Below are 56,096 nucleotides of genomic sequence, written 5' to 3'. Positions count from 1 at the left end.
AGGCCGCCGCCGGCCCGGATTCCCCGGCCCGGAGCCCTGACCTGGGCCGCCCTCTCCTCTCGCGGGAGCGCCCCCGAATCCCCCCCAGGTAAACCTGCAAGCACGCTTGCTTGTTTCTCCGCGCGCTGCCATGCTCCGGACCACGCCGCAGCGCCCCGCCGTGCCCGGGAGGAACGAGCCGTGTCCGATCCCCTGCCCGTACTGGACGACCTGTCCGCCGAGAGCGAGGAACTCGACTCGCTGGTGGCCGAGTTGAGTGACGCCGAGTGGAAGACGGCGACGCCCGCCGAGGGGTGGACGATCGCCCATCAGATCGCGCACCTCGCCTGGACCGACCGGGCGGCGCTGGCCGCCGTCACCGACCCGGAGGCGTTCGCCGCGCACGTGGCCACGGCGACCGCCCGCCCCTTCACCTTCGTGGACGAGGGCGCCGAGGCCGGGGTCGCCCAACCGCCCGCCGCGCTCCTCGCCGGGTGGCGGGCCGACCGGGCCGCGCTCGACGCCGCCCTGCGCCAGGCGCCGCCCGGGACGCGGGTGCCCTGGTACGGGCCGCCGATGAGCGTGCCGTCGATGGCGACGGCCCGGCTGATGGAGACCTGGGCCCACGGCCAGGACGTCGCCGACGCCCTCGGCGTGCGCCGCCCGCCCACCGCCCGGCTCCGGCACATCGCCCGACTCGGCTTCCGCACCCGGGACTTCGCCTACGGGATGAAAGGGCTGACCCCGCCCGAGGCGCCCTTCCGCGTCGAGCTGACCCCGCCGGACGGCGACGGCCTGTGGACGTACGGGCCCGAGGACGCGCCCCAGCGGGTCACCGGACCGGCGCTCGACTTCTGCCTGCTGGTGGCACGCCGCGCCCACCGCGACGACCTCGCCGTCCGCGCCGAGGGACCGGACGCCGACCGCTGGCTCGACCTCGCCCAGGCCTTCGCCGGTCCGCCCGGCACGCCCCGCCCGCCGCACGGGAAGACGGCGTGACCGCCCCGTCGCCGCTCCGGATCGGCAACGCCTCCGGCTTCTACGGCGACCGGTTCGACGCGCTCCGCGAGATGCTCACCGACGGCCCCCTCGACGTCCTGACCGGCGACTACCTCGCCGAACTCACCCTCCTCATCCTCGGCCGCGACCGCCTGGCCGACCCGGAACGCGGCTACGCCCGCACCCACCTGCGCCAACTGGAGCAGTGCCTCGGCCTCGCCCATGAGCGGGGCGTGCGGATCGTCACCAACGCCGGTGGCCTCAACCCGGCCGGACTCGCCGGCCGAATACGGAAGTTGGCCGAGGAACTGGGGCTGCCCACCCGCGTCGCCCATGTCGAGGGGGACGACCTGCTCGACCGGCCCGGCGGCTGGGGTGACGGGGTGCTCACCGCCAACGCCTACCTCGGCGGGTTCGGCATCGCCGCCTGTCTCGACGCGGGCGCCGACGTCGTCGCCACCGGCCGCGTCACCGACGCCGCCCTCGTCTCCGGGCCCGCCGCCGCCCACTTCGGCTGGACCCCCGACGACCACGACCAGCTCGCCGGGGCCGTCGTCGCCGGGCACCTCCTGGAGTGCGGCACCCAGGCCACCGGCGGGAACTACGCCTTCTTCACCGACCACGACCCGGCGCTCCTGCGCCGCCCCGGCTTCCCGCTCGCCGAGATCCACGCCGACGGCAGCAGCGTCCTCACCAAACACCCCGGCACCGGCGGCGTCGTCACCGTCGGCACCGCCACCGCCCAACTCCTCTACGAGACGACCGGCCCCCGGTACGCGGGCCCCGACGCCACCGCCCGCCTCGACACCGTCCGCCTCACCCAGCAGGCCCCCGACCGGGTCCGCGTCCACGGCGTACGCGGCGAGGCCCCGCCGCCCACCCTCAAGGCGGGGCTGACCCGGCTCGGCGGCTGGCACAACGAGGTCGTCTTCGTCCTCACCGGGCTCGACATCGAAGCCAAGGCGGCTCTGGTGCAGGCCCAGCTGGCCGACGCGCTCGGCGCCGCCGGGCCCCAGGAGGCCCGCTGGGAGCTGGCCCGCACCGACCACGCGGACGCCGCCACCGAGGAGACGGCCAGCGCCCTGCTGCGCCTCGTCGTCCGCGACCCCGAGCCCGAGAAGGTGGGCCGCGCCGTCAGCGGCGCCGCCGTCGAACTGGCCCTCGCCGGATACCCCGGCTTCCACCTCACCGCACCCCCCGGCAAGGGCGCCCCCTACGGCGTCTTCGAGGCCGTCCCCGTCGACCGCGCCCAGGTTGTCCACACCGCCGTCCTGCCCGACGGGACCCGCCTCGCCGTCCCCGGCCCCGCCACCACCCGCGCCCTCACCCCGGCCGACGAACCCGCCCCGCCCGCGCCCCTGCCGCCAGGCCCGACGCGCCGCCTGCCGCTCGGCACCGTCGCCGGAGCCCGCAGCGGCGACAAGGGCGGCAGCGCCAACATCGGCGTCTGGGTCCGCGACGGGAGCGCGTACCGCTGGCTGGTACACACCCTCACCGTCGAGCGGCTGCGCGAACTGCTGCCGGAGGCCGTCGAGTTGCCCGTCACGCGGTACGCGCTGCCAGCGCTGTACGCCGTCAACTTCCACGTCGAGGGGCTGCTCGGCGAGGGCGTCGCCGCCCAGGCCCGGTTCGACCCGCAGGCCAAGGGGCTCGGCGAATGGCTGCGCTCCCGCCACGTCGACATCCCCGAAGCGCTCCTCACCCAGGAGGTACCACAGTGACCGTCCTCGCCACCGCGCTGGACACCGCCTCCGCCGAGTACGCGGCCCACCGCGAGGCCCTGCTCGGCAAGCTCGACGCCCTCGGCATCGAACACGCCAAGGCCCTCGCGGGCGGCGGCGAGAAGTACGTCGAGCGGCACCTGAAGCGCGGCAAACTCCTCGCCCGCGAGCGGATCGAACTGCTGCTGGACGAGGACACGCCGTTCCTGGAGCTGTCGCCGCTCGCCGCCTGGGGCAGCGACTACGCCGTCGGCGCCTCCCTGATCACCGGCATCGGCACGGTCAGCGGCGTCGAATGTCTCATCACCGCCAACGACCCGACCGTGCGCGGCGGCGCCTCCAACCCGTGGACGCTGAAGAAGGCGACGCGCGCCAACGAGATCGCCTTCGCCAACCGGCTGCCCTGCATCAGCCTGGTCGAGTCCGGCGGCGCCGACCTGCCCTCGCAGAAGGAGATCTTCATCCCGGGCGGGGCGCTCTTCCGCGACCTGACCCGGCTCTCCGCAGCCGGCATCCCCACCGTCGCCGTCGTCTTCGGCAACTCGACGGCCGGCGGCGCGTACATACCCGGCATGTCCGACCACGTGATCATGGTCAAGGAGCGCTCCAAGGTGTTCCTCGGCGGGCCGCCGCTGGTCAAGATGGCCACCGGCGAGGAGAGCGACGACGAGTCGCTCGGCGGCGCCGAGATGCACGCCCGCGTCTCCGGCCTCGCCGACCACCTCGCCGACGGTGAACCCGAGGCGCTGCTCCGTGCCCGCCGCGTCGTCGCCCGCCTCAACTGGCGCAAGGCACATCCCGATCCGGCCCCGGCCGAGGAGCCGAAGTACGACCCGGAGGAACTCCTCGGCATCGTCCCCGAGGAGCTGAAGACCCCCTTCGACCCGCACGAGGTCATCGCCCGGATCGTCGACGGCTCCGACTTCGACGCGTTCAAGCCGCTGTACGGGCCGAGCCTCGTCACCGGGTGGGCGACGCTCCACGGCTACCCGGTCGGCATCCTCGCCAACGCCCAGGGCGTGCTGTTCAGCGAGGAGTCGCAGAAGGCCGCCCAGTTCATCCAGCTCGCCAACCAGCGCGACATCCCGCTGCTCTTCCTCCACAACACCACCGGCTACATGGTCGGCAAGGAGTACGAGCAGGGCGGCATCATCAAACACGGCGCCATGATGATCAACGCCGTCTCCAACTCCCGCGTCCCGCACCTCTCGGTCCTCATGGGCGCCTCCTACGGCGCCGGGCACTACGGCATGTGCGGCCGCGCCTACGAGCCCCGCTTCCTCTTCGCCTGGCCCAGCGCCAAATCGGCCGTCATGGGCCCGCAGCAGCTCGCCGGGGTCCTCTCGATCGTCGCCCGCCAGTCCGCCACCGCCAAGGGCCGCCCCTACGACGACGAGGCGGACGCGGCGCTGCGCGCCATGGTCGAGCAGCAGATCGAGGCCGAGTCCCTGCCGATGTTCCTCTCCGGGCGGCTCTACGACGACGGCGTCATCGACCCCCGCGACACCCGCACCGTGCTCGGCCTGTGCCTGTCCGCCGTCCACACCGCCCCCGTCGAGGGCGCCCGTGGCGGCTTCGGCGTCTTCCGGATGTGAGGCCCCCGCCATGACCACCACCCCACCCATCACGGACGAGCCGCAGGGCACGCCCCTGACAAGCGTCCTCGTCGCCAACCGGGGCGAGATAGCCCGCCGCGTCATCCGCACCTGCCGCCACCTCGGCCTCGCCACCACCGCCGTCTACGCCGACCCCGACGCCTCGGCCGCCCACGTCCGCGACGCCGACGCCGCCGTCCGCCTCCCCGGCGACGCCCCCGCCGGCACCTACCTCCGCGGCGACCTCGTCATCGCCGCCGCCCGCGCCGCCGGAGCCGACGCGATCCACCCCGGCTACGGCTTCCTCTCCGAGAACGCCGCCTTCGCCCGCGCCGTCCAGGACGCCCAGCTCACCTGGATCGGGCCCGACCCCGAGGCGATCGAGGCGATGGCCTCCAAGACCCGCGCCAAGAAACTCATGGCCGCCGCCGGAGTACCGCTCCTCGGCCCACTCGACCCCGACACCCTCACCGACAACGACCTGCCCGTCCTCGTCAAGGCGGCCTCGGGCGGCGGCGGCCGCGGCATGCGCGTCGTCACCCGCCGCGACGACCTGCCCGCAGCGCTGGAGGCCGCCGCCGCCGAAGCGCTCTCCGCCTTCGGCGACGGCGAGGTCTTCGTCGAGCCCTACCTGCCGTCCGGCCGCCACGTCGAGGTGCAGATCCTCGGCGACCGGCACGGCACCGTCTGGACGCTGGGCACCCGCGACTGCTCCCTCCAGCGCCGCCACCAGAAGGTCGTCGAGGAGGCCCCCGCCCCCGGCCTGCCCGACGCCCTGCGCGAGAGGCTCCACGAGGCGGCCGCCGCCGCCGCCCGCGCCATCGGCTACACCGGCGCCGGAACCGTCGAATTCCTCGTCGCCGACGGCCAGGCGTACTTCCTGGAGATGAACACCCGCCTCCAGGTCGAACACCCCGTCACCGAAGCCGTCCACGGCGTCGACCTGGTCGCCCTCCAACTCGCCGTCGCCGAGGGCCAGGCGCTGCCCGCCGCCCCGCCGCCCGCCCGCGGCCACGCCGTCGAGGCGCGCCTCTACGCCGAGGACCCCGCCGCCGACTGGGCCCCGCAGACCGGCACCGTCCACCGCCTCGACCTGCCCGGCGCCGACCGCGACCACCTGCCCGGCCGCGAGCCGGCCCCGCTGCGCCTCGACACCGGCTACGAGGCCGGGGACACCGTCGGCGTCCACTACGACGCGATGCTCGCCAAGGTCATCGCCTGGGGCCCCACCCGCGCCGCCGCGATCCGCCGCCTGGCCGCCGCCCTCACCCGGGCCCGCCTGCACGGCCCCGCCACCAACCGCGACCTGCTCGTCCGCTCCCTCGCCCACCCCGACTTCACCACCCTCGCCGGTCTCGACACCGCCTTCTACACCCGCCACCTCGACACCCTCACCCGCCCCGCCGACGACGCCCGCCCCGCCGCCGTCGCCGCCGCCCTCGCCGACGCCGCCCACGCCGCCGCCCGCTCCCGCCTCGGCGCCGGCGGCTGGCGCAACCTCCGCTCCGAGGACCCCGTACGCCGCTACCGGGCCGACGACGGGACGGCGTACGAGATCCGCTACCGGCCCGGCCGCCACGGCTGGGTCCTGCCCGGGGAAGGCGACCCGCGGCCCGTCTCCGTGACGCCGGACGCCGTGGTCCTCGCCGACGGGAGCGCGGCTGGCGCGGTCGAGCGGCAATACGAGGTCACGCGGTCCGGCGGGCGCGTCCACGTCGACGGGCCGCACGGCACCCGCAGCCTCACCCCCGTCTCACGCCACCCCGACACCGCCGCCCGGCAGGCCCCCGGCTCGCTGCTCGCGCCCATGCCCGGCACCGTCGTCCGCGTCGCCGACGGCCTCGCCGAAGGCAGCGCCGTCACCGCCGGCCAGCCCCTCGTCTGGCTGGAGGCGATGAAGATGGAACACCGCGTCCTCGCCCCCGCCTCCGGCACCCTCACCGCGCTCCACGCCCGCCCCGGCCACCAGGTCGAGGTCGGCGCCCTGCTCGCCGTCGTCCAGGAGGAACCCGCGTGACCACCACCGCCACCACCCTGATCGAGTCCGAGGAAGTGCGCGACCTGCGCGCCGCCGTCGCCGCCCTCGGCGCCAAGCACGGCCCCGACGCCGACCCCGCCGCCGTCTGGGCGGAGGCCGGGAAACTCGGCTACCTCGGCGTCAACCTCCCCGAGGAGTACGGCGGCGGAGGCGGCGGCATCACCGAGCTCGCCCTCGTCCTGGAGGAGATGGGCGCCGCCGGATGCCCCCAGCTCATGATGATCGTGTCGCCCGCCATCTGCGGCACCGTCATCGCCCGCTTCGGCACCGAGGAGCAGAAGCGCACCTGGCTGCCGGGGCTCGCCGACGCCTCCCTCACCATGGCCTTCGGCATCACCGAGCCCGACGCCGGCTCCAACTCGCACCGCATCACCACCACCGCCCGCCGCGACGGCGACGAGTGGGTGCTCAACGGCCGCAAGGTCTTCGTCTCCGGCGTCGACATCGCCGACGCCACCCTCATCGTCGGCCGCACCGAGGACGCCCGCACCGGCCGGCTCAAGCCCTGCCTCTTCCTCGTCGACCGCGACGCGCCCGGCTTCGGCCGCCGCCACATCGAGATGGAGATCGACGCCGCCGAGAAGCAGTTCGAACTCACCCTGGACGACGTACGCCTCCCCGCCGACCGGCTCGTCGGCGACGAGGACGCGGGCCTCCTCCAGCTCTTCGCCGGACTCAACCCCGAACGCGTCATGACCGCCGCCTTCGCCCTCGGCATGGGCCGCTACGCGCTCGCCAAGGCCGTCACCTACGCCAAGGAACGCACCGTCTGGAAAGCCCCCATCGGCTCCCACCAGGCCATCGCCCACCCCCTCGCCCAGGCCCACATCGAGCTGGAGCTGGCCAAGCTGATGATGCAGCGCGCCGCCGCCCTCTACGACGCGGGCGACGACTTCGGCGCGGGCGAGGCCGCCAACATGGCCAAGTACGCGGCGGGTGAGGCGTGCGTCCGCGCCGTCGACCAGGCCGTCCACACCCTCGGCGGCAACGGCCTCACCCGCGAGTACGGCCTCGCCCGCCTCATCACCGGTGCCCGCGTCGCCCGCATCGCCCCCGTCAGCCGCGAGATGATCCTCAACTTCGTCTCCCACAGCAGCCTGGGGCTCCCCAAGTCCTACTGACCCGGCCCGGGTGCGCCTCCCCGCCCTCCGCCGGCGCGGCGCACCCCGGCTGCCCCTCCCCGCCCGACCCGACCGAGAGGCCCCACCATGGCCTACGTACTCCAGAGCGACCACCGGGGCATCCGCACCCTCACCCTGGACCGGCCCGAGCAGCGCAACGCCCTCTCGGGCGCCCTCGTCGCCGAACTGGACGCGGCGCTGGAGCAGGCGGACGCCGCACCGGACGTACGGGCCGTACAGCTCACCCACACCGGGACGACCTTCTGCGCCGGGGCCGACCTGCGGAACCCGCCCGACCCGCACGCGCTCGTCGCGCTGATGCGCCGGATCGCCGCCCTGGACAAGCCCGTCGTCGCCCGCGTCACCGGACACGTGCGGGCGGGCGGCCTCGGACTCCTCGCCTCCTGCGACATCAGCGCGGGCGGCCCCGGCGCCACCTTCGCCCTCACCGAGGCGCGGATCGGCGTCGCCCCGGCCGTCATCTCGCTGCCGCTGCTGCCCCGCGTCGACCGGGCCGCCGCCGCCCGCTACTTCCTCACCGGAGAGAAGTTCGGCCCCGAGGAGGCCGCCCGCATCGGGCTGCTCACCCTCACCGGCGACGACGTCGACACCGCCCTCGCCCCCGTCCTCGACGGTCTGCGGCGCGGCTCCCCGCAGGGGCTCGCCGAGTCCAAGCGCCTGGTCACCGCTACAGTGCTGGCAGCCTTCGACCGGGACGCCGACGACCTGGTGAAGCGTTCGGCACGCCTCTTCGCCTCCGCCGACGCCCGCGAAGGGATGACCGCCTTCCTCGAACGACGGGATGCCGCATGGGTGTGGTGACCTCGCCCAAACAGGACCGCAGCCGCGCCACCCGGCAGCGGCTCCTCGCCGCCGCCGTGGCCTGCCTCGCCGAACACGGCTGGGCCGGCTCCACCGTCTCCGCCGTCGCCGAACGCGCCGGCGTCTCCCGGGGCGCCGCCCAGCACCACTTCCCCACCCGCGAGGACCTGTTCACCGCCGCCGTCGAGTACGTCGCCGAGGAACGCTCCACCGCCCTCGGCGCCCTCGCCCCCGACGGCCGTGCCCAGGCCGTCGAAGCCCTCGTCGACCTCTACACCGGCGACCTCTTCCGCGCCGCCCTGCACCTGTGGGTCGCCGCCTCCGACGAACCCCAGCTCGGCGCCCGCGTCACCGAACTGGAGGCCCGCGTCGGCCGCGAGACCCACCGCATCGCCGTCGCCCTGCTCGACGCCGACGAGTCCCGCCCCGGTGTCCGCGAACTGGTCCAGGGCCTCCTCGACATGGCCCGCGGCCTCGGCCTCGCCAACCTCCTCACCGACGACACCGCACGCCGCCGCAAGGTCGTCACCCAGTGGTCCCGCATCCTCGACACGGCCCTGGGCTGACCCCCGCCCCCGCAGCCGGCGCCTACGACCACAGGAGCACCCCCGCCCGCCCCATCGCCCCTAAGACGGAGGTGGGTCGGGGTCGCGCGGCCGATGCCTCCCGACGTACGCCACCTGAATGATCGCTCCTGTCCGAACACGCGACCGGGAGGAACGACCAGGTGCGCAGACGACATCTCACGGGAGAACCAACGGCGGGACACCCTGCCGGGCTCCCCGCTGCCCGAGCGCGCACCGGACCGCTTCTGATCCCGGGCCGCTGACCCCGGACACACCGACGGGCCCGGCCGCCACCATGGCGACCGGGCCCGTCCGTACGTACCCCCGGGCGGTCAGTCGGCCAGGTCGGGGACCTGGTCGTACCCCTCGATGGCGCGCGGGGAGCGCGACGCCGGGCCCGTGTAACGGGCGGAGGGGCGGACCAGGCGGCCGGTGCGCCTCTGCTCCAGGATGTGCGCCGACCAGCCGGCGGTGCGGGCGCAGGTGAACATCGAGGTGAACATCGGCGCCGGAACCTCCGCGAAGTCCAGCAGGATCGCCGCCCAGAACTCCACGTTGGTGGCGAGCACCCGGTCCGGGCGGCGCGCGTGCAGCTCCTCCAGCGCCGCCTGCTCCAGCGCCGCCGCGACCTCGTACCGCGGCGCCGCCAGCTCCTTGGCGGTCCGGCGCAGCACGCGGGCGCGCGGGTCCTCGGCGCGGTAGACGCGGTGGCCGAAGCCCATCAGCCGCTCACCCTTGTCGAGCGCCTGGCGCACCCACGCGCGGGCGTCGCCGGTCCGCTCGATCTCCTCGATCATGCCCAGCACCCGCGAGGGCGCCCCGCCGTGCAGGGGGCCCGACATCGCGCCGACCGCGCCGGAGAGGGCGGCCGCCACGTCGGCGCCGGTGGAGGCGATGACGCGGGCGGTGAAGGTGGAGGCGTTCATGCCGTGCTCGGCGGCCGAGGTCCAGTAGGCGTCCACCGCCTTGACGTGGCGCGGGTCCGGCTCGCCGCGCCAGCGGATCATGAACCGCTCCACGACGGACTCGGCCTTGTCGATCTCGCTCTGCGGCACCATCGGCAGCGCCTGGCCGCGCGCCGACTGCGCCACGTACGACAGCGCCATCACGGCGGCCCGGGCGAGGTCGTCGCGGGCCTGCTCCTCGTCGATGTCGAGCAGGGGCCGCAGGCCCCACGCGGGGGCGAGCATGGCGAGCGCCGACTGCACGTCGACGCGGACGTCGCCGGAGTGGACCGGGATCGGGAACGGCTCGGCGGGCGGCAGCCCCGGGTTGAAGGCGCCGTCGACCAGCAGGCCCCACACGTTCCCGAAGGAGACGTGGCCGACCAGGTCCTCGATGTCGACGCCCCGGTAGCGGAGCGCGCCGCCCTCCTTGTCCGGTTCGGCGATCTCCGTTTCGAACGCGACGACCCCTTCGAGACCGGGTACGAAGTCGGACATCAGGCGGCTCCTTCGGTTGCGTACGGCAGGCGGGGCGGCCGGGTCTCCGGCGGGGGCGGGCGCTCCGGCCGAGCCGGTGTGCGCCCGCCGTCGTCCCTGGGAGCGTCCGCCGCCCGCCACAACACGGCGGTCGGCGTCACTCAGCACACGTCATGCCCCCGGGGCCAGGTCGGCGAACCCTCCGGGAAACACGGACGATACCCCTGAGTGCCACCTTTGGGGAGACCTGTGGCACTCAGTGCCACGATCGCGGCGCGCGGGCCCGCCCGCCACTCGGGGCGAACCGTGCGAAACGGAACGCCGGTCCGCCCGGCCATGTACCCGCCCCCGCAGGCTCCACCCCGCCGCCGGTGTGCGGCAGGATGGCGGCGTGACCGACGCAGAGGGCGGCCCCGTGCGGGCCGCGTCCGAATCGCTGAACCCCGCCGCGATGCGCAAGCAGTACCGCCGGGAGGGCCTCGACGCGAGCGTGCTCGCCGCCGAACCGATGGAGCAGTTCGCCCACTGGTTCGCCGAAGCCGCCCGCGACGGCCTCTACGAACCCAACGCCATGATCGTCTCCACCGCCGACGCCGACGGCGCCCCCAGCAGCCGCACCGTCCTGCTCAAGCAGTACGACCGGCGCGGCTTCGTCTTCTACACCAACTACGGCTCCCGCAAGGCCGCCGACCTCGACGCCAACCCGCACGTCGCCCTGGTCTTCCCCTGGCACCCGCTGGCCCGCCAGGTCCTCGTCACCGGCACCGCCGCCAAGGTCTCCCGCGACGAGACCGCCGCCTACTTCCGCACCCGCCCGCACGGCTCCCAACTCGGCGCCTGGGCCTCCGCCCAGTCCACCCCGGTCCCCGACCGCACCGCCCTCGACACCGCCTACGCCGACCTCGCCGCCCGCCACCCCGAGGGGGAGGAGATCCCCGTACCCCCGCACTGGGGCGGCTACCGCGTCACCCCGCGCACCGTCGAGTTCTGGCAGGGCCGCGAGAACCGCCTCCACGACCGGCTGCGGTACGTGCGGCTGGGCGCCGACAGGGACGACGGACCCGACGGGGCCGCCGGGAGCGGCTGGCGCGTCGAACGCCTCGCGCCCTGAACGCGCAGGGGACGCCGCGGTGTGCGGGACGTGGGCGCCCGCGTACGGGCACGTGCCCGCGTACGCGCAGGCGTCCGGGCACGCAGACGGCCCGCGAGCCTGGTTCCCCCTCGCGGGGGAGCCGGCCGGACGTACCGGCGGCTCGCGGGCCGGGTGACTGCTCGGGATTGGCCGGCTGTGCGGAGCGGACCCCGCACCGGACCGGCGCCACGCTTGACCCGGCCGAAGCCGGGGAGACGCGACAACGGGCCGCTAGCCCGCAGTCACCTCACGCGTCCGGTATGTGTACATCTGCCGAACCACCTCCCTTCTCGTGTACCTCCAGCCTAGGAAGCGCGCTGATCGTGTTCAACCGGATATTCGCAACCGCCCCACCCCGGCGATTTCCGCGAACCCCGTGTGGGCCGCGCCACAGTCGAGTTGAATGCCCGTACGTGCAGCGGCACGTGCAAGATCCCGTGTGGCACCCACGCCCGCGCGACCACCAGCTCGACCACCTGCGGAACGGCTTGCGGGAAGACATGCAGGACATCGTGTGCAATCGGCCCATGGGGGGCGCCCGATGAGTGCTTACGGGCACAGCGGAACCACCGACGCGCTCGGCCCCGAGGACCCGGGCCCCGACGGCGGCGACCTCCTCGCCGCCCTCCTCGACGGCATGGACGCGGCGCTCTGCGCCTTCGACGCCGACCACGTCCTCACCCACTGGAACCGCGAAGCCGAACGCGTCCTCGGCTGGAGCGCCGCCGAAGCCGTCGGCCGCCGCGGCCTCGCCGGCTGGGCCGTCCGCCCCGGCGACGCCGCCGACGTCGAACACCGCCTCTTCGGCGTCACCGCCGAACGCGGCCGCGAGGTCCACGACGTCGCCCTCCTCACCCGCGACGGCCGCCGCGTCCTGGTCCGCGCCCAGACCGCCGCCGTCCGCGGCCCCGACGGCGAACCGGCCGGGGTCTACTGCGCCTTCAGCGAGGTCCACACCCAGATCGACCTCGAACGCTCCATCGCCCTCAGCGAAGCCCTCTTCGAGGACGCCGCCTGGGGCGTCGTCCTCGTCGACGCCGACCTCAGACTCGCCGTCCTCAACGCCCACGCCGCCTACGCGCTCGGCACCAGCCGCTCCACCGCGCTCGGCCGCCCCCTCGGCGACCTCGTCCTCCAAGGCGTCGAAGAACTCGAATCCGCCCTCACCCACGTCCTCGCCGACGGCACCCCCACCGCCCCCGTCGAACTCTGGGTCACCGTCCGCACCGACGAGGGCGAACAACGCCGCTGCTGGCGGTGCGGCTTCGTCCGCCTCGCCTCACCCCTCGCCCAGGAACCCGTCCCCCTCGGCGTCGGCTGGCTCTTCCAGGACCTCACCGAGGCCAAGCAGACCGAACAGGAGAACGCCCGGCTCCGCTTCCGCTCCCACCAGCTCCACCGGGCCGCCCGCGTCGCCACCGAGTGCGAGGACCCCGCCGAAGGCGCCGTCGCCCACCTCGACTTCGCCCTCGCCGGCTTCGCCGACCACGCCCTCCTCGACACGGTGGCCCCAGGCGCCCCCACCCGCCTGCTGCGCACCGCAGCCAGCCCCTCCGGCGAACCGGGCCAGCCGCCGAACGGCGCCCCCGCCGGCATGCCCGCCCGCTACCCGGAAGGCCACCCCGCCCTCCAGTGCGCCGAACGCGGCGGCACCCTGCGCGCCGCCGCCGGAACCGGGCCGGGCTCCCTCGCCCCCGACAGCCCCGGCGGCGACGAGGCCGCCCGCGCCTGGGCCGCCGCCCACCTCTGGCCCGAGACCACCCGCCACGCCCTCTGCACCGTCCTGCGCAGCCGCGGCCGCACCCTCGGCGTCCTCACCTTCCTCCGCGTCGGCTCCCGCACCCCCTTCGAACGCGCCGACCTCGCCCACGCCGAATGCGTCGCCGCCCACATCGCGCCCCTCCTGGACCTGGCGACGCGCCGCTGACCACCGGCCGCCGCCGACGCCCCCAGGGCGGTGCCTCTGTACGTACGAAGACACCGCCCCCGGGGCGAGCGCCGCAGGGGCGCGGGTGGGCGCCGGGAACGGCGCCGGCAGGTCAGTGCTGGTAGAAGATGCGGTCGCGATAGGTCGCGAAGACCTCGGCGTTCCAGGCGTGGCCGCCGTCCACATTGCCCGAGCGGAGCATCGGCGGCTGCACCCCGCGCTCCAGCAGCGCGCCCGCCGCACTCGCCATCACGGCCTGGAGGATGGCGCTGGCCACCACCGTGGAGGCGGGTGCGAACGGCGCCCCGATCCCCTCCACGGACAACTCCGCGTCCCCCACCGCGATCTTGCTGTCGAGCACCAGGTCGCAGTGGTCCTTCAGAAACGTCCCGGACGGATTACGCGCCGTCGTCCCCTCCGCGTACGCCACCGAGGTCACCCCGATCACCCGCACCCCGCGCGCCCGGGCCGCCTGCGCCATCTCCACGGGCAGCGCGTTGCGGCCCGACAGGGAGATGATCACCAGCGCGTCACCGGCGCGCAGCGGCGAACTGTCGAGCACCGCGGTGGCGTACCCCTCGACGCGTTCGAGCGCCGAACCGAGCGTCGCGGGCCGCACGTCGACGCCGACCACGCCAGGACCGGCCAGCAGGTTCATCAGGGCGAGGCCGCCGGCCCGGTAGACCAGGTCCTGCGCCGGGAGCGAGGAGTGGCCCGCGCCGAACGCGAAGAGCCGCCCGCCCGAGGCCACCGTCTCCGCCAGCAACCCGCCCGCCGCGGTGATCGCCCCGGCCTCCTCGTCGCGGACCCGGGCCAGCAGGGCCATCGCGGCCTCCAGGAAGCCCGTCGCGAGCCCGTCGGCGGGAGCGGGCGCGCCGGTCGCGGAGGAGGCGGGCGCGGTCGTCGTGCCGGGCGTGGAGGTCATCGGCGGTGGCCTTTCGATGGGCGGCACGTCGGGGCGGGCGCGGAACCGCGTGGGGACGGTGCGGTGGGGGCGGTGCGGCGGCACTGGTCCAGACCGCACCGCGCATCACCGTGCGGTCTGGACCAGTGCACTGTCAAGGTGCCCCCGGGGCCGCGTGGGGCGTACGCCGAGGGTGCGCGCCCCGGCCTGTGAGGGCCCGCCCGCCCGCCCGGCGGGCGGCCCGGCACGGTTACCGGGCCGATGCGTCAGAATTGAGGTCAGGGCCAGCGCACGACAGCATCTGAGGGGCACGAATGTCCGGACTGATCGACACCACGGAGATGTACCTCCGCACCATCCTCGAACTTGAGGAGGAAGGCGTGGTCCCCATGCGCGCCCGGATCGCGGAGCGCCTGGACCAGAGCGGGCCCACGGTCAGCCAGACGGTCGCCCGGATGGAGCGCGACGGCCTGGTGGCCGTCGCCAGCGACCGCCACCTGGAACTGACCGAGGAAGGCAGGCGCCTGGCCACCCGTGTGATGCGCAAGCACCGGCTGGCCGAGTGCCTGCTGGTCGACGTGATCGGCCTGGAGTGGGAACAGGTCCACGCCGAGGCCTGTCGCTGGGAGCACGTCATGAGCGAGGCGGTCGAACGCCGCGTCCTCGACCTGCTCCGCCACCCCACCGAGTCCCCGTACGGCAACCCCATCCCGGGACTGGAGGAACTGGGGGAGGAGGCCAGCGCCGACCCGTTCCTCGACGAGAGCATGGTCTCCCTGGCCGACCTCGACCCCGGCACCGAGGGCAAGACCGCCGTCGTCCGGCGGATCGGCGAGCCGATCCAGACCGACGCCCAGCTCATGTACACCCTGCGCCGGGCGGGTGTGCAGCCCGGCTCGGTGGTCAGCGTCACCGAATCGGCGGGCGGCGTCCTCGTCGGCTCCAGCGGTGAGGCGGCCGAGCTGAACAGCGAGACCGCCTCGCACGTCTTCGTCGCCAAGCGCTGACCGGGCGTCCCCGGCCGAGGCGGGTGCCCGGGGCCCGGCCCCGGCCGCCCACCCCGGGTGCTCGCCGCGTCGGCGCCACTCGTCTCTTCCGTCCGTAACCGTGGCCGGGGGCGCCCCTCAGAGGGCGCCCCCGGCCCTTGCGTGTTCCGGGGGAGTGGGCGGGGGCGGGAGGGGCGTCCGTGGCGCGGTGGTGCGGCTGGGGGAGCGGGGCCGGTGGTGCCCGTGTGCGGCCGGACGGGATGGTGGGCCGAGCGGTCATCAGGAGTTGAAGATTCTGTGTGCGGAATGGCAGCGCACGGCGGGCGGCTCGTGCAAGGCTGTCGGCAGGCATATGACGTGAGAACTCTTGACCGTCCTGGGCCCGGCTCCGCCTGCCCGCGCGGCGAGACGGCCCGGTGAGTGGCCGGGGAGGGGGCGGACGATGCGCCGGACCTTCACACGGCGCGATCCGGATCCCGGCCGCCCCGCCGGCCTACCGGGACGCTTCTCCACGCGGACCGCGGCGACGGCGCCTGACGCGACGTGGGTCGACGCGTGGTGGTCGGGGGGCTCGGGGCGCGGTGGCGTCGGGCTCGGCGCCAGGCGGTTCGGGGGCGGGGGGCTTGGTCTCGCGGGGCTTGGCGGTACGCGGCTTGGCGTCGCGAAGCTTGGTGGCGCGGGGCTTGGCGACAAGTGGTCGGGGGTGATGGGGCTCGGTGACACGTGGCTTGGTCTCGCGAGGCTTGGCGTCAGGTGGCTTGGCGTCACCAAGCCCGGCGCGGCGAGCCTCGGCGTCACGGGGCGCGACGCCAGGCGGTCCGACGCCGTGAGGGGCGGGGCCACGTCGTCCCGTTCTACGCGTTCGGGCGGCCCGGACACGGCCGCTCCCGTCCTCCCGACACGTCTTGGTCTGTTTCCGTCGGCCCCGGCATGCCTTTCGGGCCCTGTCTTCCGGCCGGTTCCGCGCTCCTGGCCGGCTCCCGTCTCCAGGTCGGCCCGTGGCTTCCGGTCGACCCCCGTCTCCATGCCGGCCCGCGCCGCCCGCTGCGGCACGCGCCGGGAGGGGCGCGGGCGGCGTCGCCCGCGACGAGGGGCCACCGGCAGTACGAGGCCCCGGCGCCCACCGGCGCCGGGGCCTGTCCTCCCCTGTCGTGATCCGGAGCCCCGAGCTCCCAGGATCACTCCCGTCGGACCGGTTTCCCCGAGCGGTCCGCCTCCCGCTGAAGATCTCCCCTCGGCGGCGGGCGGCAATCCTTGAAGGTGGTCACTCGAAAGTGGGGTGTAGCCCACCACGGGCGGCATCTTCGAAACTTTGTTCGGTAACGTGAGGTGGAGGGCACGACCGTGATCGAGGACCAGGACACGGTTCGGGCGAGCCAGAGAGTGTGGGGGTGCCAGAGCATGGTGCGGCGCATCGAAGTGACCGGGTCCGGGGGCGTGCCCCTGGCCGCCTGGGAGTTCGCCGACCCGCCCAAGGCCGGGGACCGGACCGGCGAGGACGCGGGCGAGGCCGGACGTACGCCGGGCGTCCTGTTACTGCACGGGCTGATGGGCCGTGCCTCGCACTGGGCCGGCACCGCCCGCTGGCTCGCCGAACGCCACCGGGCCGTCGCCCTCGACCAGCGCGGCCACGGGCAGAGCGCGAAGCCCGCCGACGGCCCGTACACCCGCGAGACCTTCGTCGCTGACGCCACCGCCGCCATCGAACAGCTCGGCCTCGGCCCCGCCGTCCTCGTCGGCCACGCCATGGGCGCCCTCACCGCCTGGCAGCTCGCCGCCGCCCGGCCCGACCTCGTCCGCGGCCTCGTCATCTGCGACATGCGCGCCTCCGCCCTCGGCGCCGCCTCGCAGCGCGAATGGGAGCAGTGGTTCGACGCCTGGCCCACCCCCTTCGCCACCCTCGGCGACGTCCGCAAGTGGTTCGGCGAGGACGACCCCTGGGTGGAGCGCCCCAGCGCCGCCCGCGGCGAGTTCTACGCCGAGGTCATGACCGAGCACGAGGACGGCTGGCGCCCCGTCTTCTCCCGCCGCCAGATGCTCCGCACCCGCGAGACCTGGGTCCACGACGCCCACTGGGACGAACTCGCCCAGGTCACCTGCCCCACCCTCGTCGTCCGCGGCCTCGACGGCGCCCTCGGCCGCGCCGAGGCCCAGGAGATGGTGCGCGTCCTGCCCCGAGGCCAGTACGCGGAGGTCACGGACGCGGGGCACCTGGTCCACTACGACCAGCCCGGGGCTTGGCAGTCAGCGGTGCAGCCGTTCTTGGACGGGTTGCCGGAGGGGTGACTGGGGGGTGGGGGGTTGGTGGGGTGAGGCGGGGTGGGAGGCGGGGATGGGGATCGCTTCTGGGTTTCCCCTGGGGGGGCTTCCCTCCCCCCCCGCCCCTCCCACCCCCACCTCACCCCACCTCACCCCCACCCCCCTACCCCTTACTAACCGCCCCCAGAATCTCCGGCAGCCGCCCCGCCGTCCGCGGCGCCGCCAGCCGCAGCCCGGCGTACCCGAGCAGCGCGCCGTAGACCGCTCCGGCCGGGAGCATCACCCAGAGCCAGTCATGGGCGCCGCCCAGGTGCAGCCCGATCTGCAGGCCCAGCAGCGGCAGGCAGAGTGCCGCGCCGGCGACCATGCCGCCGAGGATGCTGATCCAGGCGAGGCCCGCCTGGCCGGGGGCGACGTTCTTGTTGCCCTCCTGCGGGATGGAGTACGCGTACTGCGCGGAGGCCCAGGCCCCGGTGGCCGTCATGGCGCCGAGCAGCGCGTAGGAGAGACCCAGCGCCTCCGGGAGCTCCCGCCAGGCGCCGAGCAGGGCGGCGGTGAGGACGGTGACCAGGGTCGCGTACGGCAGGGTGATCGTCAGCAGGGCCAGGGCGCGGGCGCGCAGCTCCACGAAGGCGTCGCGGGCGGAGGAGAGGGTGAGCGCGACCATCCAGAAGGCAGAGGTGTCCTGGCCGAACTGGTTGTACATCTGGACGCCGAGCATCCCCGCCGCGAAGCACGCCAGGTAGACCGAGCCGCTGCCCTGAACGGCGTTGAACACCGGGACGATCAGGCCGATCGCCAGGGAGGTGATCCACGCCGCCTTGGTCTTCGGGTCGCGCCACACGTACCGCAGGCTCCGCTCGATCGCGGCCGCCGTCCGCTCCCGGTCCCGGCCCGAGGGCGCCAGCGCGTAGGCGAAGACCGTCAGGCGGGAGGCGCGGTCGCCGCGGCCCTTGCGGGCGGGGCCGTCGGCGGCGCCGAGGGTCGAGCCGTCGGGAGCCGTCATCAGCTTCGTCAGCGAACGCCGCCACCACAGCAGGAGCAGCCCCAGGGCGGCCACGGCGAGGACGAGCTGCGCCAGGGCCGGGCCCCACGCCCCGCGTCCGGCCTCGTCCACCGAGGAGAGCGCCGACACCGGCGGTATCCAGCGCAGGACGGCTACCGCCGGGTCCAGCTGGGAGAGGCCGCCCACGGAACCGATGCGCTGGACCGCGAAGTTCACCACCTGGGCGCCGACCGCGATGATCAGCCCGCTGAGCACGGCCAGGTCGCGCCCCTTGCGGCTGGTCAGCAGCCGCGTGTTGGCGGCGGCCACGGCCCGCGCCAGCGCCACGCACACCAGCAGCGTCAGCACCCCCGCGGGCACCGCGACCACCGCCGCGGCCCAGCCGTGCGCCAGCGCCACCAGGGAGCCGACCAGCAGGCAGAGGGTGAAGAGCGGGCCCATCCCCACCAGTGAGGCCACCAGGAGCGAGCGCACCAGGGGCTCCGGGCGCAGCGGCAGCATGACCAGGCGGGTCGGGTCCAGCGTCTCGTCGCCGCTCGGGAAGAACAGGGGCATGACCGCCCAGCCGAGCGCCAGCGCCGCCGTCAGGATCAGCGTGACCGTCGGCGCGTAGGCGTACCCGCGCAGCGCCACCAGGCCGAGGACGATCAGCGCGGCGAAGAGCAGGGAGACGACGGCGGAGGCGATGTAGGCGGCGCGCCGGCCCGAGGACTGGCGCAGGCCGTTGCGCAGCAGGGAGAGCTTGAGGCGGACCAGGGTGGCCGTGAGGGGCCGGCCGCCCGGCGGGGGCGGTGGCGGTCCGGAGGCGGTGGGGGACAGGGGCACGGGCGCCGTCGCGGCGTGGTCGCTCATCGCGCACCGCCCAGCCAGTCGAGGGTGCCGCCGGTGCTGCGGTCCTGGGCGCCGACCAGTTCCAGGAAGGCGGCCTGCAGGGACTCCGCGTCGCCGCGCACCTCGGCCAGCGCGCCGTCGGCCCGGATCGAACCGGCGGCCATCACCGCGACCCAGTCGCAGAGCGACTCGACCAGCTCCATGACGTGGCTGGAGAAGATGACGGTGGCGCCCGACGCGGTGTATCCCTCCAGCACCTCCCGGATGGTCTGGGCGGAGACCGGGTCGACGCCCTCGAAGGGCTCGTCCAGGAAGAGGACTTCCGGGTTGTGCAGGAGCGCCGAGGCGAGACCGATCTTCTTCCGCATGCCGGTCGAGTAGTCCACGACCAGTTTGTGCTGCGAGCCGGCGAGGCCCAGAACGTCCAGGAGCTGGGTGGCGCGCTGGTCGGTGACCTCGCCCGGCAGACCGCGCAACCGGCCGATGTAGGCGAGGAGTTCCCGCCCCGAGAGCCGTTCGAAGAGGCGCAGCCCTTCCGGCAGGACGCCGATGCGGGCCTTCACCTCGGCCGGGTCGCGCCACACGTCGCGGCCCACCACCTCCACGGTGCCCTCGTCGGGCCGGAGCAGGCCGGTGACCATGGAGAGGGTGGTGGTCTTGCCCGCGCCGTTCGGTCCGAGCAGGCCGACGAACTTGCCCGCGGGCAGTTCCAGATCGATTCCGGCCACGGCGGTCTGCTGCCCGAACCGCTTCCACAGGCCGCGCACCCGCACGGCCGGGACGGTCGCACCCGGCGTCATCTCCGCGCCCGAGGCGGCGGTCGCGGCCGCCGCGTCACGTGCTCGGGCCTGCTCGGCTTCCCTGGTCATGTCCAGCCCCTTCGTCCCCGTCGGCGGTGTCCCGCCCCGATGACATTCACCCTACGGGCGAAGGGAAAAGTGGGGAGGAGCCTGTGGACAACCCCTTCAGAGGGGTCCGACGGGAGGCCGCCAGCCTGTGGGCAAGTGGGTGTCGTCGCAGGTGGGCGGCGTATGGGGGAGGTGCGGAAGACGCACGGCCCGACGCGCGACCCACATGCGCCGCCCCTCCCGCTCACCTCCACCGACCCTTCGGCGGGCACGTGCCGGACCGCCCGGCCGGGCCGCCTCAGCCCCTCGCCGGCCGCATCTCACCCCGCGGCCTTCACCACCACCAGCTCCTCCCCCGTCAGCTCCGCCACCCGGTGCGCCGGGATCCCGGCCCCCAGCGCCCGCCGCAGCAGCCCTTCCCGGTCCTCGGTGCACGAGCGGTACGCCAGCAGCTCGCGCTCGACGTCGGCGACGGCCTCGGGGGCGTTCCGGGTGCGTACCGTGCTCAGTTCCCCGGCGCCGAGGGGGACGGGCAGCTTCTCCGCGTCCTCGGGAAGGGCGGCCGTCTCCTCGGGCGGGACGACGCGCAGCAGCGGTGAGGTGGCCGTGACCTCGTGGGCGGCGAGCCATGCCCGGACCGCGGGGGTGTCGAGGCAGGCGAGCGGGCCGACCGCCGCCACGGGAGCGCCGAGCGTCGCCGCCGGTCCCTCCAGCAGTACCAGGTACGCGTCATCGGTCATCGTGGCTCCTCAGGGAGAGTCGAGCAGTGCCGTGCCGCACACGTACCCCGGCCCGGGCGTCCCACGACAGGCGGACGCCGCGAGGACCGGAGGAGTGAGAGCCCTGCGGCCTGGAGGAGCCCTAGGGGCTGGGGAGCGCACGCGGCGTTTACGGACCCCGGCGCGGCGCGCCCGGGGTCACACCCCGGCGCCCGCATCCCTCCCGCACGCGTACGCCAGCGGGCTGATGACGTCCTCGGCGTCGGGGAGCCAGCGGTTGGCCGGGGTCGGGCGGCAGGCCCACTGGACGGCGCCCGCGCCGCCGAACCGGGTCGGGGGCGCGGCCACGTAGCCGCCCTCGCCGAGGACGGTCAGGTCGAGGCGGGCGGGGAGCCAGCCGATGGCGCGGACCAGGTCGGGGACCTTGGCGGCGGCGCCCGGCAGGACGAAGAACTGCATGCGGCGGTCGGGGCTGCGGGTGACCGGGCCGAGCGCCAGTTCCATCCGCTCCATCCGCGCCAGCGCGAGGAACCCGGCGGTCTCGGGGACGTCGATCGCGTCGAACGTGCGGCCGGTGGGGAGGAGGACCGAGGCGCGCGGCTGCTTCGCCCAGAGTTTGCGGGCGACCGTGGCGCTCCCGGTGGCCTGCGCCGCCCACTCCGCGTACGTCGGGTGTGCCGGGTGTGCGCCCGGCGCGGGGCAGGCGCGCTCGCCGCAGGAGCAGCGTTCGGAGCCCGCGACCGCCTCCAGCCAGGCGCCGGGAACCACGTCCCAATGGCGTTCCTCGGCGTACCGCACCGCCGTGTCCAGCAGTGCCTCGCCGCGCTGCTGAGGGATCTGCCCGGCCGCTGTGACTCCCATGGTCTCTTCCACGCCCAGCTCAACTCCCGCACCCACCTCCGGTTACGGGCCGGGTGTGCGCCGGGATGGCGCATCGGTTCCGCACCCGGGGCGCACGGGGGCATCTCCGGGGGCGCGTACGGGCGACGGGGGCGGGCCAGGGGTAGCCAGGACGGGGAGAGGGTGGGGCGGGTCGGCGTGTCCGTACGCCGGTACCGGCCCGACGAGCCCCGGCGCCAACGGGGTTCGGGACCGCTACCTCACTCGCGAGGGTGAAGAACGGTACACAGCGCGTTCGTTCGAAGGAACGGACAGAGGGGCATTTCCGGATAAGCGCGCATCTTCCGCGCACTGTCCGGGCATTGATCACGCCAGGACGGTGACAGACAGCCACCACCGCCTGAGGGAGCGGGTCCCTCAGGGCCCATCCGATGGTCCACGGTGCACAGCAGGGGGTACGCCATGGCCGCCAGGCCACTCGTCGCGCGCCAGCCCAACGAAAGGCTGCAAGCGCTCATCCAGGAAGCGGGCTGTTCCAACGCCGGTCTCGCCCGCCGGGTCAACATGTGCGGAGCCGAACACGGACTGGACCTGCGCTACGACAAGACGTCCGTGGCGCGCTGGCTGCGCGGCCAGCAGCCACGCGGCCGCGCCCCGGGCATCATCGCCGAGGCACTCGGCCGCAAACTCGGCCGTACGGTCACGATCGACGAGATCGGCATGGCCAACGGCAAGAACCTCGCCTCGGGCGTCGGCCTCCAGTTCTCGCCGACGGTGCTCGGCGCCATCGAGCAGGTCTGCGAGCTGTGGCGCAGCGACGTCGGCCGGCGCGACTTCCTCTCCGGCTCGACGGTCGCCTCATCGGCCCTCGTGGAGCCCAGCCGCGACTGGCTGATCTCCGTCCCCGACGGGCAGGTCAGCCGCCAGGCGGGGCCGCGTGTCGGCCAGTCCGACGTGGCCGCCGTCCGGGCCATGACACAGGCCCTGGTCGACCTCGACCACCAGTACGGCAGCGGCCACGTCCGGCCCGTCGTCGTCCACTACCTCAACAGCGTCGTCTCCGGCCTGCTCGCCGGGTCCTACCGCGAGGCGGTCGGCCGCGAGCTGTTCTCGGCCGTCTCCCGCCTCACCGAGCTGGCCGGATACATGGCCGTCGACACCGGACAGCCAGGACTGGCCCAGCGCTATTACATCCAGGCACTCCGCCTCGCCCAGGCCGCGGGCGACCGCGGTTACGGCGGGTACGTCCTCGCCGCCTCCATGAGCCACCTCGCGGCCCAGCTGGGAAACCCGCGGGAGATCGCCCAGCTCGCCCGCGCCGCCCAGGAAGGGGCCAAGGGCCGGGCCACCCCGCGCGCCGAAGCCCTCTTCCACGCCGCCGAGGCGCGCGGCCACGCCCTCCTCGGCGACGCCTCCGCGGCCGACGCCTCGATGGGCCGGGCCGCCGACTCCATGGAGCAGGCCGGCACCGAGAGCGCCGACGACCCGGTGTGGATCAGCCATTTCGACCCGGCCTACCTCGCGGACGAACTGGCCCACTGCCACCGCGACCTGGGCCGCCCGGCACAGGCCGCCCGGTACGCGGAACAGGCCCTGGCCGGGCACCCCGTCACCCGCGTCAGGCGGCGCGCCATCGGCCTCACCCTGCTCGCCGCCGCCCAGGTCCAGGAGCGGGACATCGAGCGGGCCTGCCACACCGGCACCCGCGCCGCCGAACTCCTCGGCACGCTCCGCTCCAGTCGCGGCACCGAGTACCTGGACGACCTCCAGCAGCGGCTGACGCCCTTCCAGGACGAGCCGGTGGTGCGGGAGTTCGGCGCCCGGCTCGAACTACGGGTGGCCTGACGTGGAGCGGACTCCCCAGATTCGGCTCGTGAACGGCCGATGGCCGCCGGATGGCCGTCAACAGCGCCTTCGGTCCGCGTTCTGTTACACCCCGTCGGCCCGGCCTCCCGACGGGGCCGGATCGCCCTGAGCTGCGTGGCACCGTACGGAGGGAACCCGGTAGCGTAAACCGGCGATGACGAAGTTCCCCCCTACGTAGGAGTCCTCGGTGAGTCAGAGCGGACAGGGCGCAGAGCCGCACCCACGCCCGACGGGTACGGCACGCGAAGGTGTCGTGCACCCCGGCGACGGCAGCTCTCCCCTGCTGCCCGGAACCACCGGTGACCCCGTCGACCCGGCGGGCACCTCCCCGTGGGGCCGGAGCCAGGGCCAGAACCACGCCCAGGGCTGGGGCGGCCAGGCTCCCGACGCCGGACAGCAGCAGTCCGCTCCCGCCCACCAGCCCGGCGGATACGGCACGGGGGACTCCCAGGCGTGGGGCGCCCCCCAGCCGCCGCAGGGGTACGGCTACCCGCCGCCGCAGCAGGCGGGGCCGCCGCTGGGGTACGGCTACCCGCCCCCGCAGCAGGCCGGACAGCCGCAGGGGTACGGCTACCCGCCCCAGCACGAGCAGCCCTACCAGCAGTACGGCTCCGGCGCGTCCGCCCAGGCCCCGCAGGGCGCGGGCCCGCTGCCGCCCGCCCAGCAGGCCCCGATGCCGCCCGCCGCGGGCGACCAGGACGCCACGCAGTTCATCGCGCCGGTGCCCGCCGCCCCCGCGCAGCCGCAGCCCTACGACGAGGGCGCCACCCAGTATCTGCCGCCGGTGCCGCCCGGCCCGGGCGCGGGCCCCTTGCCCGGCGCGCTGCCGCCCGAGGCGCCCTCCGAGTCGACCCGGTACCTCGGCGCCGGCCAAGGGCCGGGGCACGGGCAGGCCCCGGCCTCCCCGGACGAGGGCGCCACCCAGTACATCGCGCCCGTCCCGGCCCAGGCCCCGCCCGCCGGGTACGGCCAGGAGCCCGGCGAGCGGCAGCCCCCGGCCGAGTTCGACAACCTCTTCCGCTCCGCCCCGGCGGGCGGCGACGACGGCGCGGGCGCCACGCAGCAGATGCCCCGGTTCGACCCCGGCGCGCCCCAGCCCGGCGCCGGGTACGGTGGCCCCGCCCAGCCCCCGGCCGGACGGGCCGCGACCCGCAAGGGCGGCGAGCCGCCCCGGGGACGTACCGGTTCCAAGGGGCCGCTGGTCGCCGCGGTCCTGGTCGGCGTCGCGGTCGTCGGACTCGGCGCGGGCGCGATGCTCAACGGAGGCGGCGACGAGGAGAAGAAGACCGGCGAGCCCGAGAACGTGTCGGCCTCGGCACCCGCCGAGGAGAAGCCGTCGCCCTCCCCGTCCGCCGACCCGGTCCGCGAGCAGGCCGTCACCCTCGACAAGCTCCTCGCCGACAGCAACAACAGCCGCGCCGCGGTGATCCGCTCCGTCGCCAACATCCAGAAGTGCGAGTCGCTGGACAAGGCCGCCTCCGACCTGCGGGACGCGGCCAAGCAGCGCAACGACCTGGTGCGGCGGCTCGGCGAGATACAGGTCGACAAGCTGCCCGAGCACCAGCGGCTGACCGCCTCGCTGACCAAGGCGTGGAAGGCGTCGGCGGAGGCCGACAACCGGTACGCCACCTGGGCCGACCAGACCAAGGGCAAGCGCGGCTGCCGCGGCGGCCAGGCCCGCCCCACCGGCCAGCAGGCCGCGGGCAACCGCGCCAGCGGCGAGGCGACCAAGGCCAAGAACGAGGCCGCCCCGCTCTGGAACTCCATCGCCGCCGAGTACGGTCTGACCAAGCACACCCCGACCCAGCTCTGACCCGGCGCGGCCGGGCCGCCGCACGGCCTACGGGGTGCCGCTCAGCGTCCCCGTCAGGTCGTGCGGGCCCGTGCCCGAGGCGGTGAGTCGGCCCGCGCGCACGGTCTGGAAGGTGACCTCGGCGTTGACCAGCCGCGGATGGTCGCGGGCGGCCAGCAGGTCCTCGAACCGCCAGCGGAGCTTCGGGGTCAGGCCGCCGGTGTCCACGCTCAGCCCGTCGTCCAGGACGCGATGGACGTCGCGGGCGGTGACCCGGTCGGCGTCGGCCTCGGCGACGGCCCGGCGCAGCACCTCGTAGGCGATCCAGGTGGTCTGCACCCCCGCGTCCGCCGGGTCGACGCGGTTGTCGTCGAAGGCGTGCTCGCGGATGACGCGGCGCATCGGCGCCCACCGGTCGTCGGAGGCCACCGGGTACCAGCCGGTGACGTAGGCGCCCTCGTACGGGCCGCGGGCGCCCCCGGTGCGGTCCACCAGGGACTGGTCGACGCTGCCGAGGACGGAGGCGAGCCGCACGTCGCGGCCGCCGTCGGCGCGCGCCCGGCGGAAGGTGTCGAAGAAGGTGTCGGTGCGGTCGCCGAGGACCGCCGTGACGCAGTCCGGCTTCGCCGAGCCGGACGGGGCGGCGGCGAGGATCCGCTCGGCCTGCGCGGTGTACTCGCGGGCCGACTCCGGCGCCGGGACGTCGGTGGCCCGCTCGGCGCCCGCCTCGGCGAGCCCCGCGTCGAGGAGTTTCGGCAGCGCGTCGCCCGCCACCGTGTCGGGCCGTACCAGGAAGACCCGGCCGCACGCCTCGCCGAGCTGCCGACCGTTGCCCGCGAGGAGCGCGGCCTGCCCGCCGTTGACCGGATAGGAGAGCGGGCTGGTGAACTCCTCGCCGGTCACCCCGTACCCGCCGATGTAGGGGATGTCGGCGGCCTCCAGCGGGGAGAGGAAGGACCGCCCGTGCTGGCTGTACGAGCCGACGACGGCGACCACGTCCTCGCGGACCGCGCGCCGGGCGCACGCCGCCGCGCCCACGCTGTCGTTGCCGTCGTCGCAGGTGACCACCTTCAGCTCGTGCCCGTCGATGCCGCCCGAGGCGTTGACCCAGCGGGCGAACGCCTCCGCCATGGCGGGCATCCCCGGCTTGTCCGTCGCCCCCGTCCGCTCCGGCGCCCACGTCATCACCGTGACCGGTTCCCGCCCGCCCCCGGCGGGGTCGGCGGGCAGCAGGCCGCAACCGGCGGTGAGCGCCGACGCGGCGGCGGTCAGGGCGAGCGCCCGGCGCGGGCGGCGCGTTCCGCGGGCGGGCGAGGGTCTGGGGCGGCGGCCGGTCATGGGCCGCACGCTCCCCCTCCCGGGCGACACCTGGCGTCATCCGTGCACAACAGGGCGTGACGGGCAGGTGAATTGGGGGTGCGCGGCGGGCGGGTTGCCCGGGAACGTACCATCCATGACCGTGCAAAGCTCGGAGAAGTCTTCCCGTCGTGCCCGCCGTTCCTCCACCATGGGCGGCATGCCCATGACCGACATGCCGTGGTGGCGCTGGCGCCTGAATGTGCGCTCAGGGCTGCACATGCTCTCCGACGCCGCCTTCCAGCAGACCGTCTGGCTCGCCGGCCTCCCCGGCTACGGTGACGTCACCGACGCCGTCTACCGCCTGGTCGAGGACACCTGGCTCGACAACTGGTCCGCCGACAAGTACGTGGGCACCGTCTTCCGCGACGCCCAGGAGGCCGCACTGGTCGACGCCGCCGTCCTGAAGGTGCTGCGGATACTCCACGAGGTCGGCCCGGACGCCGCCGTCCCGGTCTACCTCGCGCACCCGGGCTGGCCAGAGGCGGTCACCGCCGCCCGCCAGGCCCATGTGGCGCTCGCCACGGGCGACGGCGACGACCCGGACGCGCCCCCGCGCACGCTGGAGGCGCTGACCACGCTCAAGCGCGCCGCTTGACGGGCCCGGGCGCCTGCCGCGGGCGGTGCCCGAGGGCGCCGCGCGCGGCAGGCCACGCCTCGGACGTCCCGCCCGCCACACCCCCGGGTGTGGGACCCTGGCGGGCATGACTGACCAGCCCGTTCCGGCCGCCGCCGCGCCGTCCGGCTCCGCCGAGGAGCCGACCGACAGCTACGTCCTCACCCTCGCCTGCCCCGACAAGCAGGGCATCGTCCACGCCGTGTCGAGTTACCTCTTCATGACCGGCTGCAACATCGAGGACAGTCAGCAGTTCGGCGACCACGACACGGGCCTGTTCTTCATGCGGGTCTCGTTCTCCGCAGAGTCCCCGGTCTCCGTGGAGAAGCTGCGCGCCTCCTTCGCCGCGATCGGCGACTCGTTCCGGATGGAGTGGCAGATCCACCGCTCCGAGGAGCGGATGCGGATCGTCCTCATGGTCAGCAAGTTCGGCCACTGCCTCAACGACCTGCTCTTCCGCGCCCGCAGCGGCGCGCTCCCGGTGGACATCGCCGCCGTCGTCTCCAACCACACGACCTTCGCCGAGCTGGTCGAGTCGTACGGCATCCCCTTCCACCACATCCCCGTCACCAAGGACACCAAGGCCGAGGCCGAGCAGCGCGTCCTCGACCTGGTCGAGGAGGAGCGGGTCGAGCTGGTGGTGCTCGCCCGCTACATGCAGGTCCTCTCCGAGGACCTCTGCAAGCAGCTCAGCGGCCGGATCATCAACATCCACCACTCCTTCCTGCCGAGCTTCAAGGGCGCCAAGCCCTACCACCAGGCGCACGCCCGGGGCGTGAAGCTGATCGGTGCCACCGCGCACTACGTCACCAGCGACCTCGACGAGGGCCCGATCATCGAGCAGGAGGTCGAGCGGGTCGGCCACGAGGTCACCCCCGAGCAGCTCGTCGCCGTCGGCCGCGACGTCGAGTGCCAGGCGCTCGCCCGCGCCGTGAAGTGGCACGCCGAGCACCGCATCCTCCTCAACGGCCACCGCACGGTCGTCTTCGCCTGAGGCCCCGGCGCGCCCGGACCGCCCCGGGCGCGCCGCCCGCCCCGCCTCACATCCGGCTGAGCGACGCCGCCGCGATGAGCACCTCGTGGACCGCGTCCATGTCGCCGTCCTGCCCGGCCGCCGCCTCCCGGGGCGGCACGTGCCCGGCGGCCAGGCGGCAGAACTCCACGCCGTCCAGCGCCACGTGCGCCACCGCCCGCCCGGCGTCCGCCCAGGCCTCCCCGGACGGCCCGGCGGGAACGGGCTCCCCGTCCAGCCCGATCAGCCAGTCACCGCCGCCCGCGCCCTCGATCTCCAGGTGCAGCACCCCGCCCGGCTCCCGCACCCCCCGGCCGCGCCCCGCCGCCCGCCGCTGCCCGATCACCCCGGGCAGCATCCGCGCCGCCAGGTCGATCATCCCGTGGAGATGGCGCGGCTTGGGCGGCTCGTACGGGTAGTCCACGGCCGCCGCGATGTCCTCCGCGTGCACCCAGCACTCGAAGGCCCGGTCCAGCAGGGAGTCCCGCAGCGGCAGCGCGTAACCGCCGTACGCCACGTCCACGGTGGCCCACCGGTCGCTCTCCAGCGACAGGGCGCTGACCAGCCGGTGGCTCTGCTCCCGCCACGGCCCGCGCACCGACCGGGTCTGCGGCAGCGGGGAGGCGTTCCACAGCGCCTCGGTGCGCGCGGCGGGCGCCACCAGGTCGGCCGGGGTCCGCGCGCCGAGCGGGTCCTCCATGCCGAGGGCGACCGCGACCAGCCCGTCGACCGTCATCAGGTGGCCGATCACCCCGGCGACGGTGGTCCGCCGGCCGACCTGCTCCTCGCCCTCGAACCAGCGCAACCGCACCGGCGCGTGCCACTCGGCGTCCTGGATGTCCTGGAGCAGCGCGTCCAGCCGCGCCGTCTCCGTGTCGTACGCCGCCGCCCACGGGGGCACCGGGATCTTCGGCGGGCGCCGGTCCAGGCAGGCCTCCAGGACGCGGGCGCGCAGCCCCGGGTCGAGGTCGAGCGGCTCCTCGTGGTGGAGGAGGCCGACGGCGCCGCGCAGTCTGCGGGCCTCCTCGGCGCACCGGGCGCACTCGGGCAGATGGCTCTCGACCGCCTCCGCCTCCTGCGGCGAGCAGGCGGAGAGCGCCCAGGCGCCGAGGTACGACATCAGGGCGCGGTGGTCGACGTCGAGCCGGGTGGCGGTCATATCGCACCGGAGAAGGACGGCGGGGCGCCCGGCGGGCGGGGCGCGGCCGCGGTGGCCAGCATCTGCAGGCCCAGGCGGAGCCTGCGGCGGACCTCCTCCTCGCTGACGCCCAGGTCGGCGGCGGTCTGCCGGTGGTCGCGCCGCTGGTGGTAGGCGAGCTTCAGGGCGGCGCGCAGCGGGACGGGCATGGCGGTGACGATGTAGTCGGCGCGGGCGGCGGTGGCGGCCCTGCTGACGGTCGCCTCCAGCTCCTCGGCGGTGCCGTTGCCGGTGACGGCGTGCTCGGCGGCGCCGGTGGCGCGCAGGAGTTCGACCGCGCGGTGGTGGGCGAGCGAGGCGATCCAGGAGCGCAGCGACCGCTCGCCCGGCGTGAAGTCGGCCGGGCGCTCCCAGGCGTGGGTGAAGACGTCCCGGGTGACGCGGTCGGCGGCGCGCTCGTCCTCCAGGACCCGGTGGGCCAGGCTGTGCACGAGTGGCGCGTACCGGTCGTAGAGCTCCCCGAGGGCGGCCGCCTCGCCGTCGATGAGGCGCTGGCGCGTCTGCCGGTCCCAGTCGCGTGACGTCCGCGTCGGCCGCGTGGTCATAGGGCCCCCTCCCGGTCCGGTGAACCCGGGCGTCCGGAGCGGGCCGGACCGAGCCGGCCTTTCTCCGGTGCCTGTGCGCACACGGGCTCTGGAAGGCAATGTAGTGCGCGGAACGCTTTCACACCCCCCTTTGCCGGAATGTGCTGACGGGAGGGAGGCGCTGGTGGTAGTGGGTGCGGCAGCCTCCGGAGGCCGGTCCTGGGAGGCGCGCGTGGCCGGGGGACCGTCCGGCGCCCGCCGGGGCGCACGGTACGGGAGGGGGCGCGCGGGACGGCGTGACCGTGCTGATCGCGCCGCTGAAGCGACCGGAACCGGCCACGTCGACAGGGGAGGGGCGGTATTCGGCCATGACGGGGTGTGCTGGATCATGGACCGTACGCACGGGGGTGTTTCATGGGTGTGCGACCGGGCAGTCGCGTACGAAGCGGAAGCGTAGGAATGGCTTCCGGATCAGCGAGCGGGAGGCAGGACGGCGTGGCGCTCACGGTGACCGACGCGGAGCACGGCGGGTGGGCTGTGCTCCATGTGGCGGGCGAACTCGACCTGGTCAGCTCCCCGGTGGTGCGCCAGCGGATCCACGACGTGGTGGCGAAGGGACGGCACGAACTCGTCCTGGACCTCTCCGACGTCCTGTTCTGCGACTCCAGCGGCGTCGGTGTCCTGATCGCGACCCGCCGCCTGATCCGCTCCTGCCAGGGCAGCCTGCGGCTGATCCTCCCGGCCAAGGGCGCCGAGGACGGCTCGCACGTCAACCGCGTCCTCGCCGCGCTCGGCGTACGCCGCCTCTTCGAGGTCTACCCGGACGTCACCGCCGCCCTCGACGAGCAGGCGAGCCCTCTCACCGCCTGATCCCGCCCCCGGCCCGCGCCGGCCCGCGCCGGCCCCGCGCCGTGACCGCCCGGTGGCGCACCGCGACCGCCGCGTCACCCGTGACGCCCGCAGTGTTGCGGTCCTGGCACAGACTTCCCTGAATCGGCCCAGGTCAAGGCCGTGCCGTCGTACGCTCCCAGACGGTGGCCGGCGCCCCGACCCGGGCGCCCCGCCACGTCAGGAACCGCAGCCCAGACCGATCGAGAGGCGGTCCCCCAGCCCATGGACAGTGCCCAGTACCAGCGCACCATCGCCGCCAGGTTCACCGTGTTCGACCAGGACGGCAACGGCCACATCTCGCGCGAGGACTTCAGCGCCGCCGCCGCGGCCCTGCTCACCGAGTTCGGCGCCACCGCCCGCTCCGAGAAGGGCCAGGCGCTCTACTACGGCGCCGAGGCCCTCTGGCAGGGGCTGGCCGGGATCGCGGACCGCGACGGCGACCAGCGCATCACCCGCTCCGAGTTCGCGCACAGCGCGGTGAAGCGGCTGCGGGACAGCCCCGAGCGGTTCGCCGAGATCGCGCGCCCCTTCGTGCGGGCCGCCGTGGCCGTCGCCGACGGCGGCGAGGACGGCGCCGCCGGGCGGACGCAGACCGTGCGCATGCTCACGGCGCTGGGCATCGAGCCCGACGCGGCCACGACCGCCGTGGAGACCCTCGACGGCGACGAGGGCCGCATCGGCGAGGACCGCCTGCTGAAGGCCGTCGCCGCCTACTTCACCACCGCCGACCCCGACGCCCGGGACCTGTGAGGGCGGTCCGGGGGGACAAGGGCATACGCGCCGGAGCGAGGGCGCGTTCGAGGATGGGAGAGTGCACGGCGCTCAGCGGCGCTTCCGGGGACGGCCGTCGGCGCCGCGGAGGCGGACGGGTATCCACGGCGTGCGCCGGGGGAGCACGCGGTCACGGTCTGTCGATACCGGGTCGTGTCCTCGCGGCCACCCGTCACGGCATGGAGTCACCCGGTCGCTCGGGTACCTTGGGGCAGATGCGAGCGGTACGGCGTCCGATGCGGCCCGGTGGCGCCCACGAGGCGGCCCCGCAGCCCGTCGCGCGCGCCGGTCGCCGGGCATGGCGAGGCAGGGAAGCCTCGTGTTCGACTCCCCTCGGCACGCGTCGCACAGTATGCAGCACGCGTACTCCTTCGCGCTGGAATATGCCCGAAGCGCTTGTTGGGGTGACTGTACGTCAACCATGCTGTCTCTCCGAGGGATCACGTTCCGTGACCCTGTGGAGGCGCGAGGCGATGTGTCCGCCGGTTCGGATGGTGTGAGCGGTGCAGGTGCTTCAAGTTCAGCTGGAGGTCGGGCCCGACCCCGCGGAGGTCGGGCGGGCCCGCAGATGGGCCCGTTCCCGGCTCACGGGCCCCGGTACGGGTGTCGACGACGCGCTCGCCGACACCCTGATCCTCATCGTGTCCGAGCTGGTCACCAACGCGGTGGTGCACACCGGCTCCCCGGCCGTGCTGCGGATACAGCTCCCGGCCGCGCCCGACCGCCCGCCCGGCACCGTCCGGGTCGAGGTGGCTGACGCCAGCGGCCACCCGCCGCTCCAGCGCCACGCGGACCGCGACGAGACCAACGGGCGCGGCCTGGAGCTGGTCGATGGGCTGGCCGACCGCTGGGGCTGGCAGCCCGAGGGCGAGGGCAAGCGCATCTGGTGCGAGATCGACCCGCACGCCCCGGCCCCGGCCCCGGCCTTCGACGCGGCCGCCGTGCGAGCCCAGGGGTACGCGGTGCCGCAGGGCTCCTGACCGGCCGGGCCCGGCACCGCTCAGCGCCCGCCCGGCCCGCCCCCGGCCGGGCCGGCCTCGTCGGCCCGGAAGGTGCGGCGGTACGCGGTCGGGGTGACCCCGATCGCCGCCTGGAGGTGCTGGCGCAGTGACTGGGCGGTGCCGAAGCCGGAGTTCCGGGCGATCCGGTCCACCGGCAGATCGCTGGTCTCCAGCAGCGCCCGGGCCCGCTCGACGCGCTGCTGGACCAGCCACCGGCCCGGGCTGAGCCCCACCTCGTCGCGGAACCGCCGGGTGAGGGTCCGCACCGACACCGACTCGCGGGCCGCCAGGTCGCGCAGGCTGATCGTCTCGTGCAGCCGGGAGAGCGCCCACCGGCGGGCGGCCGCCGTGGGGACGTTCTGGCTGCTCGCCGGGACCTTCGCGATCTGCGGCGCCTCCACCAACGGCCTGGTCAAGACGCACTTCGTGCCCGCCGCCCACGACCACGGCATGCCGGTCACCGCCGCCTCGCTGCTCGCCGTCATCGGCGTCTTCGACGTGATCGGGACCGTCGCCTCGGGCTGGCTCACCGACCGCTTCGACGCCCGCCGCCTGCTCGCCGTGTACTACGCCCTGTGCGGCGTCTCCCTGCTCCTCCTGCCGATGCTGCTGGCCCCCGACGTCCCGCCCGCCGATGGTCTTGGGTCGCCACCGTGCCCCCGACCATGGCCCTGTGCCGCGAGCGGTACGGCGAGGACAGCGCCATCGTCTTCGGCTGGGTCCTCGCCTCCCACCAGGTCGGCGCGGCCGCCGTCGCCTTCGCCGGAGGCGTGGCCCGCGACGTCTTCGGCTCGTACGACGTCGTGTGGTACGCCTCGGGCGCCTTGTGCGCCATGGCGGCGCTGCTCGCCCTCATGATCCGGCGTACGCGGGCGCGTTGACCGCCGGCCCGGTCAGGCGGGGGTCGAGTCCTTGTCGGGGGTGGCCGCGTCCGGCGCGTCCGGGGTGGCCGCCGTCTCCGGTGCGGGTGCCGTCTCCGTGCCGTCCCCGCCCTTCCGCCCGGACCGCCCCGCCTTCCGCTCCGCCTTCGCCTCGGACCTGGCCTGTTCGGCGGCGGCCTTGGCGCGGGCCCGCACCAGCCGGGCCCGGTCGCGGGGGATGGCCCGGGCGGTGCGGGCGGCGTCCCGGGCGAGGTGGCGCAGGGCGCCGTCGACCGGGTCCGCGAACCCGGTGAAGTACAGGCCGGGTGCGGCCTCGGGCGCCTGGGGGGCCGTGGTGACGGGCAGGCCGTCTGGGGTGAGCAGGTCGAGGCCGGCGACCAGGTCCTCCAGGCCGCGCCGGTAGCCGGTGGCCGCGATGACGGTGTCCGGGGTGATCCGCTCGCCGTCGGCGAGGACGACCTCGGCGCCGTCGAACGCCTCGACCGCGGCGACCGGTTCGACCGCGCCCCGCCGCACCAGCGCCGCCAACTCCGTGGCGTGGACCGGCGTCCGCCCGGCCTTGGCCCGGCTGTACGGGCCGTCCGCCGGGCGCGGCAGGCCGTGCCGCGCCAGGTCGGGCACGCCGATCCGGTGCAGGCGCAGCAGGGCGTCGGCGAGCCCGGCCGGGATGCGCCGGGCCAGCCGGGCGGAGCGCTGGGCGGGCCAGCCGAGGGTGGAGCGGCGCAGCAGGTGCGGGGGTGTGCGGACGGCGAGGCGGACCCGGGCGGCGCCGCCCTCGGCGAGGTCGGCGGCGAGGTCGCAGCCGGTGGAGCCCGCGCCGACGACCAGGACGTCCTGGCCCTCGTAGGGGCGGGCGTCGCGGTAGCGGGAGGCGTGCAGGAACGTTCCCGTCCACGTGTCGCGCCCCGGCCACGCCGGGAGGTACGGGGTGTGGTTCCAACCGGTGGCGACGACCACCGCGCTGCCGGTCAGCACCCGCCCGCCGGACGCCTCCAGCTGCCACAGGTCGCCCTCGGCGGGCGAGATCCGGGCCACCTCGACGCCGGTGACGATCTCCAGCTCGTGGAACTCCGCGTACGTGTCGAGGTAGCGGACCAGGTCGGCGCGGGAGGTCCAGCGGCCGAAGGAGCGCGGCAGCGGCACGCCCGGCAGGGCCGAGTGGCGCCGGGTGGTGGTCAGCCGCAGCCGTTCGTAGTGGCCGCGCCAGGCCGCGCCGACCGCGTCCGCCTTCTCCAGGATCACGGCGCGCACCCCGCGCCGGCGCAGCTCGGCGGCGACCGCCAGCCCGCCGGGCCCGCCGCCGATCACGTACACGGGGTGCACGGTGTGCGCGGGGGTGGGGGCGGTGAGGGGCTGAGCGTCGGTCATGAGCGTCGAGCGTAGTGACCCTGGCGGCCGGCGGGCGGCCTGGGCGGCCGAAACCCGTTGCGAATGGGTCACGGTCGCGGAAGTGGCGGGATGTATCCGGAAATCGCCGGTGGCACTGTCGAGTTGGTGTGACCGCCGGGTGACGCGGCGGGCAATCCGGTGGCGGGGGCCTGGCCGCGCTGTGAAGATGCCGGGACCGGAGCGGCGGGCGCCCGCGGGTCATCCGCGGGCGGGACGAGGAGTGCGGCATGACGAGTGGCAGCGGCCCGAACGGGCCCGACGAGGCGGCCGGTTGGCGGCGTACGGAGTCGCTGGGCGAGTTCCTGACGGCCGCCGGGCCGTACCTGCGCTCCGAACCCGCTTTGCACACCGTCCCGTTGACCGTCACCGACGCCCTCGCCCGGCAGGGGATGGGCCTCTACGGCGACGTGGCGCCGCGGTTCGGCTGGCGGGAGGCGCCCGGCGCCGCGTACGCCGCCCTGCTCTGGACCCCGCCGTGGCCCCCCTCGCTGATCGGTGGGGACGAGACGGCGGCGCGCCAGCTGGCCCGGTCGCTGGCCGGGGACGAGGGGCCCGTGCCCAGCGGCGTCCGTGCCCGGCCGGAGCCGGCGCGTGCCTTCGCCGAGGAGTGGACCCGGCTGACCGGCCACGTCTCCCGCCTGGCCTTCCGCACCCGCCTCTACCGGCTCGGCACCCTCCACCGGCCCGCCCCGCCGCCCGGCCGCGCCCGCACCGCCGGGGAGGGCGACCGGGCGACGCTGGAGCGGTGGTACGAGGGGTTCGCCGACGACGTGGGGCTGACCGTCGGGCTCGCGGCGGACGTCTGGGTGGACGCGGCGCTCGCCAGGGGCGGCATCCGGCTCTGGGAGGACGAGGGGCGACCCGTCGCGATGGCGGTGGCGACCCTGCCGGTGGGCGGGTCGGCCCGCGTCGCTACCGTCTACACCCCGCCCGAGCTGCGCGGCCGCGGCTACGCGGGCGCCGTCACCGCCGATCTCAGCGCCCGGGTCACCGCCCGGGGCGACGAGGCGGTCCTCTTCACCGACCTCGCCAACCCGACCAGCAACGGCCTCTACCGGCGGCTCGGGTACGAACCGGTGGCCGAGTTCGAGGAGTACGCCTTCGCGTCGGGCCCGGCCGGGGAGTAGGCGCCACCGGGGCGGTGGGGCAGGCGCGAGCGTCCCACCGTCTCCCTCTCCGGCCGGCGTCCCCGCAGGTCGGCGGGCGGGACGTCCCGTACGGACGTCACCTCGCGGTGCGTCGTGGTGGCCGCGGGACGGGCGCCCGCAAGCTGGGGGCGAGCAGGCCGGGTGCGGTCGGCTCTCCGCCCACCGAAGGGGAAACACATGCGTGCCCTGACCAGGACGCTCGTCAGCGTCACCACCGCCGCCGCGATCGCGGCCGGGGGCCTTGCCGCCGCCGGGGCCGGCGCCGCCGCTTCGGCCGCCCAGCCCGCGGTGAGCGCGGTGGCGGCCGTCGCCCCGCGCGCCGTGAACAACCTCGGCCTGACCTCCGCGGAGGCCAAGAAGGTCCAGCGCAACATCAAGGCCGACTGGGGCTACAAGGGCGCCATCGACGGGCTGCTCGGCACCGAGAGCTGGAAGGGCATCCAGCGGCCCCTCAAGAAGTACAACGGTTACCAGGGACCGATCGACGGCATCGTCGGCAAGGACACCGTGAAGGCGCTGCAGCGCCTGCTGAAGGCGCGGTACGGCTACACCGGCGCCGTCGACGGGATCGCCGGGGCCGGGACCAAGGCCGCGTTCAAGCGGTTCGCCAACAAGCTCTGAGGCTGGGCGCCGCCCGCACGCACCGGGGCCGCGCTCCGGTGCGTGCGGGTGCGCCCCGGTCACGGCCAGAGGAGCTGCCTGGTCCAGGTGGCGGTGGACGGGGACGGGCGGCGGTAGGCGAGGCGGACATGGCGGCGGGCGGTGTCGGCCTGCCAGAACTCGACCTCGGTGGCGGCCACGACGTACACCGTCCACTGCGGTACGTCGGTCTCCGGCTCCGCCTCCGCCGTGCGCCACGCCTCCCGGGAGGCGTCGGCCAGCTCGTCCAGCGAGCCGAGGGGGTCGCTCTGGCGGCCGGTCAGGGCCGCCGCGAGGGCGCCGGTGGAGCGGGCGTGCAGGTCGGCGCGGGACTCCTCGGGGGAGGCGGGGAGCACCGGGCCGCGGATCCGGATCTGGCGGCCCTGGGCGGGCCAGTAGAAGCCGAGGGCGGCTTGGGGGGAGGCCGCCAGGTGGCGGCCCTTGCGGCTGTCGGCGCGGGTGGCGACGCGCCAGCCGCGTGCGTCGGCGCCGCGCAGGGTCACCGTCCTGACGTCCGGGGCGTTCTCCACGTCCACCGTGGCCAGGGACGGGGTGTGCGGTTCCGGCTGCCCGGCCTCGACCGTTTCGGCGAACCAGGTCACGAACAGGGGGAGGGGCTCCGCCGGGGCTGTGGTCGGGTCGAAGGCAGGGGGGTTGTTCTGCCAGGGGTGCTGTTGGCGTAGCAGGGCTTCGAGGGCTTCGGCTGGGGTGGTCATGCGGGGATGGTTGCCCATGTGCCGGGCTCGGATTGGCCTCAAGCGCCGGCCGGGCTGGGTTTTGGCTTCGGGCGCCGGGTGGGCTGAGGTGGCCTCAAGCGCCGGCCGGGCTTGGGTGTGGTCGGCCGGGGTGGTGATGCCACGACGGCGTCCCGCCGGTGGGCGGGACGCCGTCGTGCAGACAGGACAGGGGGGAGGTGCAGGGGGCGGACCGTTTCCCCTGCGGGGGGTTTCGGCGGGGCGTGGGTCCGGGACCGGGCGGGTCGGGCGGGGGCCGACAGGCGGGGCCGACGGGCCGGGAGCCCGATAGTCCGGGGAGCCGCGGGCGGAGGTCAGGGCGGCCCGGTGTTGTGCTCGGGTTACTTTGTGGGCTTCTTGCCGGTGACGCCGAGGTGGACCAGGTGGGCCAGGTTGGGGCGGAGGTCGGCCTGCTTGACGCCCCAGGTCTGGAAGCCCTTGAGCTGGGAGGTGACGCCGGAGAGCATCACGACCAGGGCGCCGGAGACCGCGGCGGGGTTGATGCCCTTGTCGACGCGGCCCTTCGCCTGGAGTTCCTTGATGGAACCGGTCAGCGGAGTCGTCGCCGAGTTGAGGATCCTCACGCGGAGCTTGGCGAACCGCTTGTCGCCCTCGGCCGCGCCCAGGTCGACCACGCGCAGGATCGCGTCGTTCTTCTTCCAGAAGTCCAGGAAGTCGTCGACGAAGTCCTGGGCGGTCTGCCACCCGGCCTTCCCGACCCAGCTGCGCCCTTCCAGGACTTCCGACAAAGAGCCGCTTTCCGAGGCCATTTGTTCGGCGATCTCCAGCACCGCCCCTTCCACATCGGGGAAGTACTGGTAGAAGGTCGCGGGTGATGTTCCGGCCTTGCGGGCGACATCGATGACTTTGACGTCCCGGTAAGGCGACGAGTTGAGCATTTCGCTGAGGCAGTCGAGCAACTTCTGACGCGTCGCCTGACCGCGTCGCCCGGCCACTCGGCCGTCGACGGTGCGTACTTGTCCTGTCATGCTGTCAGCTTACCGACGGCCCAACAGAGCGCGATTCGATCGACTGCAAATGGGGTTGGGCCAAGGGAAATGGCCTTCGTGAGGGGGTAAAGGGGCCCGCGAACGGCTCCGGAATATGGCCCTCGTATTGCGCGCGGACGCTTTTTCGGCGGGGTGTGCGCGGAGGTGTGCGGACTGTTGTCCGGAGGATTCCCCGCACCTTGTGCCGGTGCCGCCGCCCTACCTCTCGTCCGTGGCGCGCGCACCCGGGTCGGCCGCCCGCTGGGCCGAACGAGTGGTGCGCGACCGCCGGACCGCCCGTACCGCACGCGGCCGATCTCTGTCCACAGCCTGTGGACGGTCAGGCGCACCGGCAGGGCGCGGCGCCTCAGTGCCACCCCCTCCCCAACGCTGGTGGCATCACCTGGTAGCGGGCATGGTGGGATGCGGTGGGGCCCGGGGGGTGGTGAGGCGCGCCCGGTTCGTAGGAGATCATGGCGAGACATCCCGGTTCCGCACCAGGTTCGCCACGCACCGGCCCGGCCAGGAACAATCGGGGGGCGTGCCGCCGGGGGCGGTTCGGTGGTGAGACGCTGCACGGGACCGTCCGGAAGGACGGTTCGTACGGGGAGGTGGGCAGGTAGTGGTGGAGCAGCTTACGCAGCACGACCCGAGACGGATCGGACCGTTCGAGGTGCTGTCGCGGCTCGGGGCCGGCGGTATGGGCCTGGTGTATCTGGCCAGGTCGGCGTCGGGGCGCCGGGTGGCGATCAAGACGGTCCGCACCGAGCTGGCCGAGGACCAGCTCTTCCGGGTCCGCTTCACCCGCGAGGTCGAGGCCGCGCGCGCCGTCTCCGGCTTCTACACCGCCGCCGTGGTCGACGCCGACCCCCGCGCCCCCGTCCCCTGGCTCGCCACCGCCTACGTCCCCGCGCCCTCGCTCGAAGAAATAGTGAACGAGTGCGGGCCGCTGCCCGCGCCCGCCGTCCGCTGGCTCGCCGCGGGCATCGCCGAGGCCCTCCAGTCGATCCACGGCGCCGGACTGGTCCACCGCGACCTCAAGCCGTCCAACGTCCTGGTCGTCGAGGACGGCCCGCGCGTCATCGACTTCGGCATCGCCTCCGGCGTCTCCAACACCCGGCTGACCATGACCAACGTCGCCGTCGGCACCCCCGCCTACATGTCGCCGGAGCAGGCCAAGGACTCCCGCAGCGTCACCGGCGCCAGCGACGTCTTCTCGCTCGGCTCCACCCTCGTCTTCGCCGCCACCGGCCACGCCCCGTACCACGGTGCCAACCCGGTCGAGACGGTCTTCATGCTGCTCCGCGAGGGTCCCGACCTCGAAGGGCTCCCGGAGGAACTGCGGCCGCTCATCGAGTCCTGCATGCAGATGGAGGCGCCGCTGCGCCCCAGCCCCGCCGACCTCCAGGCCCAGTTGGCCCCGCACCTCTTCGGCTCCGGCAGCGACGACAGCGGGACGGCCTCCGCCTGGCTGCCCGAGTCGGCCGTCGGCCTCATCGAGGAGCGCCGCGGCGGCCGCATCGCCGTGCCCGCCGGTTCCCGGCCGCGCCCGGCCGTGCCGCCCCCGCCGCGCCACCAGCCGCCGGTGCCGCCGCCGCCCGCCCGCATCCCGGACGACCCGCCCGCCGACCCGGTCTGGCCGGGCAACGGCAACGGCAACGGCGACGGCAGCCCCGACTCCGGCCCGGTCCGCCTCGCCGGGCTGCCGGTGCCGATCGGCCCGGGCCCGCGCGTCGCCGACAGCCGGGCCGCCGCCCGCCGCGCCACCCCGCCCGGCGGGGGTCTGGCCGCCTCCTGGTCGCGGGGTGCGGCCGCGCCCGCCGGGGTGCCCGCGGCGCCGCCCGTACCCGCGGTGCCGCCGCCGACCGCGCCACCGGACGCCGGTCCGGCCTCCTGGCGGCCGTGGCGGTTCCGCATGTCCAACGACGTGTGGGGCACCCCGACCCTCGCCGGGGACCTGGTCTACGTCACCTCCTTCGAGGTGCACGCCCTCGACGTGGCGACCGGCCGCCGCCGCTTCAAGACCCGCGACGTCGCCTGGTCGACGGCGGTCGCCGACGGCCGCATCCACGCCTCCGACGGCCCCACGCTCTACGCCCTCGACGCGGCCGACGGCGGCGACCTGTGGCGGATGCCGACCGACGCCTGGGTGTACTCCCTCAAGGCCGACCGGGGCACCGTCGTCACCGGCACCCGCGGCGGCGGCGTCCAGGCCTGGGAGGCGGCCAACGGCGAGAAGCTGTGGGAACTGACCGGCGCCCAGAGCGACTTCGAGACCCCGGAGGCGGGCCCGGTCGTCCACGACGGCACGGTCTACGTCTGGCAGGACGCCCGGCTGCGCGCCCTGGAGGCCCGTACGGGCCAGGAGCGCTGGTCGTACCCGATCGGTGACGCGGCCTCCTGCGGCGGCGTCCCGGTCCGCCTCACCCAGGCGTCCGACGGGTACGTGTACGTGGCCGCGGGCACCCGCGCGCTCGCCATCGACGTGCTCGGCGGCCACGTCCGCTGGCACTTCGAGTCGCCCGCGGTCTTCCTCTCCCCGCCCGCCTTCGCCCCCGGCCCGGCCGTCACCGGCGGCGGCGTCTACCTCACCGACTACCTCGGCACGGTCTACGCCCTCGACGCCACCGACGGCCGCGACCGCTGGCGGATCGCCACCGAGGCACGCTCCGCCATCGAGCCGGTCCTCGTCTCGGGCGGCCACGTCCACGTCGGCAGCGGGAAGGGCCTGTACACCCTGGACGCCGTCACCGGCACGCCCAAGTGGCGGTTCCAGGCGGGCGGCGAGGTCATCGGCTCCCCGGTCGCGGCGGGCGGCCGCATCCACTTCGGCTCCGCCGACCACTGCCTCTACACCCTCGACGCGGCCGGCGGCCAGCTCCGCTGGAAGCTCGCCACCGGCGGCGAGATCACCGGCACCCCCGTCGTCCACGGCAACGTCGTGTACGCCTGCAGCAAGGACCGCTGCGTCTACGCGCTGGACGCGGTCAAGGGGACGGGGACGGCGGCGCGGCCCTGACCGGGGGCGCGGCGAGGACGGTGTCCGCCGGGCCGAGTTGTCCGCGCTCGGTCAAGGACCGGTAAAGGTCCGGTCGCAGCCCTGTCCCGGGGGACGGTCACGGGGCAGGGCGCCGCTAGCGTGAACTCCCGTACGGCGCCCAGGGGCGCGGGAGTCGCGGGCCGGCACGGGCGCGCGGCACGGGGACACACGGGGGACAGGGATGCGACGACACCTGCGGTTCACGGCGGTGCTGATCGTGGTGGTGCTGGCGTTGACCGGCTTCTCCACCGGCAGCAGCAGCGGCAAGAGCGGCTCCAAGAGCAAGAGCCGCTCGTCGAGCGGTTCGGGCGGCGGCTGCTCCAGCTCGAAGAAGGACAACGACACCTCGCGCGGCTCCGGTTACCGGGGCGGCTACCGCGACACCCACGACGACTCCTCGTCGTCCTCCGGCGGCTCCTCGGTGTCCGAGACCTCCGACACCCGGGTCACCGTCACCGTCGTGGACTGCGCGGGCCCCGGCCGCACCAAGCGCGCCAAGCCGGACACCACGGCGGCCCTGCGCGTCACCTCGCACATCACCACGGGCGAACAGCGGGTGAAGCTCGTCCTGCACTTCAAGAACTCCGTCGGGGGCACCATCGACAGCCCCACCGCCGACCTGCGCCTCGGCCCCGGCGAGACCCGTACCGTCACCGTCCGGATGAACAGCCCGCGCGAGGCCTCCCGGGTCCGCGACTGCCAACTGGACCGGGTGACCACGGTGTCCGTCTGACCTTCGCCGCACGCCACGAGCCCGCCGGAGCCGCTCAGGCCCCGTCGGGCTCCGCCGTACGCTCCCAGCGCCGTTCCCCGTCCTGCCACCACGGAGTCGGCCGCAGGCCGGCCGCCGAGGCGACGGCGACGGAGGCCGCGTGCTCCGGGTGGACGTGCGCCACGACGGTCGGCACCCCCTGCCGCACCACCTCCGCCACCAGCGCCTTCGCCGCCTCGGTGGCGATGCCACGCCCCTGCCAGGCCGTCCCCGTCACCCACGCGACCTCGGCCACCGGGCCCGGCCCCACCGTCACCTGCACGGTCCCCACCAGCGCCCCGGCCTGCCGCAGCCGTACGGCCCAGTTCCCCCACACCACGGCGGGGTCGGGCGACCCGGCCGCCAGCCGTGCGTACCGCTCCCGCAGCGCCCCCGCCTCCAGCGGCGCCCCGCCGATGAAGGTGTGCAGGGCCGGATCGGCGAGGACGGGGGCCAACTCCGCGGCCTGGTCGGGGTGGAGCGGGAGCAGGTCGAGGCGGGGGGTGTGCAGGGGGCGTGGGGTGAAGGCGGGGGAGGTGACGGGCACAGGGCTCGCTTCCGGGCGCGGGGGCGGGGAGTCGGCGTGGTGCGGCCGACCCGTCAGCCCGCCCGCTCCCCGGCCGACGGCTCCACGCAGAACTCGTTGCCCTCGGGGTCCGCGAGGACCGCGAAGCCGCGCCCGTCCGGGCGGCGCCGGTCGTCGACCAGACGGGCGCCGAGGTCCAGCAGGCGGGTGACCTCCTCGTCGCGGGTGCGGTCCTCGGGCTGGAGGTCGAGGTGGACGCGGTTCTTCAGCGTCTTGGCCTCCGGCACGGTCACGAAGAGGAGCGTGGCGCCCTCGGAGAGCACAAGGGCCTCCGGGTCACCGGGGAAGTCGTCGTCCGCGAGGCGTCCGCCCAGGACCTGGGCCCAGAACTGGCCCGAGGCGTAGGGGTCGTGGCTGTCGAGGGTGATGTGGCGTACGCGTGAGGTCATGGGGGCACGGTGGCGTAACGGCGCCCCCGCCGCACCTGGTTTTCGCGGCAGCCCGCCGGCCGGCGCGTACCGGGACGCACGTCGGCCGCGGCGGCTCCCCCTCCGCGCCGCCGCGGCCGATCCCCCGTGCGTTCCCCCGTGTGTCCCCCGTTCCTCCTCCCCCTGTGGGTCCGCGGCTCCCCCCGGGCCGCGGACCCCGCACCCCCGTGCGGGAGGAGGACGAGCGGAGGAAGGTCAGACCTCTTCGCCGGTGACGTGGTCGTCGAGCGGCTTGGTGCCCGTGACGTGGTCGTCGAGCGGCTTCGGGTCCGTGCCGCCGGTGACGTGATCGTCCTGGGGCTTGACGACGGTCGGGTCCTTCTTCTTCTCTTCACTCATGCGGGACTCCATGTCCTGATGTCCTGAACGGTCCGGATGGTGTGTTCCTCCGTCGGACGGCCGGTCCGGTTGATCAGGCCGGACCGGCCGGGTGCCGGAGACGGATTCCGTCCGGCGACTCCCCCGAGGACGCCGGACAGAACCCGGACCGCCCCATGGGGCGGCCTCGGCGATCCGCCTGCCCCCCGACGCGACGGATCGATACGCAGAGCATGGCGGAGACCGATAAACGTTCGATGAACGTGCTCGCACCTTAGGCCAGGTGACTGACACTCAACTCGGCGCGTGGGCGAGCAGCCCGCGTACGTCCGCCGCCTCCGGCCTGCTCAGACGCTCGTACACACCCAGGGCCTCCGTCCAGCAGGCGCGCGCACGGCCCTGCTGGCCGAGGGCGAACAGGGCCTTGCCGAGGAGAGTGAGGACGTTGCCGCGCCGCCAGTCGCCGCCGATCCGGCGCAGCTGCGCGAGGGCCTGTTCGGCGAGGGTGGCGGCCTTGGCCGGCTCGCCGGTGGTCAGCGCGATCTCGGCCATGCGGAAGAGCGTCATGCCCTCCCAGAGAGGCTGGCGGTTCTCCTGGAAGACCGGCAGCGCCCCGCTGAGTTGGTCCACCGCCTCCTCGTGGCGGCCCGACGCGGCGAGGGCCAGCCCGAGGGCGTACATGCCGTTGGCCAGGCGCCAGGTGAGGCCGACCTCGTTGTAGATGGCGAGGGCGCGTTCTGCGAGGGCGACGGCCTCGGCGGACTCGCCGGACTCCAGCAGGACACGGGAGAGGTTGCTGAGGGCGCTCGCCTCGCCGGGCCGGTTGGCGTCGGCGCGGAACTCCTCGATGGCGCGGCCCAGGTACTCGCGGGCCTCGGGGTGCTGGTTGCGGTAGATCGCGGCGATGCCGCGGATGTTGGAGGCGTAGCCGCCCGCGACCGGGTCCCCGGCGGCGGCGCTCAGCCGCATGCCGTGGTCGGCCTCCTCGTCGGCCTGCGCGAACTTGCCGGTCAGCCGGTAGGAGTGGGCGAGTATGGTGCGCGCCCTGGCCTGCGCCAGCAGGTCCTCGCGCTCCTCGGCGGCGGCCAGCGCCACCGCGGCCACCTGCTCGTACTGGCGGGCGTCGGCCCCCGACTCGGCCAGGTCCTTCGCCGCGAAGAGCAGGTCGACGGCGCGCCGCAGCGTGGCACCCCCGGCGTGCTGGCGTACGCAGGCCAGCAGGCAGGACGCTTCCCGGAACAGCCAGTCCCAGGCGGCCGTACGGTCGGTGAAGGCGAGCCCCGCCGCCTCGGTGGGGGCCAGGTGGGCGTGGAGCTGGTCGCCGGGGCGCTCCAGGGCGTACACACCGGCGGCGGTCGCCAGGTAGAAGTCGAGGAGGCGGGAGAGGGCGGCGGCCCGGTCGGGGCCCTCGTCGCGCTCGGCGCAGGCGCGCGCGTAGAGGCGGACCAGGTCGTGGTAGCGGTAGCGGCCCGGGGCGGCGGACTCCAGGAGGCTGGTGTCGACGAGGGATTCGAGGAGGTCCTCGGTGGCGTCGGCGTCCAGGTCGAGCAGGGCGGCCGCCGCGTCCAGCGAGATGTCGGGGCCGTCGGCGAGGCCCAGCAGCCGGAAGGCGCGGGCCTGCGCGGGCTCCAGCTGGCCGTAGCCCAGCTCGAAGGTGGCCTTCACGGCGAGGTCGCCGGCCTGGAGCTCGTCGAGGCGGCGGCGCTCGTCGGCGAGCTTGGCGGCGAGCACCGAGACGGTCCAGGTCCGGCGGGAGGCCAGCCGGGAGGCGGCGATGCGGATGGCGAGCGGCAGGAAGCCGCAGGCGGCGACGACGTCGAGGGCGGCCTCGCGCTCCGCGCCGACGCGTTCGGCGCCGACGATGCGGGTGAAGAGCTGGAGCGCCTCCTCGGGCGACATCACATCCAGGTCGACCAGGTGGGCCCCGGCCAGGTCCACCATCCGCACCCGGGAGGTGATGAGGGCGGCGCAGCCTCCGGCGCCGGGCAGCAGCGGGCGGATCTGGGCGGCGTCGCGGGCGTTGTCGAGGAGGACCAGGACGCGGCGGCCGTCGAGCGTGGAGCGGTAGAGGGCGGCCCGCTCGTCCAGGCCCGTCGGAACGGCCGATTCCGGGGTGCCGAGGGCGCGCAGGAACGAGCCGAGGACGGTCTCGGGGTCGGCGGCGCTGCCGTCGGTGCCCTGGAGGTCGACGTAGAGCTGGCCGTCGGGGAAGGCGGGGCGGGCGGCGTGCGCGACGTGCACGGCGAGGGTGGTCTTGCCGACGCCGCCGATGCCCGCGACGGCGGAGACCGCCATCACCCGGCCGCCGACCGAGCCGAGGGCGTCGCCCAGTTCGGCGACGAAGGCGGTCCGGCCGGTGAAGTCCGGGACGGTGGCGGGCAGCTGGGCCGGGCGCACCGGTGCCGATGCGGGCTGCTCGGCCGGCGCCTCGGGCTCGGCGAGGGCCGGGTCGGCGGCGAGGATGCGGCTCTGGAGCTCCCGCAGTCCGGCGCGCGGGTCGACGCCCAGCTCCTCGGCGAGCAGGCGGCGGGTGTCGGCGTAGACGGCGAGGGCCTCGGCCTGGCGGCCGGAGCGGTAGAGGGCGAGCATCAGCAGTTCGCGCAGGTGCTCGCGGAGCGGGTGGGCCGCGGTGAGCGCCGTCAGCTCCGAGACGGCCTCGGTGTGGCAGCCCTGCTCCAGGTCCATCTCCAGCAGGTTCTCCTGGAGTTGGAGCCGCCACTCCTCCAGGCGGGTCCGCTGGGTGCGCCCGTGCGGTCCGGGCACCCCGGCCAGCGCCTCGCCGTCCCACAGACCGAGCGCCTTGCTGAGCAGGCCCCGGGCCTGACCGAGGTCGCCGGAGCCGGCCGCCTTCTCCGCCTCGGCGGCCAGCTCCTGGGCCACCGTCAGGTCGAGGGCGCCGGGCCGCACGGCGAGGGCGTAGCCGCCGGAGACGCTGGTGAGGTCGCCCGGGTCGATGATCTTCCGCAGCCGCGAGGCGTACGTGCGGATCGCCGGGAGGGCCTGGGACGGCGGCTCCTCGCCCCACAGGGCGTCGATGAGTTCGGGGGCGGTCGCGGTGCGGCCCTCGCGCAGGAGCAGCACGGCGAGCAGGGCCTGCTGCTGCGGGGTGCCGGGGGCGAGCCGGTCGCCGCCGCGCCAGGCCCGGACCGGTCCGAGGACGGCGTAGCGCATCGCGGAGCCCTGGGGGCCGGCTCCGGGGGCGCCCGCCGGGGGAGTTCCGGCCCGGTGCGACTGGTCCGTCCGGTCCGTCTCCGCGGCAGGCGGAGGAGGCTGCTCCGGCATCTCGCCCGAGACCGAGCGCTGCTCCGGTACCGGTGCTCCGCCGTTCATCCCGACCCCCTGCGTCCACTCGTTCGCGCCTCTTCGGTCCCGCCCTGTGCACACGGGGAAACGCAGGGGACAGTCTGCCTTGTCGGCCCCGCTTGCGGCAGGCGTGAGAGGCAGCTCTCACAGGGCCCGCCCACGCGCCCCGTGCGGACCGGCCACGCCGGGGCCGACGGGCCGGTCGGCCCACCCCGCCCGGCATATCGCCCCACGCGTGCTAAAAAGGGCATCCTGTCCGAGCTGGACCGGTGTGAGCTGGAGGTGGAGGGGCCCGGCCCCCGACGTCATGGATCTGCGTTCCGTCGCATCCCTCTACGAGAGTGCCGAGAACCTCGGGGCGCCCGTCGCCTCCGTCCACCTCGACACCGCCCACGACGACCGGCTCTCCGCCACCCACATCGAGCACCGCTGGCGCGCCCTGCGCGACGGCCTCGCCGAGCACGGCTGCGACGAGGAGACCCTGACCGTCCTCGACAAGGCGGTCGGCGGCGTCCCCGACCTGCCGGGACCGCAGGGCGAGTCGGTCTTCGCCGCCGACGGCCGGCTGCTGGGCGTGCACACCCTCGCCGCACCCCCGGTGCGTGACCACGCCTCGCTGCTGCCGATCCCCGACGCGCTGGCCCTCGTCGTCGACCTCGACCGCCAACTCCCGCACGTCGTCGTGGCCGTGGACGAGCACGGCGCCGACGTCGACGCCTTCCCGGTCAGCGCCGAACAGCCCGACACCCGCCGCACCTTCCACGGCTCGACCCTGCACCTGGCCGGGCTGCTGGCCGACGGGCCGGTCACCGGCGTCACCCGGCGCCGCCGCGAGGGCGACTGGGCGACCGTCGCCGGGCAGGTCGCCCAGGACGTGATCGCGGCGGTCGGCGAGGTCGGGGCGCGGATGGTCGCGGTCACCGGCGACCCGCAGGCCCTCGAATCGCTCCGCGAGCACCTCTCGCCGGCCTTCTCCGCCCCCGGCGACATCCCGCCCGACCTGGTCCTCGTCTCCGGCGGCCGCCCCAGCGGCGGCGACCCCGCGGCCCTCACCGAGCTGCGCCGCAGCGTCGACGCCGCCGTGCACGACGCCACCGCCGCCCGCCACCGCGCCGCCCTCGAACGCTTCCGCGGCGACCTCGCCCGCCACCGCGCCGCCGAGGGCATCACCGACACCGCCACCGCCTTCGCCCGCGGCCGCGCCACCGCCCTCCTCCTCGCCGCCGACCGCGAGAACGATCCCCAGCTCTACGCCTCCGCCACCGACCCGCGCGCCCTCGCCACCCAGGCCCCCGCGCTCGACGGCGACCCGACCGCCTTCGCCGGACAGGCCGGGCCGCTGCTGCTGCGGTCGGCGGTGGCGGCCGGGGCGGAGTTCTCGGATATCCTCACGCCGCATCAGGTGCCGGACGGGGCCGGGGCGCTGCTGCGGTAGGGCGGTACCGGTCGGTCCGGGGGCCGGGGCGGACGGGCCCTGTCGGTCCCCGGGTGTTCAATCGGCCCCATGCCCGCACCTGACCCGGCCCCCCACCGCCGCCCCGAGGACGCCTCACCCGGCTCCGCGTCCGAGCCCGCCCCCGCCCCCGTCACGGGCGAGACCCTGCGCGGCGACGACTGGTACGGCCGCGACCTGACCGGCCTCACCTACACCGCCTGCGACTTCTACGACACGGACTGGACGGAGACCACCGGCAGCGGCGCCCGCTTCGACCGCTGCACCTTCTCCGGCGTCCGGTTCAACGTCTCCCGCCTGGCCGCCACCGCCTTCACCCACTGCGTCTTCCGCCGCTGCACCTTCTTCGACGCCCGCCTCGACCAGTGCAAGGCCGTCGGCTCCACCTTCGACGCCTGCTCCTTCCAGCTCCTGAAGGTGACCGGCGGCGACTGGTCCTTCACCTCGTTCCCCCGCGCCGACCTGCGCAAGGCCACCCTCGACGGCGTCCGCATGCGCGAGGCCGACCTGCGCGGCGCCCGCCTGGACGAGGCCGTCGTCACCGACACCGACCTCTCCGGCGCCTTCCTCGCCGGGACCACCCTCACCGGCGCCGACCTGCGCGGCTCCGACCTCACCGCCCTCGACGCCCACACCCTGGACCGCACCGCCCTCGCCGGGGCGCGGATCGACCCGGTCCAGGCGGTGGGGATCGCGGTGGGGATGGGGTTCGAGGTGGGGTGAGTCCGGCCGGGGCGGGGCAGGTTCCGGCCCCGCCCGGCGCGACGTCGTACGCCGACTCCACGGCACCGGAAGCGCCGACCGCCCCCCTTGCTCCCGGCCGCCCCCGCGCCGCGCCGCCGCCCGTCCCTCGTACGCTGCGAGGGACGGGGCGGCGGCGCCCCTGGGCAGTGGGACGAGGTGCGGACATGGTCAACCGGTTCATCGGTGCGCTCTGGCACCGGCTGCGCGGGCCCGTCCAGTGGCGGGTGATGTGGCTCGCGCACGCCACGTTCATGGTCGGCGTCACCGGCGTGGTCCGCGACGACGAGGGCCGCGTCCTCCTCCTCCACCACCGCCTGTGGCGCAGGGACACCCCCTGGGGCCTGCCCACCGGCTACGCCCGCCGGGGCGAGCCCTTCGAACAGACCGTGGTCCGCGAGGTCAAGGAGGAGACCGGCCTCGACGTCACCCCCGGCCCCCTGGTCCGCCTCACCAGCGGCTACAAGCTGCGCGCCGAGGCCGCGTACGAGGCCCGTCTGACCGGCGGCACCCTGCGCCTGGACCCCCGCGAGATCCTCGACGCGGGCTGGTACGCGCCGGATGAGCTTCCGGACGGACTGATCGCCTCGCACCGGGAGTTGATTCTGGGCGTGGGGGCCGGATCCCAGGCTTCCGGGGCCGGGTAGAGCGCTATCCGCCGCCGCCCGGGAGGCCGATGGCCTCGGCCAGCCGCCACACGCCCGTGCTCGGGTCGACCTCTGGCTCTTTGCCGGGCGGGCAGAGCTTCTTCGCCCGGCGGACGGCCTCGCGCCAGGTGGGGCCGTACTGGCGCTCGAAGGCGAGGCTGGTCTTGTCGTAACCGGGCACGGCCTCCGGAGGGAGGGCGGTAAAGCCTTGTAGGAGGCAGCGGGTGACGTGTGGTCCGCGAGGTGGGGGAGGAGCCACAGCTCGAAGCACGGGTGGGAGAGGGCGACGTGGAGGTTCTCGTGCTGCTTCGCCTCGGCGAGGGCGGCGGGCACGTCGCGGAACCTGATCCCGGTCGCCGCCCCCACGAGTGCGGCTCCCCTACGGCCGCCAGTACCCCAGCGCACTCACCCTCTCCTTCGCCGCCCCCAGCTCCTTCCGCGCCCACCCCGCCAGAGTGCGGGCGGTGTGGGTGTCGGTGGCTATCCAGAGGTAGGCGTCGGTGGGGAAGGTGGGGAGGGCGGATCTGACGGTTTCGGTGAGGCGGGCTCCGGCGCGTTCGCGGGGGACGGTGTGGAGCGTGTGGCGGGACGGGTCGGTGCGGAAGGGGAGGCCCTGGACGGCCGGGTCGGCCTCCGGGGCCGTGGTCGTCGCCGTGCCGGAGGCGGCTGCGGGGGTCTCGAACCAGATGGTCGCCGGGGTGGCCGGGAAGGTGTCGAGGAGGGAGTTGAGGGCGGGGAGGGAGGCCGGGTCGGCGACGGCGTAGAGGTGGGCCGGGGCCGGGTCGGGGGTGGTGAAGCCGGTGCCCTGGACCGTGGCGTCGATGGTGTCGCCCGGGGCCGCGGTGCGGGCCCAGTCGCTGGCGGTGCCCTCGTGCAGGGCGAACTCCAGGCTGAAGGTGCCCGTTTCGGGGTCGGGGTCGACCAGGGTGTAGGCGCGCTGGTGGGGTTTGCCGTCGCGTTCGAACCAGACGCGGACCCACATCGTGGGGTGGACGCCCGACTGGGCCAGCAGCCCGCCGTCGGTGAAGCGCACCCGGCGGTACTCCGGGGTGACCTCCTCGCTGCCCGTGACGGTGAACGTGAAGTCCTTGCCGCGCAGCAGCTTGAGGACGACGCCCTCCCAGCCGTGACCCACGGTGATCTCCTCCCCTGACTATTACTTTAGGTTAGGCTAACCTAAATCTTCGGGGGTGTGGAGGCTTGGGGAAGGTTCGGGGAAGCCGACCGGGCGGACCGGCGCGGAGCTGCCCGGGACCCGTCGGGGAGGACGCGCCCGACGGTGCCCCGAGGCCCCGGGCGCCGGGGCCTCGGGGCACGCCACCTACGGCAGGCCGGACCTGACGGCACATCGATGCCCGGCGACGGGCGGGGAGCGACGAGACGGATGAGAGCCGAGAGAGCCGAGAAGGCCGAGAAGGCCGAGAGAGCCGGGGGCGCGGGCACGGCTCCGGGAGCCGGGGGCCGGGCCGGGCGCCCCGCCTTCGAGCTGTTCCGCGACGACTGGGGGATCCCGCACGTGCGCGCGGGCGGCGCGCGCCAACTGGCGTACGCCCAGGGGTACGTGACCGCGCTGGACCGGGCCTGGCAACTGCACGTCGAGCACCGCCGCCTGCTCGGCACCAGCGCCGCCTTCCTCGGTGCCGACTCCGCCGACTGGGACGGCCTCGCCCGCCGGACCCGCCTCGCCGACACCGCCCGCCGCTGCCACGACCGGCTCGACGCTGCCACGGCCGCCTGGGTCGCCGCGTACGCCGCCGGGGTCAACGACGCGTTCGCGGACGGGGCGTACGAGAGGAGCCCGGAGTTCGCGCGTACCGGCAGCGTGCCGGGCACCTGGGAGCCGTGGACGCCGCTCGGGGTCTGGCTCTCCACCCACCTGCTCTTCGCGGGCTTCTCCGCCAAGCTCTGGCGCGGCGAACTCACCCGCCGCCTCGGCGCCGACGCCCTTCCTCTCTTCGCCACCGACGGCCCGGGCACCGCCGGCAGCAACGGCTGGCTCGTCACCGGCGACCGTACGGCGACCGGCGCCGCCCTCATCGCGGGCGACCCGCACCGCTTCATCGAGGACCCGGGGGTCTACCAGCAGATCCACCTCGCCACGACCGGAGCGGAGGGGGCCGCCACCGACGTGGTCGGCCTCGCCGTCCCCGGTGTCCCCGGCCTCGCCCACTTCGGCCACACCGGACAGGTGGCCTGGGCCATCACCAACGCCATGGCCGACTACCAGGACCTGTACCGGGAGCGGCTGCGGCGTACCGGCGCCGGGACCGTCGAGGCGTACGGGCCCGACGGCTGGGAGGAGGTCCGGGCGCACACCGAGACGTACCAGGTGGCGGGCGGGGAGCCGGTCACCGTCGAGGTGGTCGAGACGCCGCGCGGGACCGTGGTCGTCGGCGGGCCGGACGCCGGGCCGCTGCCCGGGGAGGAAGGCCAGGAGGGCGCGGCCAACGCGCTGGCCCTGCGCCACCACCCGCGCGTCTCCGGCCGCCTCGGCTTCGAGACGCTGCCCGCGCTGCTCACCGCCCGGACCGTCGCCGACGTGTCGGCCGCCGTCGACCACTGGGTCGAGCCCGTCAACGTCCTGCTCGCCGCCGACACCGAGGGCGGGCTGCTGCACCGCGTCGCCGGGTACGTGCCGCGCCGTTCCCGTGCCAACCGGCTCGGCCCCGTCCCCGCCTGGGAGACCCGCCACGCCTGGCAGGACGAGCCGGAACCGCTGCCCGAGGCGCCCGCCGGCACATGGGCCGATCCGGGGCTCGCCGTGATGGCCAACGAACGCGGGCTGGCGGGCCCGCTGGGCACCGAGTTCGCCCCGGACTACCGCGCCGACCGCATCCGTGCCCTGCTCGCCGCCCGGAGGGGATGGCGAGCCCCGGACATGGCCGCCGTCCACATGGACACCCACCTCGCCTCCGCCCGGCCCCTGCTGGCCCTCCTCGCCCACGTGGACCCGGAGCCCCTCGGCGAGCCCGCCCGTCGGCTGCGCGCACGCCTGCTCGCCTGGGACCGGCACATGGAGGCCGACTCGGTGGACGCCGCCCGGTACGCCGCCTTCCGCGCGGAGGCCGTACGGCTGCTCGCCGCGCACCCGGCGCTCGTGGGGCTGACCGGGCCGGCCGGAACGGCCCGCCCCGACGGCTACCCGCCCGTCTTCCGGCCGTGGCTCTTCGCCACCGCGCGGATCGCGTACGCCCTCGAATCGCTGCTCACCGGCGGGCCCGTCCCCGAGGCCGACCGGCTCGCGCTGGTCGCCCGCGCCCTGGAGGCGGCGGCCGAGGACGCGACCGAGCTGCCCTGGGGCGCCCTGCACCGACTCGCCCCCTGGCAGGCGCTGGCCTCCGGCGAGGAGTGGCCCGCGCTCGGCGGCGACCACGACTGCGTCCTCTCCACCTCCAGCCTCCCCGGCATCACCCACCTCGCCGCCCGCGGCCCCGCCGCCCGCTACGTCTGGGACCTCGCCCGCCGCGACGACAGCCTGTGGGCCGTCCCCTTCGGTGCCTCCGGCGTCCCGGGCGACCCGCACGCCCGCGACCAGCTCCCCGTGTGGCAGGGCGGCGCCCTCGTCCCCGTCGTCACCGACTTCGCCCGGCTGCGCCGCGTCCCCGCGCCCGCCGCCGACCCGGCCCCCGCACCCGCCCCGTCCGACAGGAGCCCCGCCGCATGAGCATCCCCAGCCCCGACCTCAGCGACCGCACCCCAGTCCACACCCACCACGTGGACGGCTTCGGCGAGGTCCGCCTCGTCCCCGTCGACCCCGACGCCGACCTCGACCTGCTGTACGCCTGGGTCACCGAGGAGCGCGCCCAGTTCTGGGGCATGAACGGCTACACCCGCGAGGAGGTCCACGAGACGTACACCTTCCTGGACTCCCTCACCACCCACCACGCCTACTTCGCCGTCCTCGGCGGCCGCCCCGCAGCCCTCTTCCAGACGTACGAGCCGCAGGCCGACCCGCTCGGCGAGTGCTACGACGTGAGCCCCGGCGACCACGGCGTCCACCTGCTCATCGGCCCCGCCCACGGCGGCCGGCCCGTCCCCAACTTCAGCAGCGGCCTCATCGTCGCCCTCATCTCCTACTGCCTCACCGACCCGGCCCACCAGCGGATCGTCGTGGAGCCCGACGCCCGCAACGTCAAGGCGATCGAGCGGCTGCGCCGGGTCGGCTTCGTCCTCGGCCCGGAGATCGACAAGCCCGAGAAGCGGGCCCGCCTCGCCTTCCTGGAGCGCGAGGACGCGGTGGCCGCCGTCAAGGCCGTCTCCCAGCGCTGACACCGCGAAGAGGGCCTCTCGGTTCGCGATGGCGTCGAGGCTCAGGCACAGTGGCCCCATGGATGACCTCAACGCCCTCGCGGACGAGCACCTGACCGCGGCCCACGCCGACCCGCACGGGCGCAGCGCACACCTCCTCGTCCACGAGGACTGCCTGCGCCAGAGCATCATCGCGCTCACCGCCGGGACCCGCCTGGACGAGCACAACGCGCCCCCGGCAGCCTCCCTCCAGGTGCTGCGCGGAACCGTCCTCGTCACCGCGGTCTCCGGCGACACCGAGCTGCACGCCGGCCAGCTCCACCCCCTCCCGCAGGAGCGGCACGGCCTGCTCGCCGTGGAGGACGCGGCGGTGCTGCTCACGGCGGTCAACGACTGACCCGCACGCGGCAGGCGCAACCCCGGGGCGCCCGGGGCCTGATGCCGCGCCCGCCCCCGGGGCCGGCCCGCGCGCCGTACTCCGCTCGTATGCTGCGTGTATGACTGATGCGCAGCCGGTACGGCCGACCGAGAATGCCATGCGCCGAGCGCTCAAGCGGGCTCGGGACGGGGTGGCGCTGGACACCGCCGAGGCGGCGGTGCTGCTCCAGGCGCGGGGGGAGCAGTTGCGGGACCTGTCGGCCTCGGCCGCGCGGGTGCGCGACGCGGGCCTGGAGGCGGCCGGGCGCCCGGGCGTCATCACCTACTCCCGGAAGGTCTTCATCCCGCTGACGCGGCTCTGCCGGGACCGCTGCCACTACTGCACCTTCGTCACCGTCCCCGGCAAGCTGCGCCGCGAGGGCCACGGCATGTACCTCTCGGCCGACGAGGTGGTGGAGATCGCCCGCGAGGGCGCCGCCCTCGGCTGCAAGGAAGCCCTCTTCACCCTCGGCGACCGCCCCGAGGACCGCTGGCCCGAGGCCCGCGAATGGCTCGACGCCCACGGGTACGACGACACCCTCGCCTACGTCCGCGCCATGGCCATCCGCGTCCTGGAGGAGACGGGCCTGCTCCCGCACCTCAACCCGGGCGTCATGAGCTGGACCGACCTCCAGCGGCTCAAGCCCGTCGCCCCCTCGCTCGGCATGATGCTGGAGACCACCGCGACCCGCCTCTGGTCCGAGCCCGGCGGCCCGCACCACGGCTCGCCCGACAAGGAGCCCGCCGTCCGCCTGCGCGTCCTGGAGGACGCCGGCCGCTCCAACGTCCCCTTCACCACCGGCGTCCTCATCGGCATCGGCGAGAGCTACGAGGAGCGCGCCGACGCCCTCTTCCAGCTCCGCCGCGTCCAGCGCCAGTACCAGTCCATCCAGGAAGTCATCGTCCAGAACTTCCGCGCCAAGCCCGACACCGCGATGCGCGCCATGCCCGACGCCGAACTGGAGGAGCTGGCCGCCTGCATCGCCGTCGCCCGCCACATCCTCGGCCCGTCGGCCCGCATCCAGGCCCCGCCGAACCTGGTCGACTCCGAGTACGCGCTGATCGTCGGCGCGGGCATCGACGACTGGGGCGGCGTCTCCCCGCTCACCCCGGACCACGTCAACCCCGAGCGCCCCTGGCCGCACATCGACCACCTCGCCGAGCGCACCCGCGAGTCCGGCTTCGAGCTGCGCGAACGCCTCACCGTCTACCCGGAGTTCATCGCCCGCGGCGAACCCTGGCTCGACCCGCGGCTGCTCCCGCACGTCCGCGCCCTGGCCGACCCGGAGACCGGCCTCGCCCGCGAGGACGCCCTGCCCGAGGGGCTGCCCTGGCAGGAGCCCGACGAGGGGTTCACCGCGAGCGGCCGCACCGACCTACACCGCACCATCGACACCGAGGGCCGCACCGGCGACCGCCGCGCCGACTTCGACGCCGTCTACGGCGACTGGGAGGCGCTGCGCGAGCAGGCCGCCCCCGGGATGGTCCCGCAGCGCATCGACAGCGACATCCGCGAGGCCCTCGCGCAGGCCGCCGACGACCCGACCCGGCTCAGCGACGACCAGGCCCTCGCCCTGCTCCACGCCGAAGGACCGGCCCTCGACGCGCTCTGCGGCATCGCCGACGACCTGCGCCGCGCCACG

47 protein-coding genes and 2 pseudogenes (1 of these 49 only partly in view) are annotated in these 56,096 nt (G+C 75.1%); 30 read left to right on the top strand and 19 right to left on the bottom strand.

Annotation, left to right across the window (positions count from 1 at the left end):
* Positions 1–180: 180 nt before the first annotated feature.
* From ACFWMZ_RS12830 to ACFWMZ_RS12800, 7 genes are all read left to right on the top strand, one after another.
* Entirely contained in the window at positions 181–978 is a 798-nt protein-coding gene (locus ACFWMZ_RS12830) for a TIGR03084 family metal-binding protein (protein WP_383174298.1), read from the top strand.
* Positions 975–2,699, top strand: a complete 1,725-nt coding sequence (locus tag ACFWMZ_RS12825) for an acyclic terpene utilization AtuA family protein (RefSeq protein WP_383201346.1) — start codon at positions 975–977, stop codon at positions 2,697–2,699. The genes ACFWMZ_RS12830 and ACFWMZ_RS12825 overlap by 4 nt, the downstream gene beginning before the upstream one ends.
* Positions 2,696–4,294 (top strand): acyl-CoA carboxylase subunit beta, encoded by a 1,599-nt coding sequence (locus tag ACFWMZ_RS12820; RefSeq protein WP_383201343.1) that lies wholly within the window; start codon positions 2,696–2,698, stop codon positions 4,292–4,294. Before ACFWMZ_RS12825 ends, ACFWMZ_RS12820 begins: the two co-directional genes overlap by 4 nt.
* A 10-nt stretch (positions 4,295–4,304) precedes the next feature.
* Positions 4,305–6,311 (top strand): acetyl/propionyl/methylcrotonyl-CoA carboxylase subunit alpha, encoded by a 2,007-nt coding sequence (locus tag ACFWMZ_RS12815; RefSeq protein WP_383201340.1) that lies wholly within the window; start codon positions 4,305–4,307, stop codon positions 6,309–6,311.
* The gene (locus ACFWMZ_RS12810; RefSeq protein WP_383174308.1) at positions 6,308–7,453 is read left to right on the top strand and encodes an acyl-CoA dehydrogenase family protein; all 1,146 of its coding nucleotides are present in this window, start codon (positions 6,308–6,310) and stop codon (positions 7,451–7,453) included. The genes ACFWMZ_RS12815 and ACFWMZ_RS12810 overlap by 4 nt, the downstream gene beginning before the upstream one ends.
* A gap of 87 nt (positions 7,454–7,540) precedes the next feature.
* A complete protein-coding gene (locus ACFWMZ_RS12805) occupies positions 7,541–8,275 on the top strand; it encodes an enoyl-CoA hydratase family protein (RefSeq protein ID WP_383201337.1) in 735 nt (244 codons plus the stop codon).
* On the top strand, positions 8,263–8,841 hold the full coding sequence (locus ACFWMZ_RS12800; protein ID WP_383174314.1) for a TetR/AcrR family transcriptional regulator: 579 nt from the start codon (positions 8,263–8,265) through the stop codon (positions 8,839–8,841). Before ACFWMZ_RS12805 ends, ACFWMZ_RS12800 begins: the two co-directional genes overlap by 13 nt.
* A gap of 332 nt (positions 8,842–9,173) precedes the next feature.
* Here the strand turns inward: ACFWMZ_RS12800 and ACFWMZ_RS12795 are convergent, their stop codons facing one another.
* On the bottom strand, positions 9,174–10,283 hold the full coding sequence (locus tag ACFWMZ_RS12795) for a citrate synthase 2 (protein ID WP_383174317.1): 1,110 nt from the start codon (positions 10,281–10,283) through the stop codon (positions 9,174–9,176).
* A gap of 370 nt (positions 10,284–10,653) precedes the next feature.
* On the opposite strand from ACFWMZ_RS12795, the gene pdxH reads away from it, so the two are divergent.
* Positions 10,654–11,373, top strand: coding sequence for a pyridoxamine 5'-phosphate oxidase (pdxH, locus tag ACFWMZ_RS12790; protein ID WP_383201334.1), 720 nt, complete (start codon positions 10,654–10,656; stop codon positions 11,371–11,373).
* Positions 11,374–11,935: 562 nt separating this feature from the next.
* A complete protein-coding gene (locus ACFWMZ_RS12785; protein WP_383174323.1) occupies positions 11,936–13,321 on the top strand; it encodes a PAS domain-containing protein in 1,386 nt (461 codons plus the stop codon).
* Positions 13,322–13,433: 112 nt separating this feature from the next.
* Here the strand turns inward: ACFWMZ_RS12785 and ACFWMZ_RS12780 are convergent, their stop codons facing one another.
* On the bottom strand, positions 13,434–14,246 hold the full coding sequence (locus ACFWMZ_RS12780; protein WP_383201332.1) for an SIS domain-containing protein: 813 nt from the start codon (positions 14,244–14,246) through the stop codon (positions 13,434–13,436).
* 293 nt (positions 14,247–14,539) lie between these two features.
* On the opposite strand from ACFWMZ_RS12780, the gene ACFWMZ_RS12775 reads away from it, so the two are divergent.
* A complete protein-coding gene (locus tag ACFWMZ_RS12775) occupies positions 14,540–15,232 on the top strand; it encodes a metal-dependent transcriptional regulator (RefSeq protein ID WP_383174329.1) in 693 nt (230 codons plus the stop codon).
* 1,380 nt (positions 15,233–16,612) lie between these two features.
* The gene (locus ACFWMZ_RS12770; protein WP_383174332.1) at positions 16,613–17,497 is read left to right on the top strand and encodes an alpha/beta fold hydrolase; all 885 of its coding nucleotides are present in this window, start codon (positions 16,613–16,615) and stop codon (positions 17,495–17,497) included.
* A gap of 136 nt (positions 17,498–17,633) precedes the next feature.
* Here the strand turns inward: ACFWMZ_RS12770 and ACFWMZ_RS12765 are convergent, their stop codons facing one another.
* The 4 genes from ACFWMZ_RS12765 to ACFWMZ_RS12750 form a co-directional block, all read right to left on the bottom strand.
* A complete protein-coding gene (locus ACFWMZ_RS12765; RefSeq protein ID WP_383201329.1) occupies positions 17,634–19,328 on the bottom strand; it encodes a transporter in 1,695 nt (564 codons plus the stop codon).
* Positions 19,325–20,176 (bottom strand): ABC transporter ATP-binding protein, encoded by an 852-nt coding sequence (locus ACFWMZ_RS12760; RefSeq protein ID WP_383201327.1) that lies wholly within the window; start codon positions 20,174–20,176, stop codon positions 19,325–19,327. Before ACFWMZ_RS12760 ends, ACFWMZ_RS12765 begins: the two co-directional genes overlap by 4 nt.
* Before the next feature lie 299 nt (positions 20,177–20,475).
* Entirely contained in the window at positions 20,476–20,895 is a 420-nt protein-coding gene (locus tag ACFWMZ_RS12755) for a DUF6003 family protein (protein ID WP_383174340.1), read from the bottom strand.
* Between the two features lie 177 nt (positions 20,896–21,072).
* The gene (locus ACFWMZ_RS12750) at positions 21,073–21,735 is read right to left on the bottom strand and encodes a bifunctional DNA primase/polymerase (RefSeq protein ID WP_383174343.1); all 663 of its coding nucleotides are present in this window, start codon (positions 21,733–21,735) and stop codon (positions 21,073–21,075) included.
* A gap of 441 nt (positions 21,736–22,176) precedes the next feature.
* Here ACFWMZ_RS12750 and ACFWMZ_RS12745 point away from each other — a divergent pair, with 441 nt between their 5' ends.
* Both ACFWMZ_RS12745 and ACFWMZ_RS12740 read left to right on the top strand, forming a co-directional pair.
* Positions 22,177–23,559, top strand: a complete 1,383-nt coding sequence (locus ACFWMZ_RS12745) for a transcriptional regulator (protein WP_383174346.1) — start codon at positions 22,177–22,179, stop codon at positions 23,557–23,559.
* A 274-nt stretch (positions 23,560–23,833) separates the two neighbouring features.
* Positions 23,834–25,393, top strand: coding sequence for a hypothetical protein (locus ACFWMZ_RS12740; protein ID WP_383201324.1), 1,560 nt, complete (start codon positions 23,834–23,836; stop codon positions 25,391–25,393).
* 27 nt (positions 25,394–25,420) lie between these two features.
* Here the strand turns inward: ACFWMZ_RS12740 and ACFWMZ_RS12735 are convergent, their stop codons facing one another.
* Positions 25,421–26,710, bottom strand: a complete 1,290-nt coding sequence (locus ACFWMZ_RS12735; protein ID WP_383201321.1) for an ABC transporter substrate-binding protein — start codon at positions 26,708–26,710, stop codon at positions 25,421–25,423.
* A 115-nt stretch (positions 26,711–26,825) separates the two neighbouring features.
* Between ACFWMZ_RS12735 and ACFWMZ_RS12730 the strand changes: the two genes are divergently transcribed.
* Positions 26,826–27,326, top strand: coding sequence for a hypothetical protein (locus tag ACFWMZ_RS12730; RefSeq protein ID WP_383174354.1), 501 nt, complete (start codon positions 26,826–26,828; stop codon positions 27,324–27,326).
* A gap of 106 nt (positions 27,327–27,432) precedes the next feature.
* Complete coding sequence (gene purU / locus ACFWMZ_RS12725; RefSeq protein WP_383174357.1) at positions 27,433–28,338, top strand: formyltetrahydrofolate deformylase; 906 nt, start codon at positions 27,433–27,435, stop codon at positions 28,336–28,338.
* 46 nt (positions 28,339–28,384) lie between these two features.
* On the opposite strand, the gene ACFWMZ_RS12720 is transcribed toward purU, so the two are convergent.
* Together ACFWMZ_RS12720 and ACFWMZ_RS12715 are read right to left on the bottom strand one after the other, a co-directional pair.
* On the bottom strand, positions 28,385–29,515 hold the full coding sequence (locus ACFWMZ_RS12720; RefSeq protein WP_383201319.1) for a maleylpyruvate isomerase N-terminal domain-containing protein: 1,131 nt from the start codon (positions 29,513–29,515) through the stop codon (positions 28,385–28,387).
* Positions 29,512–30,099 (bottom strand): RNA polymerase sigma factor, encoded by a 588-nt coding sequence (locus ACFWMZ_RS12715; RefSeq protein WP_383174363.1) that lies wholly within the window; start codon positions 30,097–30,099, stop codon positions 29,512–29,514. The genes ACFWMZ_RS12720 and ACFWMZ_RS12715 overlap by 4 nt, the downstream gene beginning before the upstream one ends.
* Before the next feature lie 474 nt (positions 30,100–30,573).
* On the opposite strand from ACFWMZ_RS12715, the gene ACFWMZ_RS12710 reads away from it, so the two are divergent.
* The 3 genes from ACFWMZ_RS12710 (at position 30,574) to ACFWMZ_RS12700 (ending at position 32,720) form a co-directional block, all read left to right on the top strand.
* On the top strand, positions 30,574–30,948 hold the full coding sequence (locus ACFWMZ_RS12710) for an STAS domain-containing protein (RefSeq protein ID WP_383201316.1): 375 nt from the start codon (positions 30,574–30,576) through the stop codon (positions 30,946–30,948).
* A 243-nt stretch (positions 30,949–31,191) separates the two neighbouring features.
* Positions 31,192–31,719, top strand: a complete 528-nt coding sequence (locus ACFWMZ_RS12705; protein ID WP_383174369.1) for an EF-hand domain-containing protein — start codon at positions 31,192–31,194, stop codon at positions 31,717–31,719.
* 524 nt (positions 31,720–32,243) lie between these two features.
* Positions 32,244–32,720 (top strand): ATP-binding protein, encoded by a 477-nt coding sequence (locus ACFWMZ_RS12700; RefSeq protein ID WP_383174372.1) that lies wholly within the window; start codon positions 32,244–32,246, stop codon positions 32,718–32,720.
* A 20-nt stretch (positions 32,721–32,740) separates the two neighbouring features.
* Here ACFWMZ_RS12700 and ACFWMZ_RS12695 read toward each other — a convergent pair.
* Positions 32,741–33,091 (bottom strand): annotated as a pseudogene (locus tag ACFWMZ_RS12695) (helix-turn-helix domain-containing protein); the annotation flags it as partial.
* Between ACFWMZ_RS12695 and ACFWMZ_RS12690 the strand changes: the two are divergent.
* Positions 33,078–33,622: pseudogene (locus ACFWMZ_RS12690) on the top strand (MFS transporter); the annotation flags it as partial. The pseudogenes ACFWMZ_RS12695 and ACFWMZ_RS12690 overlap by 14 nt on opposite strands.
* Before the next feature lie 12 nt (positions 33,623–33,634).
* Here the strand turns inward: ACFWMZ_RS12690 and ACFWMZ_RS12685 are convergent.
* Positions 33,635–34,990: a flavin-containing monooxygenase gene (locus ACFWMZ_RS12685; protein WP_383201314.1), complete on the bottom strand. Its 1,356-nt coding sequence runs from the start codon at positions 34,988–34,990 to the stop codon at positions 33,635–33,637.
* A 248-nt stretch (positions 34,991–35,238) separates the two neighbouring features.
* On the opposite strand from ACFWMZ_RS12685, the gene ACFWMZ_RS12680 reads away from it, so the two are divergent.
* Both ACFWMZ_RS12680 and ACFWMZ_RS12675 read left to right on the top strand, forming a co-directional pair.
* On the top strand, positions 35,239–36,138 hold the full coding sequence (locus ACFWMZ_RS12680) for a GNAT family N-acetyltransferase (protein WP_383201311.1): 900 nt from the start codon (positions 35,239–35,241) through the stop codon (positions 36,136–36,138).
* A 198-nt stretch (positions 36,139–36,336) separates the two neighbouring features.
* Complete coding sequence (locus tag ACFWMZ_RS12675; protein WP_383201308.1) at positions 36,337–36,780, top strand: peptidoglycan-binding protein; 444 nt, start codon at positions 36,337–36,339, stop codon at positions 36,778–36,780.
* Positions 36,781–36,839: 59 nt separating this feature from the next.
* On the opposite strand, the gene ACFWMZ_RS12670 is transcribed toward ACFWMZ_RS12675, so the two are convergent.
* Both ACFWMZ_RS12670 and ACFWMZ_RS12665 read right to left on the bottom strand, forming a co-directional pair.
* Positions 36,840–37,514, bottom strand: coding sequence for a pyridoxal 5'-phosphate synthase (locus ACFWMZ_RS12670; protein WP_383174382.1), 675 nt, complete (start codon positions 37,512–37,514; stop codon positions 36,840–36,842).
* Positions 37,515–37,873: 359 nt separating this feature from the next.
* A complete protein-coding gene (locus tag ACFWMZ_RS12665) occupies positions 37,874–38,521 on the bottom strand; it encodes a TetR family transcriptional regulator (protein ID WP_383201305.1) in 648 nt (215 codons plus the stop codon).
* Between the two features lie 622 nt (positions 38,522–39,143).
* On the opposite strand from ACFWMZ_RS12665, the gene ACFWMZ_RS12660 reads away from it, so the two are divergent.
* Both ACFWMZ_RS12660 and ACFWMZ_RS12655 read left to right on the top strand, forming a co-directional pair.
* Positions 39,144–41,540, top strand: coding sequence for a PQQ-binding-like beta-propeller repeat protein (locus ACFWMZ_RS12660; protein WP_383201303.1), 2,397 nt, complete (start codon positions 39,144–39,146; stop codon positions 41,538–41,540).
* Between the two features lie 202 nt (positions 41,541–41,742).
* Positions 41,743–42,294 carry a hypothetical protein gene (locus ACFWMZ_RS12655; RefSeq protein ID WP_383201300.1) on the top strand — a complete coding sequence of 184 codons (552 nt, stop codon included), beginning with the start codon at positions 41,743–41,745 and terminating at the stop codon, positions 42,292–42,294.
* A gap of 34 nt (positions 42,295–42,328) precedes the next feature.
* On the opposite strand, the gene ACFWMZ_RS12650 is transcribed toward ACFWMZ_RS12655, so the two are convergent.
* From ACFWMZ_RS12650 to ACFWMZ_RS12635, 4 genes are all read right to left on the bottom strand, one after another.
* Positions 42,329–42,859, bottom strand: a complete 531-nt coding sequence (locus ACFWMZ_RS12650) for a GNAT family N-acetyltransferase (protein WP_383174393.1) — start codon at positions 42,857–42,859, stop codon at positions 42,329–42,331.
* A 53-nt stretch (positions 42,860–42,912) separates the two neighbouring features.
* Entirely contained in the window at positions 42,913–43,287 is a 375-nt protein-coding gene (locus ACFWMZ_RS12645) for a VOC family protein (protein WP_383174396.1), read from the bottom strand.
* A 234-nt stretch (positions 43,288–43,521) separates the two neighbouring features.
* Positions 43,522–43,665, bottom strand: coding sequence for a hypothetical protein (locus ACFWMZ_RS12640; RefSeq protein WP_383174399.1), 144 nt, complete (start codon positions 43,663–43,665; stop codon positions 43,522–43,524).
* Positions 43,666–43,938: 273 nt separating this feature from the next.
* Entirely contained in the window at positions 43,939–46,974 is a 3,036-nt protein-coding gene (locus ACFWMZ_RS12635; RefSeq protein ID WP_383201297.1) for a BTAD domain-containing putative transcriptional regulator, read from the bottom strand.
* Positions 46,975–47,254: 280 nt separating this feature from the next.
* On the opposite strand from ACFWMZ_RS12635, the gene ACFWMZ_RS12630 reads away from it, so the two are divergent.
* The 3 genes from ACFWMZ_RS12630 (at position 47,255) to ACFWMZ_RS12620 (ending at position 49,788) form a co-directional block, all read left to right on the top strand.
* Positions 47,255–48,382, top strand: coding sequence for a hypothetical protein (locus ACFWMZ_RS12630; RefSeq protein ID WP_383201294.1), 1,128 nt, complete (start codon positions 47,255–47,257; stop codon positions 48,380–48,382).
* Between the two features lie 69 nt (positions 48,383–48,451).
* Positions 48,452–49,123, top strand: coding sequence for a pentapeptide repeat-containing protein (locus tag ACFWMZ_RS12625; RefSeq protein ID WP_383174408.1), 672 nt, complete (start codon positions 48,452–48,454; stop codon positions 49,121–49,123).
* Positions 49,124–49,308: 185 nt separating this feature from the next.
* Positions 49,309–49,788 carry an NUDIX domain-containing protein gene (locus ACFWMZ_RS12620; RefSeq protein WP_383201291.1) on the top strand — a complete coding sequence of 160 codons (480 nt, stop codon included), beginning with the start codon at positions 49,309–49,311 and terminating at the stop codon, positions 49,786–49,788.
* Positions 49,789–49,792: 4 nt separating this feature from the next.
* Here the strand turns inward: ACFWMZ_RS12620 and ACFWMZ_RS12615 are convergent, their stop codons facing one another.
* Positions 49,793–49,969 carry a hypothetical protein gene (locus tag ACFWMZ_RS12615; RefSeq protein ID WP_383174414.1) on the bottom strand — a complete coding sequence of 59 codons (177 nt, stop codon included), beginning with the start codon at positions 49,967–49,969 and terminating at the stop codon, positions 49,793–49,795.
* Between the two features lie 198 nt (positions 49,970–50,167).
* Positions 50,168–50,923, bottom strand: coding sequence for a siderophore-interacting protein (locus ACFWMZ_RS12610; protein WP_383201289.1), 756 nt, complete (start codon positions 50,921–50,923; stop codon positions 50,168–50,170).
* Positions 50,924–51,172: 249 nt separating this feature from the next.
* Here ACFWMZ_RS12610 and ACFWMZ_RS12605 point away from each other — a divergent pair, with 249 nt between their 5' ends.
* The 4 genes from ACFWMZ_RS12605 to ACFWMZ_RS12590 form a co-directional block, all read left to right on the top strand.
* The gene (locus ACFWMZ_RS12605) at positions 51,173–53,452 is read left to right on the top strand and encodes a penicillin acylase family protein (RefSeq protein WP_383201286.1); all 2,280 of its coding nucleotides are present in this window, start codon (positions 51,173–51,175) and stop codon (positions 53,450–53,452) included.
* A complete protein-coding gene (locus ACFWMZ_RS12600; RefSeq protein ID WP_383174423.1) occupies positions 53,449–54,057 on the top strand; it encodes a GNAT family N-acetyltransferase in 609 nt (202 codons plus the stop codon). The genes ACFWMZ_RS12605 and ACFWMZ_RS12600 overlap by 4 nt, the downstream gene beginning before the upstream one ends.
* A gap of 58 nt (positions 54,058–54,115) precedes the next feature.
* Positions 54,116–54,433, top strand: coding sequence for a cupin (locus ACFWMZ_RS12595; RefSeq protein ID WP_383174426.1), 318 nt, complete (start codon positions 54,116–54,118; stop codon positions 54,431–54,433).
* Positions 54,434–54,533: 100 nt separating this feature from the next.
* Positions 54,534–56,096 carry the 5' portion of a bifunctional FO biosynthesis protein CofGH gene (locus tag ACFWMZ_RS12590; RefSeq protein WP_383201283.1) on the top strand. Its footprint extends 1,017 nt past the window's final position, so only the first 1,563 of its 2,580 coding nucleotides appear in the window; it begins with the start codon at positions 54,534–54,536; the stop codon falls past the right edge of the window.

The sequence above is a fragment of the Streptomyces sp. NPDC058373 genome (assembly GCF_042723275.1).
GTDB lineage: Bacteria > Actinomycetota > Actinomycetes > Streptomycetales > Streptomycetaceae > Streptomyces.
The sequence above is the reverse complement of the archived record's forward strand: the minus strand, read 5'-3'. Positions and strand labels throughout refer to the sequence as shown.

Excerpts from the sequence above, each read along its gene's own strand:
- ACFWMZ_RS12815 (WP_383201340.1), top strand. The coding sequence starts at position 4,305 with ATGACCACCACCCCACCCATCACGGACGAGCCGCAGGGCACGCCCCTG.
- ACFWMZ_RS12805 (WP_383201337.1), top strand. The coding sequence starts at position 7,541 with ATGGCCTACGTACTCCAGAGCGACCACCGGGGCATCCGCACCCTCACC.
- ACFWMZ_RS12800 (WP_383174314.1), top strand. The coding sequence starts at position 8,263 with ATGGGTGTGGTGACCTCGCCCAAACAGGACCGCAGCCGCGCCACCCGG.
- ACFWMZ_RS12795 (WP_383174317.1), bottom strand. The coding sequence starts at position 10,283 with ATGTCCGACTTCGTACCCGGTCTCGAAGGGGTCGTCGCGTTCGAAACG.
- ACFWMZ_RS12785 (WP_383174323.1), top strand. The coding sequence starts at position 11,936 with ATGAGTGCTTACGGGCACAGCGGAACCACCGACGCGCTCGGCCCCGAG.
- ACFWMZ_RS12780 (WP_383201332.1), bottom strand. The coding sequence starts at position 14,246 with ATGACCTCCACGCCCGGCACGACGACCGCGCCCGCCTCCTCCGCGACC.
- ACFWMZ_RS12775 (WP_383174329.1), top strand. The coding sequence starts at position 14,540 with ATGTCCGGACTGATCGACACCACGGAGATGTACCTCCGCACCATCCTC.
- ACFWMZ_RS12770 (WP_383174332.1), top strand. The coding sequence starts at position 16,613 with ATGGTGCGGCGCATCGAAGTGACCGGGTCCGGGGGCGTGCCCCTGGCC.
- ACFWMZ_RS12765 (WP_383201329.1), bottom strand. The coding sequence starts at position 19,328 with ATGAGCGACCACGCCGCGACGGCGCCCGTGCCCCTGTCCCCCACCGCC.
- ACFWMZ_RS12760 (WP_383201327.1), bottom strand. The coding sequence starts at position 20,176 with ATGACCAGGGAAGCCGAGCAGGCCCGAGCACGTGACGCGGCGGCCGCG.
- ACFWMZ_RS12755 (WP_383174340.1), bottom strand. The coding sequence starts at position 20,895 with ATGACCGATGACGCGTACCTGGTACTGCTGGAGGGACCGGCGGCGACG.
- ACFWMZ_RS12750 (WP_383174343.1), bottom strand. The coding sequence starts at position 21,735 with ATGGGAGTCACAGCGGCCGGGCAGATCCCTCAGCAGCGCGGCGAGGCA.
- ACFWMZ_RS12745 (WP_383174346.1), top strand. The coding sequence starts at position 22,177 with ATGGCCGCCAGGCCACTCGTCGCGCGCCAGCCCAACGAAAGGCTGCAA.
- ACFWMZ_RS12735 (WP_383201321.1), bottom strand. The coding sequence starts at position 26,710 with ATGACCGGCCGCCGCCCCAGACCCTCGCCCGCCCGCGGAACGCGCCGC.
- ACFWMZ_RS12730 (WP_383174354.1), top strand. The coding sequence starts at position 26,826 with ATGACCGTGCAAAGCTCGGAGAAGTCTTCCCGTCGTGCCCGCCGTTCC.
- purU (WP_383174357.1), top strand. The coding sequence starts at position 27,433 with ATGACTGACCAGCCCGTTCCGGCCGCCGCCGCGCCGTCCGGCTCCGCC.
- ACFWMZ_RS12720 (WP_383201319.1), bottom strand. The coding sequence starts at position 29,515 with ATGACCGCCACCCGGCTCGACGTCGACCACCGCGCCCTGATGTCGTAC.
- ACFWMZ_RS12715 (WP_383174363.1), bottom strand. The coding sequence starts at position 30,099 with ATGACCACGCGGCCGACGCGGACGTCACGCGACTGGGACCGGCAGACG.
- ACFWMZ_RS12705 (WP_383174369.1), top strand. The coding sequence starts at position 31,192 with ATGGACAGTGCCCAGTACCAGCGCACCATCGCCGCCAGGTTCACCGTG.
- ACFWMZ_RS12685 (WP_383201314.1), bottom strand. The coding sequence starts at position 34,990 with ATGACCGACGCTCAGCCCCTCACCGCCCCCACCCCCGCGCACACCGTG.
- ACFWMZ_RS12680 (WP_383201311.1), top strand. The coding sequence starts at position 35,239 with ATGACGAGTGGCAGCGGCCCGAACGGGCCCGACGAGGCGGCCGGTTGG.
- ACFWMZ_RS12675 (WP_383201308.1), top strand. The coding sequence starts at position 36,337 with ATGCGTGCCCTGACCAGGACGCTCGTCAGCGTCACCACCGCCGCCGCG.
- ACFWMZ_RS12670 (WP_383174382.1), bottom strand. The coding sequence starts at position 37,514 with ATGACCACCCCAGCCGAAGCCCTCGAAGCCCTGCTACGCCAACAGCAC.
- ACFWMZ_RS12665 (WP_383201305.1), bottom strand. The coding sequence starts at position 38,521 with ATGACAGGACAAGTACGCACCGTCGACGGCCGAGTGGCCGGGCGACGC.
- ACFWMZ_RS12655 (WP_383201300.1), top strand. The coding sequence starts at position 41,743 with ATGCGACGACACCTGCGGTTCACGGCGGTGCTGATCGTGGTGGTGCTG.
- ACFWMZ_RS12645 (WP_383174396.1), bottom strand. The coding sequence starts at position 43,287 with ATGACCTCACGCGTACGCCACATCACCCTCGACAGCCACGACCCCTAC.
- ACFWMZ_RS12640 (WP_383174399.1), bottom strand. The coding sequence starts at position 43,665 with ATGAGTGAAGAGAAGAAGAAGGACCCGACCGTCGTCAAGCCCCAGGAC.
- ACFWMZ_RS12635 (WP_383201297.1), bottom strand. The coding sequence starts at position 46,974 with ATGAACGGCGGAGCACCGGTACCGGAGCAGCGCTCGGTCTCGGGCGAG.
- ACFWMZ_RS12630 (WP_383201294.1), top strand. The coding sequence starts at position 47,255 with ATGGATCTGCGTTCCGTCGCATCCCTCTACGAGAGTGCCGAGAACCTC.
- ACFWMZ_RS12625 (WP_383174408.1), top strand. The coding sequence starts at position 48,452 with ATGCCCGCACCTGACCCGGCCCCCCACCGCCGCCCCGAGGACGCCTCA.
- ACFWMZ_RS12620 (WP_383201291.1), top strand. The coding sequence starts at position 49,309 with ATGGTCAACCGGTTCATCGGTGCGCTCTGGCACCGGCTGCGCGGGCCC.
- ACFWMZ_RS12605 (WP_383201286.1), top strand. The coding sequence starts at position 51,173 with ATGAGAGCCGAGAGAGCCGAGAAGGCCGAGAAGGCCGAGAGAGCCGGG.
- ACFWMZ_RS12600 (WP_383174423.1), top strand. The coding sequence starts at position 53,449 with ATGAGCATCCCCAGCCCCGACCTCAGCGACCGCACCCCAGTCCACACC.
- ACFWMZ_RS12595 (WP_383174426.1), top strand. The coding sequence starts at position 54,116 with ATGGATGACCTCAACGCCCTCGCGGACGAGCACCTGACCGCGGCCCAC.